Source organism: Janthinobacterium sp. HH104, from assembly GCF_001758715.1.
GTDB lineage: Bacteria > Pseudomonadota > Gammaproteobacteria > Burkholderiales > Burkholderiaceae_D > Janthinobacterium > Janthinobacterium aestuarii.
The window spans coordinates 399,702-456,721 of sequence record NZ_LRIB01000013.1; the positions used below are offsets into that span (position 1 = coordinate 399,702).

Annotated in this window: 53 protein-coding genes and 1 tRNA gene (2 of these 54 cut by a window edge); 37 read left to right on the plus strand and 17 right to left on the minus strand. The window is 62.5% G+C overall.

The window, feature by feature from the left end; all coding sequences use genetic code 11:
* Together JAB6_RS02685 and JAB6_RS02690 are read right to left on the minus strand one after the other, a co-directional pair.
* Positions 1-553, minus strand: partial view of an efflux RND transporter permease subunit gene (locus JAB6_RS02685; protein WP_070301260.1) — the start only. The gene continues 2,552 nt to the left of window position 1, outside the view; only the first 553 of its 3,105 coding nucleotides appear in the window; its start codon is at positions 551-553; the stop codon falls past the left edge of the window.
* A complete protein-coding gene (locus JAB6_RS02690) occupies positions 546-1,679 on the minus strand; it encodes an efflux RND transporter periplasmic adaptor subunit (RefSeq protein ID WP_070301261.1) in 1,134 nt (377 codons plus the stop codon). Before JAB6_RS02690 ends, JAB6_RS02685 begins: the two co-directional genes overlap by 8 nt.
* 234 nt (positions 1,680-1,913) lie before the next feature.
* On the opposite strand from JAB6_RS02690, the gene JAB6_RS02695 reads away from it, so the two are divergent.
* Together JAB6_RS02695 and JAB6_RS02700 are read left to right on the plus strand one after the other, a co-directional pair.
* Positions 1,914-2,594 carry a response regulator transcription factor gene (locus JAB6_RS02695; RefSeq protein WP_070301262.1) on the plus strand — a complete coding sequence of 227 codons (681 nt, stop codon included), beginning with the start codon at positions 1,914-1,916 and terminating at the stop codon, positions 2,592-2,594.
* Positions 2,587-3,984 carry a cell wall metabolism sensor histidine kinase WalK gene (locus tag JAB6_RS02700; protein ID WP_070301263.1) on the plus strand — a complete coding sequence of 466 codons (1,398 nt, stop codon included), beginning with the start codon at positions 2,587-2,589 and terminating at the stop codon, positions 3,982-3,984. Before JAB6_RS02695 ends, JAB6_RS02700 begins: the two co-directional genes overlap by 8 nt.
* Here the strand turns inward: JAB6_RS02700 and JAB6_RS02705 are convergent.
* The 4 genes from JAB6_RS02705 to JAB6_RS02720 form a co-directional block, all read right to left on the minus strand.
* Complete coding sequence (locus tag JAB6_RS02705) at positions 3,976-4,284, minus strand: hypothetical protein (protein WP_139143255.1); 309 nt, start codon at positions 4,282-4,284, stop codon at positions 3,976-3,978. The two genes, JAB6_RS02700 and JAB6_RS02705, sit on opposite strands and share 9 nt — an antisense overlap.
* Positions 4,285-4,286: 2 nt before the next feature.
* The gene (locus JAB6_RS02710) at positions 4,287-5,009 is read right to left on the minus strand and encodes an MgtC/SapB family protein (RefSeq protein ID WP_034779974.1); all 723 of its coding nucleotides are present in this window, start codon (positions 5,007-5,009) and stop codon (positions 4,287-4,289) included.
* A gap of 358 nt (positions 5,010-5,367) precedes the next feature.
* On the minus strand, positions 5,368-8,484 hold the full coding sequence (locus JAB6_RS02715; protein WP_070301265.1) for an efflux RND transporter permease subunit: 3,117 nt from the start codon (positions 8,482-8,484) through the stop codon (positions 5,368-5,370).
* A 3-nt stretch (positions 8,485-8,487) separates the two neighbouring features.
* Entirely contained in the window at positions 8,488-9,726 is a 1,239-nt protein-coding gene (locus JAB6_RS02720; RefSeq protein ID WP_070301266.1) for an efflux RND transporter periplasmic adaptor subunit, read from the minus strand.
* Between the two features lie 392 nt (positions 9,727-10,118).
* On the opposite strand from JAB6_RS02720, the gene JAB6_RS02725 reads away from it, so the two are divergent.
* On the plus strand, positions 10,119-12,653 hold the full coding sequence (locus JAB6_RS02725) for an EAL domain-containing protein (RefSeq protein ID WP_070301478.1): 2,535 nt from the start codon (positions 10,119-10,121) through the stop codon (positions 12,651-12,653).
* Between the two features lie 4 nt (positions 12,654-12,657).
* Here the strand turns inward: JAB6_RS02725 and JAB6_RS02730 are convergent, their stop codons facing one another.
* Complete coding sequence (locus JAB6_RS02730; RefSeq protein ID WP_070301267.1) at positions 12,658-13,629, minus strand: endonuclease/exonuclease/phosphatase family protein; 972 nt, start codon at positions 13,627-13,629, stop codon at positions 12,658-12,660.
* Between the two features lie 37 nt (positions 13,630-13,666).
* Between JAB6_RS02730 and ybaK the strand changes: the two genes are divergently transcribed.
* From ybaK to eutC, 21 genes are all read left to right on the plus strand, one after another.
* Positions 13,667-14,158 carry a Cys-tRNA(Pro) deacylase gene (ybaK, locus tag JAB6_RS02735; protein ID WP_070301268.1) on the plus strand — a complete coding sequence of 164 codons (492 nt, stop codon included), beginning with the start codon at positions 13,667-13,669 and terminating at the stop codon, positions 14,156-14,158.
* A gap of 97 nt (positions 14,159-14,255) precedes the next feature.
* Positions 14,256-14,900, plus strand: coding sequence for a glycerol-3-phosphate 1-O-acyltransferase PlsY (gene plsY / locus JAB6_RS02740; RefSeq protein ID WP_254671419.1), 645 nt, complete (start codon positions 14,256-14,258; stop codon positions 14,898-14,900).
* A gap of 89 nt (positions 14,901-14,989) precedes the next feature.
* Entirely contained in the window at positions 14,990-15,649 is a 660-nt protein-coding gene (locus tag JAB6_RS02745; RefSeq protein WP_070301270.1) for a DsbA family oxidoreductase, read from the plus strand.
* Positions 15,650-15,719: 70 nt separating this feature from the next.
* Positions 15,720-16,010 (plus strand): DUF427 domain-containing protein, encoded by a 291-nt coding sequence (locus JAB6_RS02750; RefSeq protein ID WP_070301271.1) that lies wholly within the window; start codon positions 15,720-15,722, stop codon positions 16,008-16,010.
* Positions 16,011-16,049: 39 nt separating this feature from the next.
* Positions 16,050-17,009 carry a DUF2157 domain-containing protein gene (locus tag JAB6_RS02755; RefSeq protein ID WP_070301272.1) on the plus strand — a complete coding sequence of 320 codons (960 nt, stop codon included), beginning with the start codon at positions 16,050-16,052 and terminating at the stop codon, positions 17,007-17,009.
* On the plus strand, positions 17,006-18,667 hold the full coding sequence (locus JAB6_RS02760) for a GDYXXLXY domain-containing protein (protein WP_070301479.1): 1,662 nt from the start codon (positions 17,006-17,008) through the stop codon (positions 18,665-18,667). Before JAB6_RS02755 ends, JAB6_RS02760 begins: the two co-directional genes overlap by 4 nt.
* 102 nt (positions 18,668-18,769) lie before the next feature.
* Entirely contained in the window at positions 18,770-20,002 is a 1,233-nt protein-coding gene (locus tag JAB6_RS02765; RefSeq protein WP_070301273.1) for a metal-dependent hydrolase, read from the plus strand.
* A gap of 112 nt (positions 20,003-20,114) precedes the next feature.
* Positions 20,115-21,866, plus strand: coding sequence for a cation:proton antiporter (locus JAB6_RS02770; protein WP_034746925.1), 1,752 nt, complete (start codon positions 20,115-20,117; stop codon positions 21,864-21,866).
* Positions 21,867-21,946: 80 nt separating this feature from the next.
* Positions 21,947-22,855, plus strand: coding sequence for an ion transporter (locus JAB6_RS02775; protein WP_070301274.1), 909 nt, complete (start codon positions 21,947-21,949; stop codon positions 22,853-22,855).
* A 49-nt stretch (positions 22,856-22,904) separates the two neighbouring features.
* Positions 22,905-23,885, plus strand: coding sequence for a 3-oxoacyl-[acyl-carrier-protein] synthase III C-terminal domain-containing protein (locus JAB6_RS02780; RefSeq protein ID WP_070301275.1), 981 nt, complete (start codon positions 22,905-22,907; stop codon positions 23,883-23,885).
* A gap of 10 nt (positions 23,886-23,895) precedes the next feature.
* Positions 23,896-24,933, plus strand: coding sequence for an NAD(P)-dependent oxidoreductase (locus tag JAB6_RS02785; RefSeq protein WP_070301276.1), 1,038 nt, complete (start codon positions 23,896-23,898; stop codon positions 24,931-24,933).
* Complete coding sequence (locus tag JAB6_RS02790) at positions 24,926-25,756, plus strand: MBL fold metallo-hydrolase (RefSeq protein ID WP_070301277.1); 831 nt, start codon at positions 24,926-24,928, stop codon at positions 25,754-25,756. Before JAB6_RS02785 ends, JAB6_RS02790 begins: the two co-directional genes overlap by 8 nt.
* Complete coding sequence (locus tag JAB6_RS02795) at positions 25,753-27,048, plus strand: F390 synthetase-related protein (RefSeq protein ID WP_070301278.1); 1,296 nt, start codon at positions 25,753-25,755, stop codon at positions 27,046-27,048. The genes JAB6_RS02790 and JAB6_RS02795 overlap by 4 nt, the downstream gene beginning before the upstream one ends.
* A gap of 14 nt (positions 27,049-27,062) precedes the next feature.
* Positions 27,063-27,686, plus strand: coding sequence for a phosphatase PAP2 family protein (locus JAB6_RS02800; protein ID WP_070301279.1), 624 nt, complete (start codon positions 27,063-27,065; stop codon positions 27,684-27,686).
* The gene (locus JAB6_RS02805) at positions 27,683-28,798 is read left to right on the plus strand and encodes a sterol desaturase family protein (protein ID WP_083292488.1); all 1,116 of its coding nucleotides are present in this window, start codon (positions 27,683-27,685) and stop codon (positions 28,796-28,798) included. Before JAB6_RS02800 ends, JAB6_RS02805 begins: the two co-directional genes overlap by 4 nt.
* Entirely contained in the window at positions 28,795-29,913 is a 1,119-nt protein-coding gene (locus JAB6_RS02810; protein WP_254671422.1) for an acyl-CoA desaturase, read from the plus strand. The genes JAB6_RS02805 and JAB6_RS02810 overlap by 4 nt, the downstream gene beginning before the upstream one ends.
* Positions 29,914-29,980: 67 nt before the next feature.
* Positions 29,981-30,535, plus strand: coding sequence for a GbsR/MarR family transcriptional regulator (locus JAB6_RS02815; RefSeq protein ID WP_034746943.1), 555 nt, complete (start codon positions 29,981-29,983; stop codon positions 30,533-30,535).
* Complete coding sequence (locus tag JAB6_RS02820; protein ID WP_070301280.1) at positions 30,532-31,173, plus strand: DUF4166 domain-containing protein; 642 nt, start codon at positions 30,532-30,534, stop codon at positions 31,171-31,173. Before JAB6_RS02815 ends, JAB6_RS02820 begins: the two co-directional genes overlap by 4 nt.
* Positions 31,170-32,633, plus strand: a complete 1,464-nt coding sequence (locus JAB6_RS02825) for a TIGR01777 family oxidoreductase (protein ID WP_070301281.1) — start codon at positions 31,170-31,172, stop codon at positions 32,631-32,633. Before JAB6_RS02820 ends, JAB6_RS02825 begins: the two co-directional genes overlap by 4 nt.
* Before the next feature lie 74 nt (positions 32,634-32,707).
* Positions 32,708-34,096, plus strand: coding sequence for an ethanolamine ammonia-lyase subunit EutB (locus JAB6_RS02830; RefSeq protein WP_070301282.1), 1,389 nt, complete (start codon positions 32,708-32,710; stop codon positions 34,094-34,096).
* Positions 34,097-34,104: 8 nt separating this feature from the next.
* Positions 34,105-34,878 carry an ethanolamine ammonia-lyase subunit EutC gene (gene eutC / locus JAB6_RS02835; RefSeq protein WP_070301283.1) on the plus strand — a complete coding sequence of 258 codons (774 nt, stop codon included), beginning with the start codon at positions 34,105-34,107 and terminating at the stop codon, positions 34,876-34,878.
* On the opposite strand, the gene tsaD is transcribed toward eutC, so the two are convergent.
* Both tsaD and JAB6_RS02845 read right to left on the minus strand, forming a co-directional pair.
* A complete protein-coding gene (gene tsaD / locus JAB6_RS02840) occupies positions 34,879-35,919 on the minus strand; it encodes a tRNA (adenosine(37)-N6)-threonylcarbamoyltransferase complex transferase subunit TsaD (protein WP_070301284.1) in 1,041 nt (346 codons plus the stop codon).
* 106 nt (positions 35,920-36,025) lie between these two features.
* Positions 36,026-36,892 carry a PEP-CTERM sorting domain-containing protein gene (locus JAB6_RS02845; protein ID WP_175444476.1) on the minus strand — a complete coding sequence of 289 codons (867 nt, stop codon included), beginning with the start codon at positions 36,890-36,892 and terminating at the stop codon, positions 36,026-36,028.
* Between the two features lie 140 nt (positions 36,893-37,032).
* Between JAB6_RS02845 and JAB6_RS02850 the strand changes: the two genes are divergently transcribed.
* Positions 37,033-37,440, plus strand: coding sequence for a nitrite reductase (NAD(P)H) small subunit (locus tag JAB6_RS02850; protein ID WP_070301286.1), 408 nt, complete (start codon positions 37,033-37,035; stop codon positions 37,438-37,440).
* A 117-nt stretch (positions 37,441-37,557) separates the two neighbouring features.
* Here JAB6_RS02850 and JAB6_RS02855 read toward each other — a convergent pair whose 3' ends face one another.
* On the minus strand, positions 37,558-38,619 hold the full coding sequence (locus JAB6_RS02855; RefSeq protein WP_070301287.1) for a 3-deoxy-7-phosphoheptulonate synthase: 1,062 nt from the start codon (positions 38,617-38,619) through the stop codon (positions 37,558-37,560).
* Between the two features lie 142 nt (positions 38,620-38,761).
* Positions 38,762-39,439 (minus strand): hypothetical protein, encoded by a 678-nt coding sequence (locus JAB6_RS02860; RefSeq protein ID WP_070301288.1) that lies wholly within the window; start codon positions 39,437-39,439, stop codon positions 38,762-38,764.
* Between the two features lie 158 nt (positions 39,440-39,597).
* Between JAB6_RS02860 and ybiB the strand changes: the two genes are divergently transcribed.
* The 11 genes from ybiB (at position 39,598) to JAB6_RS02910 (ending at position 52,108) form a co-directional block, all read left to right on the plus strand.
* Complete coding sequence (gene ybiB / locus JAB6_RS02865) at positions 39,598-40,590, plus strand: DNA-binding protein YbiB (RefSeq protein WP_070301289.1); 993 nt, start codon at positions 39,598-39,600, stop codon at positions 40,588-40,590.
* Between the two features lie 56 nt (positions 40,591-40,646).
* Positions 40,647-41,861, plus strand: a complete 1,215-nt coding sequence (locus JAB6_RS02870; RefSeq protein ID WP_070301290.1) for an NAD(P)/FAD-dependent oxidoreductase — start codon at positions 40,647-40,649, stop codon at positions 41,859-41,861.
* 182 nt (positions 41,862-42,043) lie between these two features.
* On the plus strand, positions 42,044-42,256 hold the full coding sequence (gene rpsU / locus JAB6_RS02875) for a 30S ribosomal protein S21 (RefSeq protein WP_008451879.1): 213 nt from the start codon (positions 42,044-42,046) through the stop codon (positions 42,254-42,256).
* Between the two features lie 195 nt (positions 42,257-42,451).
* Positions 42,452-42,904, plus strand: a complete 453-nt coding sequence (locus tag JAB6_RS02880) for a GatB/YqeY domain-containing protein (protein ID WP_070301291.1) — start codon at positions 42,452-42,454, stop codon at positions 42,902-42,904.
* Positions 42,905-43,033: 129 nt separating this feature from the next.
* Positions 43,034-44,830 (plus strand): DNA primase, encoded by a 1,797-nt coding sequence (gene dnaG / locus JAB6_RS02885; RefSeq protein WP_034746977.1) that lies wholly within the window; start codon positions 43,034-43,036, stop codon positions 44,828-44,830.
* Positions 44,831-45,294: 464 nt separating this feature from the next.
* Positions 45,295-47,535, plus strand: coding sequence for an RNA polymerase sigma factor RpoD (rpoD, locus tag JAB6_RS02890; RefSeq protein ID WP_034746980.1), 2,241 nt, complete (start codon positions 45,295-45,297; stop codon positions 47,533-47,535).
* A gap of 109 nt (positions 47,536-47,644) precedes the next feature.
* Positions 47,645-47,723 (plus strand) — tRNA-Ile (locus JAB6_RS02895).
* Positions 47,724-48,028: 305 nt separating this feature from the next.
* Complete coding sequence (locus tag JAB6_RS02900) at positions 48,029-48,871, plus strand: hypothetical protein (protein ID WP_139143257.1); 843 nt, start codon at positions 48,029-48,031, stop codon at positions 48,869-48,871.
* 393 nt (positions 48,872-49,264) lie between these two features.
* Positions 49,265-49,402 carry a hypothetical protein gene (locus tag JAB6_RS29225; protein WP_175444477.1) on the plus strand — a complete coding sequence of 46 codons (138 nt, stop codon included), beginning with the start codon at positions 49,265-49,267 and terminating at the stop codon, positions 49,400-49,402.
* Between the two features lie 392 nt (positions 49,403-49,794).
* Positions 49,795-50,814, plus strand: coding sequence for a ParA family protein (locus tag JAB6_RS28300; protein ID WP_083292491.1), 1,020 nt, complete (start codon positions 49,795-49,797; stop codon positions 50,812-50,814).
* Positions 50,815-51,772: 958 nt separating this feature from the next.
* Complete coding sequence (locus JAB6_RS02910; RefSeq protein ID WP_070301294.1) at positions 51,773-52,108, plus strand: FKBP-type peptidyl-prolyl cis-trans isomerase; 336 nt, start codon at positions 51,773-51,775, stop codon at positions 52,106-52,108.
* A gap of 16 nt (positions 52,109-52,124) precedes the next feature.
* On the opposite strand, the gene JAB6_RS02915 is transcribed toward JAB6_RS02910, so the two are convergent.
* The 6 genes from JAB6_RS02915 to JAB6_RS02935 form a co-directional block, all read right to left on the minus strand.
* Positions 52,125-52,601, minus strand: a complete 477-nt coding sequence (locus JAB6_RS02915; RefSeq protein WP_070301295.1) for a DUF2726 domain-containing protein — start codon at positions 52,599-52,601, stop codon at positions 52,125-52,127.
* Between the two features lie 97 nt (positions 52,602-52,698).
* Positions 52,699-53,412, minus strand: coding sequence for a YjjG family noncanonical pyrimidine nucleotidase (locus JAB6_RS02920; protein ID WP_070301296.1), 714 nt, complete (start codon positions 53,410-53,412; stop codon positions 52,699-52,701).
* Between the two features lie 158 nt (positions 53,413-53,570).
* Positions 53,571-53,963 (minus strand): STY0301 family protein, encoded by a 393-nt coding sequence (locus JAB6_RS28825; RefSeq protein WP_139143258.1) that lies wholly within the window; start codon positions 53,961-53,963, stop codon positions 53,571-53,573.
* Positions 53,964-54,226: 263 nt separating this feature from the next.
* A complete protein-coding gene (locus JAB6_RS02925; RefSeq protein ID WP_034746999.1) occupies positions 54,227-54,718 on the minus strand; it encodes a DUF4265 domain-containing protein in 492 nt (163 codons plus the stop codon).
* A 120-nt stretch (positions 54,719-54,838) separates the two neighbouring features.
* Positions 54,839-55,444, minus strand: coding sequence for a glutathione S-transferase (locus JAB6_RS02930; protein ID WP_070301297.1), 606 nt, complete (start codon positions 55,442-55,444; stop codon positions 54,839-54,841).
* Between the two features lie 71 nt (positions 55,445-55,515).
* On the minus strand, positions 55,516-56,235 hold the full coding sequence (locus tag JAB6_RS02935) for a Crp/Fnr family transcriptional regulator (protein ID WP_034747863.1): 720 nt from the start codon (positions 56,233-56,235) through the stop codon (positions 55,516-55,518).
* Between the two features lie 481 nt (positions 56,236-56,716).
* On the opposite strand from JAB6_RS02935, the gene JAB6_RS02940 reads away from it, so the two are divergent.
* On the plus strand, positions 56,717-57,020 hold the start of the coding sequence (locus JAB6_RS02940) for a methyl-accepting chemotaxis protein (RefSeq protein WP_070301298.1). It continues 1,388 nt past the right edge of the window; only the first 304 of its 1,692 coding nucleotides appear in the window; it begins with the start codon at positions 56,717-56,719; its stop codon lies off the right edge, out of view.

Genomic DNA, 57,020 nt, shown 5'->3' on the forward strand with positions numbered 1-57,020 from the left:
GCATGAACTGCGTTGTCAGGCCGCCGAAATTGCTGACGTCCGCCACGCCGCGCACCTGCTGCAGGCGCGGGATTACGGTCCAGAACTGCAGCTCGGACAGTTCGCGTAAAGACCGTGTTGTCGACTCCAGCGTGTAGCGGTAGATCTCGCCCGTGGGCGAGGTATAGGGATCGAGCCCCGGCTTGGCGTCGTAGGGCAGGTTCACGCTGGCCAGGCGCTCCTGCAGCCGCTCGCGCGTGAAGTAGCCGTCGCTGCCATCCTCGAACACCACGGTGATCAAGGACAGCGCGAACAGGCTGCGCGTGCGCAGCACGTGCATGCCCGGCGTGCCCAGCAGGGCGCGTTCCAGTGGAATCGTGATCTGCTGCTCGATTTCTTCGGCGCCCAGCCCCGGCACCTGCGTGACGATTTGCGAGGTGACGTCGGCGATGTCGGGATAGGCTTCTATGGGCAGCTGCTTCCAGCAATAAACGCCATAGGCGGCGACGAACAGCAGCACGAGCCAGACGATGCCGCGCCGCTGGCAGCAGGTGGCGATGAAACGGTCAATCATTGAGCAGCACTCCTTCCTTGACGACGATGCGTTCACCCGCGCGCAAGCCCGAGACGATTTCCACTTGCTCGCCATGGCTGGCGCCCACCTGCACCGTGCGCGGTTCGAAGCGCAGCGGGCTGCGTTCCACCATCACGCGCGTCGATGGTCCGCTTTGCAGCACGGCGGCGGCCGGCACGAGCAGGGCGCGGCGGCCGGCGCCGGCAAATCCCGCGTGGGCGAACATGCCCGGCTTGAAGGCGCCGGCGCGGTTGTCGATGGCCACGCGCACCTTCACCGTGCGCGTCTCGGGATCGAGCACGGCGCCGACATAGGCGACCTTGCCCTCGAAAGCCTTGCCGGGCCAGGCGTCGACGGAGATGCTGGCCGTTTGTCCCACGGCCACCTGCGCCAGGTCCCGCTCGGCCACGCTGGCCGACAGCCACACGGTGGACAGGTCTGCCACCGTCATGACGGGTGCGTTGATATCGTTCCAGTAGCCGCCCTGGGCGCCTTCCATGGCAATCACGGTGCCGGCGATGGGCGATCGCAGCACGTAATCGCGTCGGGCGCGGCGTGTGCCGCGCGCGTCGGCGCCGTACTGGGCCAGCTTGTCGGCGCTGGCCCGGGCGTCGCTGCCGGCCTGGTCGTAGGCCGCCTGGGCCGCTTCGTACTCCTTGCGCGCGGCGATTTCCGCGTCGAACAGCGTCTTCTGGCGCTCGAGTTCCTGGCGCGCCTGCAGCAGGATGGACTTGGCCTTGCTGTCGTCCGCGTAGGCGGCGCTCAGTTCCGCCGAATCGAGCGTGAACAGCGGTTCGCCCGCCTTCACGCTGTCGCCCAGTGAACGCTGCAAGCGCGTGATCCGGCCTGCCAGCGGCGGCGTGATTTTTACCAGTTTTTCCGGCATCGCCTCGATGCTGCCGGGCGCCTGCGTCTGCGTGGCGATCTCCTGTTCCTGTACGGGCGCGATCTGCAGGCGCTGGCGCAGCGGCGACATCTTGTCGACGGCGATGCTGCCATCATCCAGGTGCATCGATTGGGCGGGCGGCGTGGCTGCCGCTGTCGGCTTGGCGCAGCCGGCCAGGGCCGAACAGGCGAGAGCGAGGGCGCAGCTGGCGCCCAGGGCGTTGCGGGTGGTCGTGTTCATCCCGTGTTTCCTTGTTATTGATGGTGATGGGGCATGCGTGGATGCCGTGCCCATGCGGGCAAGAGAGGGGCGCAGGTGGCGCAGGCAGCGTCAGTACAGCGCCGGAAAAGCATAGCAATGTGCTCCTGAAGAAGCGCCCAAGAACGCCTGAATCATTCTTCAGGTTCCGTGTGCGCACGCTGCGGCGCGGTAAAATGCCAGCATGGAAAACAAGGCGCGACGCGAAAGGCAGGCATGAGAATCCTCCTGGTGGAAGACGACCGCAAGGCGGCGCGTCTGCTGGCCCGCGGCTTGCAGGAAGAAGGTTTTGTCGTCGATGTGGCGCACAGCGCGGAAGAGGGCGAGGATGAAAGCTACGCCGTCGACTACGATGCGATCGTGCTGGACTGGATGTTGCCGGGCAAGCAGGGCATCGACTTTTGCCGCGACCTGCGCACGCGCGGCATCCAGACGCCCGTGCTGATGCTCACGGCGCGCGACGCCACGGCCGACCGGGTGGCGGGCCTGAATACGGGCGCCGACGATTACCTGACCAAGCCGTTTGAATTCGAGGAACTGCTGGCGCGCATCCGCGCCTTGCTGCGTCGCTCCGACATCAGCCGCCCGCTGGTGCTGGCGCTGGCCGATCTGACGCTCGATCCCGTCAGTCATCAGGCCACGCGGGCCGGCGCGCCTCTGGTGCTGACGCCCAAGGAGTATGCGATTCTGTTGATCCTGCTGCGCCAGGCGGGCGAGGTGGTCAGCCGCGCGCGCCTGGCCGAACAGATCTGGCAGGCGGACCTGATCGGCATCGATAACCTGATCGACGTCCACGTGCGCAATTTGCGGGGAAAAGTGGATGCGCCGGGCTTGCCACCCTTGATCCACACGGTGCGTGGACGCGGTTTCCGCCTGGCGGAAAACAACGGTGGCTAGCTTTCGCAAACGCTTGCTGCTGGTGCACCTGGCCGTCATCCTCGCCATCGTCGCTTGCACGGCGCTGGCCGGCTACTGGGGCCTGTCGCGCGCCGTGCACGGCCAGCTCGATGCGGCCCTGCTGGCGCTGGGCGAGACGGAAATGGCCATGCTGCCGGCCGCGCCGCGCCAGCCCGTGCAGGTGCACGAGGTGGCGCCGGGACTGGCGCCGCCGTCATTGACGCGGCTCGACCGCTTGGTGCAGATCATCGATGGCGAAGGCCGCGTGCTGGCGCGCAGCCGCAACCTGGAGGCGGCGCAGCTGCCGGCGCCGTCCGCCCTGCTGGCGCGCCTGGCGGCCGGCGAGACCGTCTTCGAGACCCTGCCCAAGTTTGGAGAAGAGCCGCTGCGCATGGTGTCGATCCCCGTGCCCTCGTCCGGCGCGGGCCTGGCCGTGCAGGTTGCCGGTTCGCTCGACGACACCAACCACGTGCTGGCCGCGGCCACCGTGCTGTTTGGCGCCATGGCGCTGGCCTTGTTGGCGGCCGTGGGGCTGGCCGGCGAAATGCTCACGCGCCGCGTGCTGGGCGCCATCGATGACGTGGTGGACCAGGCGCATTCGATCGGCGAAGCCAGCCTGCACCAGCGCCTGCCCCATCCCGGCACGCAGGACGAGATCGGCCGCCTGGTCGACACACTGAACGCCATGCTGGACCGCCTGGAACACGGCTACGATGCGCAGCGCCGCTTCACGGCCGACGCCTCGCACGAATTGCGCTCGCCCCTGTCGCGCCTGCGCACGGAAATCGAAATCACCCTGCGCCGCCCGCGCGAAGCGCCCGAGTATGTCGATGCGCTGGCGTCCTGCCTCGATGAAGTGCAACGCCTGACGACCCTGGTGGAAGAACTGTTGATGCTCACACGCCTGGACGTGGGCCAGGAGCGCAATGCCGTGGAAACCATCGCGCTCAATCCCCTCGTGCGGGCGGCCGCGCAGCGCCTGGAAAAGGCGGCGGCGCAGCGCGGCATCCGCATCGTCTTCGATGACAGTGTGGCCGTGCAGGCGCGGGTGGCGGCCGGTCCCGTGGACCTGGTGCTGGCCAACCTGCTCGATAACGCCGTGAAGTTTTCGCCGCCCGACAGCGTCATCGCCGTGCACGTGGCACGCGATGGCGCGCATGCGCGCGTCGGCGTGGCGGACGCGGGGCCGGGCATCGGCGTGGAAGACTTGCCGCATCTGTTCGAGCGCTTTTACCGTGGCGCCCAGGCGCGCGCGGGCGAGGCGCCCGGTTTCGGCCTGGGCCTGGCCCTGTCGCAAGCCATCGTGCACGCGTACGGTGGCAGTATCGAGGCGCAGAACCGCCCGCAAGGCGGCGCGCTGTTCCTCATGCGGCTGCCGGCGTCAGATTGAGGACGCGACACCTTCCCAGCGCACTTGCCGCACTTGCGGCCAGGCGCCGGCGCGGTTGACGAAGCGCACCAGCACGGCGCGCTGCACGGCCTGGCACAGCACCGTGGCGATCAGCTGCACCACTTGCCGCGCTTCGTCCCAGCTGCGCAGCATTTGCGACGGCGCCAGGCCCGCGCCTTTCAGTTCGGCCAGCAGCAGGCGCACGACATGATCGGCTTGCGCCGCAGGGCAGGTGACGGTCAGGCGGTAGGTGGCCACGACGGGACCGCGCCGGGCAAACCAATGTAAGAATTTTTTCATCATCACACTCCTCGTTCGGCGACAAATTCCGCGTTGTTGACCAGCGCCCAGCGCACGGCCGAGACGCTGCCTTCCAGGCTCACCTGGCTGACGATCTGCTCCAGCAATCCCAGGCTGGACAGGGGCGTGAGCAAGTCGGCCCGCACTTCGATGCGTCCCGCGTGCGCGGCATCCTCGCTGTGCAAGGATTGCAGCATCAGGGCCGGCATGCCGCTGATCAAACGCAGCATCAGTTTGCGCACCTGGACTTCCTGCTCCGCCTCGCATACGGCCGTCACGCGGTAGATGCTTTCCGTCTCGATGCCCGCTTCGCTGCCGTGCGCGTTGATGCGCTGCGCCAGGTGGCGTAGCACGAGGTTGGCGATCAGCACGAAGCCCGTGCCGATGGCCGCTTCCAGGGCGAAGCCCAGGCCGCACAGGATGCCGATGGCGGCCGAGCACCACAGGGTGGCGGCCGTGTTCAAGCCGCGCACCGTCATGCCTTCGCGCATGATGACGCCGGCGCCCAGAAAGCCGATGCCCGACACCACCTGCGCGGCGATGCGCATGTGGCCCGAGGCATCGCCTTCAAGTACGGAAACCATCACGAACAGCGAGGCGCCGACGGACACCAGCGCGTTCGTGCGCAGGCCCGCCATGCGCTGGCGCAGCTGGCGTTCGGCGCCGATCATGGCGCCCAGGGTCAATGCCGCGGCAACGCGCAGCGCAAAGTCAAATACCACCATTATTTCTCCCGGCTGGGGAGGAACAGGCGAGTGCATAAGGCGAAGACTATCCGCCCGGATTGGGGCAGCAGACGACAACGGTGGAACGAAGAGGGGGAAGTGGCGGCGAGAGAATACTGCCGCTGGTAAAACCGCACCTTGCCGAGGGCAAGGCGGGCGGAATGCGCGCGTCTTGCCTAAGGCCGATCGCCGATGGTCAATCGACTACTGTCACTGGAACAAGCACCCACGAGTCACTCCATATCATTGATAACGGGGACAGTCTAGCCAGTGGGGCTGCTTTGGGCAACTGAAGCTCTCTTCAGGAAGCCGCCGCGTCGTCCCCGCCAATGCGGGGACGGTGAAGGCGACCGGTGGATCAGTGGGCGTGTGCCTTGGCGTCGTCGGCATCGGCGTGGGCATGCTCGCCGCCGCCAAAGAAGCGCGCGGCGCGCTTGCCCAGGCTATCGAGGTAGGTGTAGGCGACGGGCACCACCACCAGGGTCAGCAAGGTCGAAGTGATCACGCCGCCGATGACGGCGCGGCCCATCGGCGCCTGCGATTCGCCGCCGTCGCCCATGCCGATGGCCATCGGCAGCATGCCGAAGACCATCGCCAGGGTCGTCATCAGGATGGGGCGCAGCCGCACTTGGCCCGCTTCCATCAGCGCCTCGAACTGCCCCAGACCTTCGCGCTGGCGCTGGTTGGTGAAGTCGACCAGCAGAATCGCATTCTTGGTGACGAGGCCCATGAGCATGATGAAGCCGATCACGGAGAAGATGTTCAAGGTGCTGCCCGTAATGAGCAATGCAGCCAGCACGCCGATCAAGGAGAGCGGCAAGGACACCATGATAGCGATCGGCTGCAAAAAGCTGCCGAATTGCGAGGCCAGCACCAGGTAGATGAAGATCACGGCGATCCCCAGCGCCATCATCGCGCCGCCCATGGTTTCGGCCATCTGCTGCGCATTGCCGGCCACGTCGAAGCGCACGCCCGGCGGCAGGTCGATCGATTGCATCGCCTTTTGCACATCGGCGTCGACGTCGCCGGCGGGACGGCCCTGCACGCCCGCATAGATCGCGACGCGGCGCTGCAAGGCCTGGCGTTTGAGCACTTGCGGGCTCGATGACGGCACGAAGTCGACCACCTGGCGCAGCGGAATCATGACGGGCTTGCCGTTCGCGTCAAGCTTGCTCGACGCCAGCGACAGGTCGGCCAGGTCGGCCACCTTTTGCCGGCCCGACTTGGGCAGCTGCACGTTGACGTCGTAGTTCTGTCCGTCGGACGCCAGCCAGTGGCTGACCGTGTCGCCGGCGACAAACGGGCGCAGGGCATTGCCGATCTGCTGCACCGACAATCCCAGGTCGCTGGCCAGTTCGTTATTGATCTTCACGGTGGTCGACGGATTGGCGCCTTCCTGGCTGTATTCCATGTCGGCCAGGCCCTTGATGTTGCGCATCTTGTCCATCAGCGTGTGCGCCACCGCATCGAGCTTGCCTTCGTCCGTGCCGAGGATGGCGATGAAGATGGGACGCTGGCCGACGGACAGGGTGATGCCGGCAATCGGCGCCAGGCGCTCGCGGATCAGTTTTTCCAGTTCCTGCTGCGAGCGGCGCTTGTGCGTCTTGATGTCCGTCAGCTTCAGGTTCACCTCGGCCGCATTGCGTCCATCGGGCGTGCCGATATTGGCCACCAGGCTGTCGATCTCGGGGAATTCCTTCAGGGCCGTTTCGATCTGGCGCACTTTGCTATCCGTATATTCGAGGCTGGAGCCGACGGGCGTCTTGAAGCGCAGGTTGACCCAGCCCTGGTCCGTCTCGGGGAACATCTCGCCGCCGATCATGGGCACGAGCATCAGGCTGCCCGTGAACAGGGCCACGGCCGTGGCCAGTGTCGTCTTGCGCCAGCGCAGGGCCAGGGCCAGCACCTTGCCATACCAGACGTGCAGACGGTCGATGCCCGTCTCGATCCAGGCCATGAAGCGGCCCAGCCACGGCACGTATTTGAAGCGGTCCTTGACGGGGTCGCGCCAGACGGACGACAGCATGGGGTCGAGCGTGAAGCTGACGAACAGCGACACGAGCACGGCGACGGCCACGGTGATGCCGAACTGCAGGAAGAAGCGGCCGATGATGCCGTCCATGAAGGCGACGGGCACGAATACGGCGACGATGGCGAATGTGGTGGCCATCACGGCCAGGCCGATTTCATTGGTGCCGTCGTTGGCCGCCTTGTAGTGGTTCTTGCCCATGCCCAGGTGGCGCACGATGTTTTCGCGCACGACGATGGCGTCATCGATCAACAGGCCGATGCACAGGGACAGCGCCATCAGGGTCAAAAAGTTCAGGGTAAAACCGAAGGCCTTCATGGCGATGAAGCTGGCCAGCACGGAGATCGGCAGGGTCAATCCCGTGATGATGGTCGAGCGCCACGAGTGCAGGAACAGGAAGACGATCACCATGGTCAGCACGGCGCCTTCGATGATGGTGCGCTTGACGTTATTGAGCTGGCTTTGCACGCGTTCCGATTCGTCGTCGAGCACCCGCAGAGTGATATCGGGCGGCAGGGTCTTTTGCAGGTCGGCCGCCACTTTCAGGATGCCGGTGCCCACTTCCACCACGTTGGCATCCTGCACCTTGGTGATTTCCATCGTCACGGCCTGCTGGCCGTTCATGCGCGAGATCGACAGTTCTTCCTGTTCGCCATCGACGACGGTGGCTACCTGGTCCAGGTAGACGGGGCCGACGGCGCGGCGCGCGACGATGATCTTGCCGAATTCGCGCGCATCCTTGATCTTGCCTTCCACGCGCACCAATTGCTCGGCCGCGCCATGGCTGATGGAGCCGGCCGGCAAATTGGTATTCGTGGCCTGGATGGCGCGGATCACTTCATCGACGCCGATGCCCTGGGCATTGAGCTCGATCGGCTTCATGCTGATGAGGATCTGGCGCGCGCGCAAGCCGCGCAGCTTGACTTGCCCCACGCCGGCCACGCCCTGGAAGCGCTTGCTGATGATCTGCTCCGTCATGGTCGACAGCGCGCGCAGGTCATGTCCGGTGGAGGTCAGCACGATGGTGGCGATGGGGCGCTCGTTGTCGCCTTCGGCGCGGGCGATGAAAGGGTCCTTGGCTTCTTTCGGGAAGCGCGGGCGCACCAGGGCCACCTTGTCGCGCAAGTCCTGCATGGCCTTGTCCATGTTCGTCGACAGCTCGAATTCCAGGTAGACGCCGGCGCGTCCTTCCCACGAGTTGGCGCGGATGGTCTTGATGCCGCTGACGGTGTTGACGGCGTCCTCGATGGGGCGCGTGATATCGTTTTCCACGGCTTCGGGCGAGGCGCCCGGGTAGTTCACTTCAATGGCGGCGAACGGGAACTGCACGCTGGGCATGCTCTCCACGCCCAGGCCACGGTAGGAGAAGATGCCCAGTACTACCAGCGCCACCATGACCATGGTGGCGAAGACGGGATTTTGAATACTGACTTTGGTCATCCACATGGCTCAGTCCTTCCGTGCCAGCACGGCTGCCGGCGCGGCGGGAGCGGGAGCGGCGGCGGGCGCGGCGAAGGTCACGCCGTGGCCAGGTTTCACGCCATCGAGCTTGGCGACGATGACTTTCGCGCCCGGCACTAGGCCGGACGTCACTTCCGCATAGCCTTCATCCTCGTTGCGCAAGCCCAGGGTGACGGGCTGGGCGACGACCTTGTTGTTGACCAGCGCATACACGACGGGGCCCTGTTTTTCATTGCGCACGGCCGTCAGGGGCACCAGCGGCGCCACGGGCGAGCGCTCGGTGACGATGCTGCCCTTGGCGAACATGCCGCCGCGCAGCGCGCCATCGCCATTGTCGACGGCGATGTAGACGAGCATGGCGCGCGAGCCGCTCTCGGTGGTGGGGTTGATGCGCGTGACCTTGCCGGCGAAGTCGCGCGCGCCGAAGCCGTCGACCTTGAAGTGCACATCCTGGCCCAGCTTGATCCGAGGGATTTCCGCGCTGGGCACGGGCGCTTCCAGGGTCAGCTGGGCCAGGTTGACGATGGTGTAGACGGGCATGTCGGGCGAGACTTTTTCGCCGGCCTGCAGGTGACGCTTGCTGACGATGCCGGCCATCGGTGCGCGGATTACCGTGTCGGCCACCGCGATGCGGGCGATGTCGAGCATGGCGGCGGCGGACTTGACGTTGGCGCGCGCCAGGTCGACGGAGTTTTGCGTCGTGTCGTAAGCCGTCTGCGAAATGTATTTTTGCTTGAGCAGCGCCTGGCTGTTCGCTTCATTCTTGCTGGCCATTGACAGGCGTGCCTGCGCTTCGTCGAGCATGGCTTGCTGCTGCGTCAGACGGGCGCGCTGGTCGGCCGCGTCCAGGCGCACGAGGATTTGCCCATTGGCTACGTGCTGGCCTTCCTGCAAGGTCGTTGCCTCGATCACGCCGGAAACCTTGGCCTTGATGGTGGCCTGGGTCACGGGCGCCAGCGAGCCGGACAGGGGCAGGCTGATACTGAGGGCGCGCGCATCGATGGCGGCCACGTCGCCCTGCGCCAGTTCATGCACGGGCGTCTTTTCCTGCTCCTTCTTCTTGCTCGCCTGCTGCTCGGCCGCCTTGGCGGCTTGCTGCTTCGATTGCATCACCGTCCAGCCGCCGCCGGCCAGGCCCAGCACGACGAGGATCAAGACGGGCGTGCGCCAGCGCCGGCGGCGCGTGGCGGCAAGGGGGGAGGCGGGGGGCAGGGTCTCGTTTTTCATAGGTTTTTTAGTCAGGAGCGGCGCAGGGGTTCGGCGCCAGGTCTCGGTGCGGCCGGCCTGCGGCAGGCCGGGGGAATTCGGGTAGCGCATCACCGTGGCGGCCGCAGACAGCACGCCTGCCGCTGCGGCCGTTCACGGCGATGCGCATGTTGCCACTTTAGGAAGATTCAAGCCGGGCCGCCATCGCCATGCGACAGATTGCACAAAATCGGGGCTGGAATGCAAAAAACGGCGACCGGAGACCACGGCCAGCATGCGCGCCATGTGCGTCACGATGCTTGCGCATCCTCAAGAAGCCGATTCCCCGGCGCGCAAGAATGGTCGGGATGGTTGCGCCACCGGACAGGCCATACGCCTACCGGTTGCCGCGCGGCCGCGCCACAGGGGGCCTGATGTCTGATCGGATTGCCGGAGCCGCCCCGTCGCCGGGCCGTTTGCTGGCCGCGGCCGAACCGCAGGCGGGGCCGGCCGGCAAGGCGCTCGATTTGCTGTCGATCATTGTTACCGCGATCGAACAGGCGCCCGGCCTGGCCGTGCGCGGCATCGACCGCGACGGCATGGTGCGCTACTGGAGCGCTGGCGCGGCGCGCCTGTATGGCGTGGCGGCCGAATTGGCGCTGGGCCAGCCGTGGGCCGCAGTGGCCGCCGCGCTGCCCTGCGCCGCCAGCGTGGCCGAGGCGGCGGCGGGCGAACTGACGGCCGTGTGGGAAAGCGGCAAGGCGCGCAGTACGCGCCTGTGGAAGCTCGCTGCAGACGGAGCCGCGCCGCGCTGCATCTGCTCCACCGTGTTTCCCGTCATCCAATCCGGGCGTGTGCGGCAAGTGGTCTGCGTCGATGTCGACATCACGGCCAGCGGCCACGACGGCGCCGCGCAGGGCGCCTTGTTGCTAATGGGCGACAATTTCCGCCAGCTGTACGAGAAATCGGCCGACGCCATCCTGCTGCTGCGCGACGAGCATATCGCCGAAGCGAATCCGGCCGCCATTGCCCTGTTCCGATGCGAAGACCGGCCACGGCTGCTGGGGCGCCGCCTCAGCGACTTTTCGCCCTTGCGCCAGCCCGATGGCGCATTGTCCTCGTTGCGCGGCACGCAGCTGGCGGCGCAAGCCCACGCCGACGGCAACTGCCGCTACGACTGGCGCTATCAGACGTGCACCGGCGAGCTGTTCTGGGGCGAAGTGCTGCTCACGTCCGTCACGCTCGACCACACCTATCTGTTTTATGCCGTGATCCGCGATATTTCTTCGCGCAAACTGGCCGAGCGGGCCCTGTACCTGTCGGCACAGGTGGTCGAACATGCGCGCGAAGCCATCGTCGTGATGGATCCGCAGCAGCGCGTCGTCAGCATGAATCCTGCGTACAGCGAGATCAGCGGCTACAGCCTGGACGATATGTTGGGCAAGCCTTTTGTGTTGCACGGCGTGGAGCCGGACGCGCCCGCGTTTTTCGACCATGTGTGGGATGAGGTCGAGGCGAACGGCTATTGGCAAGGCGACATCCTGGGCCAGCGCAAGGCGGGCGGGCGCTACCCGGCCTGGCTGTCGCTGACGGCCATCCGCGACCCGCAGGGGCAATTGAGCAATTACCTGGCCATCCTCAGCGATATCAGCGAGCGCAAGAAGAACGAGGAACACACGCGCCACCTGGCCGAGCACGATTTCCTCACCGACTTGCCGAACCGGGTGCTGCTGCTGGACCGGCTGTCGCTGGCGCTGGCGGCCGCGCGGCGCAAGCTGAGCATGCTGGCCATCCTGTACCTGGACCTCGACCACTTCAAGCACATCAACGACAGCATGGGCCACCACGTGGGCGACTTGCTGCTCAAGGAAGTGGCACGGCGCCTTGTGCGCTGCGTACGCGGCGTCGATACGGTCAGCCGGCATGGCGGCGACGAGTTTGTCATTATCCTGGCCGAGGTGGGCGGCATCGACCAGGTGGCCCACGTGGCGGCCAGCCTGCTGCATGCCGTGACGCAGGTGTACCAGCTGGGCGAATATGAACTGCACGTGTCGACCTCGATCGGCGTGGCCATCTTTCCCAGCGATGGCGACGGCATCGATACCCTCGTGCACAACGCCGACATCGCCATGTACCACGCGAAGGAGAACGGGCGTAACAATTTCCAGTTTTTCAATGCCGAAATGAATGCGCAAATCGTCGAGCGGGCTAGCCTGGAGCAGGGCTTGCGCGAGGCATTGGGCCGCGATGAATTCGTGCTCGAGTTCCAGCCCGCGCTCGATGTTGCCAGCGGGCAGATCCTCGGCGCCGAAGCGCTGCTGCGCTGGCGCCACCCGCAACTGGGCGTGCTGCCGCCCGAGCGCTTCATCGCCGTGGCCGAGGAATGCGGCTTGATGGTGTCGATCGGTAACTGGGTGCTGCGCCACGCCTGCTTGCGCGCACGGGCCTGGCACGATGCGGGCCATGCCTGGCGCGTAGCCGTGAATCTGTCGCCGGCGCAATGCCTGCACAATAATTTATTGCTCAGCGTACAAGAAGCGCTGGCCGCGTCCGGTTTGCCTGCCGCCAGCCTGGAACTGGAAGTGACGGAGGCCTTGCTGATGAAGGGCGGCGCGCGCCTGGCCGGCGTGCTGGCGCAGCTGCGTGCGCTGGGCGCCAGGCTGGCCATCGACGATTTCGGCACCGGCTATTCGCGCCTGGCCAATCTGCGCCATTACCCGGTGGACAAACTCAAGATCGACCCCTCGTTCCTGCCCGCCGTCGCGGACGGCGCGGCGGGCGAGTCCGACACGGCCGTCGCCGCCACCATCATCGCCATGGCGCGCGAGCTGCAATTGACGGTGATCGCCGAAGGCGTGGAAACGGCGCAGCAACTCGCGTATCTGCGGGGGCAGGGCTGCCAGCAATACCAGGGGCGCTTTGCCAGCGCGCAAGTCGAGGGCAGCGCGCTGGCGAGGTTGCTGCATTAGTTAATTAGTGGACATTTCCCAGCAGCCTGATGCGCGCCAGCACCTGGCCATGGTCGGATGCGTGCGGCAAGCCCAGCAGCAGATGGTCGTTGAGATACGTCACTTCCTGCAGCACGCCGATGGCGCGCGGCGAGGCTGGATGAAAATGTTCGGACACAAGGATGTGGTCGATCGTCATGTAGGCGCTGTCGTGGATATTCGTGTAGCCCACGTGGCGCAAGGCATCCTGGCGCAGCTGGATGGCGTTGGCGTCGTACAGGCGCGCGCGCATTTCCGGCATGTCACCATGCGGTTCGCACGGCGCGCCCGCGCCCATGACGATGGCCGTCGTGACGGCATTGGCGATGTCGTTGAAGTCGCCCAGCACGATGCGGGGACGGCCGCTATGGCCCAGTTCGCTTGCCAGCACGCGCAGGGCCACGGCCTCCGCGCCGCGCCGCTGCAGCGAGCGCAGGTTGGCCAGCGCGTAGGCGGCCGCATCGTTGCCATCGCCATGGCGGTAGTCGGGCCGGCGCGATTTCAAGTGCACGACGACCACGTCCGTGAGCTGCCCGCCAGGCAAGAGGACCTGCACGTGCAGGGGCGCGCGGGCGAAGCGGCAGGCGTTGTCCTCGGCGGAGTCGCTCACGCCGGCGGGAAAGTCCGCCCAGGCCACACCGGCGCCCACCAGCGGCAGGCGCGACACGAGCGCCACCGTGGGCAGCATGCGTCCGGCGGGGTCCATCGCATCGTAGCCGGCCACGGTGGCTTCGCGGTAATGGCGCGTGCGCGACAGCACGTCGCGCAGGGCCGCTTGCGAGAAAATTTCCTGGAAACCGATCACGTCGGCGTCGAGCAGGTCGATCTGCCGCGCCGTCCACTCCGCCTTGGCTGCGTATTGCGCCGGGCTCAACGGTTCCAGGTTGTCATACAATTTGGCCCCGGCGGGGGCAAGGTTGCAGACATTGAATGTGGCAAAGCGGATTTCTTCCTGCATAATTAGCACTCCTCACTGAACGATCAGCGTATCACGCATGGCTAAAAAAGAGCATATTTCCGAAACCCAGGCGACGCAGTTGCTGCGCAAGCATCAAGTTTCCTTCGACGAACACCCGTATCCGTACGAAGAGCACGGCGGCACCAGCGTGTCGGCGCGCGAACTTGGCGTGCCCGAGCACGATGTGATCAAGACCCTGGTGATGCAGGACGAGGCGGCCAAGCCGCTGATCGTGCTCATGCATGGCGATTGCAAGGTGTCGACCAAGAACCTGGCGCGCTCCATCGGCTGCAAATCCGTCGAGCCGTGCAAGCCCGACGTGGCGCAGCGCCATTCCGGCTATATGATCGGCGGCACCTCGCCGTTCGGCACCAAGAAAGCCATGCCCGTGTACGTGGAGCAATCGATCCTGGACTTGCCGCGCATCTACATCAATGGCGGACGGCGCGGTTTCCTCGTCTCGCTGGCGCCGCAGGTGCTTGTTGATTTGCTGCAAGCCAAGCCGGTGCAGTGCGCCTTGCAGGACTAAGAAAACCAGTCCCCGCCCTGTCCGTAGGCGGGGCGCTGGTGTATATTCTGCTGCGCCAGCCTCGATGCTGGTGTAATAAACACAATAAAGGGAAGAAATGAATCCAGTAATCACAACCGTGGCAATGACAGTGGCCGCTTACTTGCTCGGCTCGATATCGTTTGCCGTGGTGATGAGCAAGGTCTACGGCATTGCCGATCCGCGCACCTATGGCTCGAAAAATCCGGGCGCCACCAACGTGCTGCGCAGCGGCAACAAGGGTGCGGCCATCATGACCCTGCTGGGCGATGGCGCCAAGGGCTGGCTGGCCGTGTACCTGGCTGACCATTTTGCTGGCGCGCTGGGCGTGGGCGACATGGCCGTGGCCCTGGTGGCCATCGCCGTCTTCCTCGGCCATTTGTGGCCCGTGTTCTTCCGCTTCGTCGGCGGCAAGGGCGTGGCGACGGCTCTCGGCGTGCTGCTGGGCATCAATCCATGGCTGGGCCTGGCGACTTTGGCCACCTGGCTGATCATCGCCTACGCATTCCGCTATTCTTCGCTGGCAGCGCTGGTGGCGGCCCTGTTCGCGCCGTTTTACTATGGCTTGCTGTTCGGCGTCGATCCCATCTTGCTGTCCGTCATCGTCATGAGCGTGCTGCTGGCTTACCGCCACAGCCAGAACATCGCGAATTTGCTCTCTGGCAAGGAAAGCAAGATCGGCGGCAAGAAGGATGCGGCCAAGGCGCCCGCCAAGAAAAAGTAAAATGCCGGGGTCAGACCCGCCGGGTCTGACCCCAACCTTGCGGCGCCGCGCGGTGCGGCCGCCACCGACTCGCGCAAAGGCTGCCCACCATGACTGTTTCCACTCCCACTCCCGTCCGTATCGATTTCGTTTCCGACGTTTCCTGCCCCTGGTGCGTGGTCGGCCTGAAATCGCTGGAGCAGGCACTGGACAAGCTGCAAGACACCGTCCAGGCCGACATCCACTTCCAGCCTTTCGAGCTGAACGCCAATATGCCGCCCGAAGGCGAGGATATCGGCGAACACATCGCCCGCAAATACGGTTCCACTCCGGAACAGATGGCGCAATCGCGCGAAGCGATCCGGGCGCGCGGCGAACAGCTGGGCTTTACCTTCGCCATGGACAAGCGCGGCCGCATCTACAACACGTTTGATGCCCACCGTCTGCTGCACTGGGCCGCTCTGGAATGGCGGCAGAAGGAACTCAAGATGGCGCTGTTCGATGCCTATTTCACGCAAGGGCAGGATCCATCCTCGCACGAGGTGCTGCTGGCCGTGGCCGGCAAGGTGGGGCTCGACACCGTGAAAGCGGCCGACGTCCTGGCATCCGGCGCCTATGCGGACGAGGTGCGCGCGCAGGAACAGTTCTACCAGCAGAACGGCATCAACTCGGTGCCGGCCGTCATCATCAACGAGCGCCATTTGATTTCCGGCGGCCAGCCGCCTGAGGTGTTCGAGCAAGCCTTGCGCCAGATCATCGCCGGCGCCTGAACCAGGCGCCAATGGCGCGCGCCATGACGGTTAATTTCGGCTACACTCCGCAGTGAAGGAGGATAGCCAAATGCCAACAGCCCGCTGGAATGGCGCCGTCATCGCGCAAGCGACCGATGCGCAGGTGCAAGTCGTTGAAAACAATATATATTTTCCTTTGTCTGCGGTGACGCAGGACTACCTGCGTCCCAGCAGCCACACGAGCGTCTGCCCGTGGAAGGGCACGGCCAGCTATTATGACCTCGTCGTCGACGGCCAGGTCAATGCCAACGCGGCCTGGTATTACCCCCAGCCCAAGGATGCCGCCAAGCAAATTACCGGCCACGTCGCCTTCTGGCGCGGCGTCAGCGTCGAGCGCTGACACTTTCTTTCCATACTAAAAATCAATAGAAAGCAGACGATGGATTTACGCCTCGCCGTGTACCAACTCGCCTCGGCCCATGCGCTCGATGCCCAACAAACCCGGCAGTTGCAGGAAGTGGCCGGTTTCCAGCGCGAACCGGCGCGCCTGGCCTACTGGCTGCCGCGCGGCGTGGCCGTGCTGGGCGCCGCCTTGCTGGGCATGGGCCTGATCTGCTGGGTGGCCGCCAATTGGGAAGACTTCGGCCGCATGGGCCGCTTTGCCTTGCTGCAAGGCATGTTTGCCGCCGCCTGCGTGGGCGCGTTTGCCGTGCCCAAGGCGCGCGTTTCCTTGTTGCTGCTGGCCTTGCTGGCCATCGGCGGCCTGTTCGCGTATTTCGGCCAGACCTACCAGACGGGCGCCGATCCGTGGCAGCTGTTCGCCCTGTGGGCCGTGCTGGCCTTGCCCCTGTGTTTTGTCGCGCGCAGCGATGTGCTGTGGACGCCGTGGATGCTGGTACTGTCGACGGCCATCACGCTGTGGATGCAGGCCCATGTGCGCCATAGCTGGCGCATCGATTCGTCCGATCTGAGCATTTTCCTCAGCGGCTGGCTGGCCGTGCTGCTTGCTTGTGCGTTTGTCTCGCCCCTGCTGGCGCGCTGGACGGGCGCGGGCAGCTGGGCCCTGCGCCTGGGCCTGGTGCTGGCCACCATCCTCATCACGGGCACGGCCGTGAGCGCCCTGTTCGGCAATGAGATCGAGTCGCCGTACTGGGCCGGACTGGGCTTGCTGCTCGTCGCCGGCGTCCTGCTGGCCACCGGCCGGTTCTTTGACGTGTTCGGCTTGAGCGCCGTGGCGCTCGGTATCAACACCTTGCTGGTGGGAGGGCTGACGCACGTGCTGTTCAACGGGCATGGCGATGGCGTCGGCGCGCTGACCGTGCTGGGCTTGCTGGCCGCCGTGCTGCTGGCGCTGACCGTGCAAGGCATACTGTGGCGCACGCGCCGGGAGGCGGCATGAGCAATATCAATACTCAACGAACCGATGCGCTCGCCACCCTGATCGACGACGCCACGCGCGCGGGCCTGCTGCCGCCCAACGCCACCCGTCCCGTGCAGGATGTTCGGCCGTGGCCGCTGGTGCTGATGACGGCCTTCGGCGCCTGGCTGGCCGCCATTCCCCTGATGATTGCGCTGGGCGTGGGGCTGGAAAGCGTCGTGCGCCACGGTCCCGGCGCGTATGTCGTGGCCGCCATTGTGCTGGTCGTGGCCGTGCTGCTGATCCGCACGCGCGGCGTGGCGCTGTTCGTCGAACAACTGGCCGTGCCCTGCCTGCTCGTGGGCGGCGGCTTGCTCGGCTATGCCCTGTACCGCGACTATTCCACGCAGACGGCGTCGCTGCTGCTGTGCCTGGCGTGCCTGGTGGTGGCCGCCGCCTTGCCGCGCGACTGGCTGCGCGTGCTGCTGGGACTGGTCGCCTGCGGCTTGCTGGGGCTGGGCATCGTCGATAGCACGCGCGACTGGATTTTCGAGAACGACCCCACGGAACTGTATTTTGCCTGGATGCTGGCCCTGGCACTGTGGCTGGCCGCCCACTGGCTGCAGAAGCAAGCGTTCAACGATGGCCGCGGCGCGCCCGTCGCCGCCTTCCTGGAATCGCTGTCGACGGGGTGGGTCCTGGCGATCCTGCTGGGGCTGGTCTTCTGGTCCGGCATGACCTTCATGCTGGGCGGCGCGTTGGGCGGTGGCTTTGCCGGCGAAGTGGCGCGCGAAGTGACCCGGCACCAGGGTATTGCCTGGTATGCGCAGGCCTTGAATGGCGTGTCGCTCGTGCTGGCCGCGGCCGCTGCTGCCTGGACGGGGTGGCGCTGGCCCGCGCTGCGCCAGTTGCCCGCCATCGGCGTGGCGCTGGTGCTGATCGTGCTGGCGTGGTTCATGCCGGGGCTGGGTCCGGTGCTGCTGATCCTTGCGTATTGCGTGACGAGCGGGCGCTCGCGCGTGGCCGTGGCGGCCGTGCTGGCGGCGGCGTGGATCATCGGCAGCTTTTATTACCAGCTGGCCTGGCCGCTGGCCAGCAAGGCGGCGCTGCTGGCGATCGCGGGCGCCGTGCTGTGCGCGCTGTCGTGGCTGGCCACGCGCGGCGCCGTGCTGCACCTGGTGGAAAGCAAACCGGCGGGCGTGGCCCTCGAGCGCCGCGCCGTGCGCCTGGGCGTACTGGGCGGATTGCTGCTGGTGCTGCTGGTCGCCAATGGCGGCATCTGGCAAAAAGAGCAGCTGATTGCCAAGGGGGAAGCTGTCTTCGTGGCGCTGGAACCGGTCGATCCCCGCTCGCTGATGCAGGGCGACTACATGCGCCTCAATTTCGTCAACCTGGGTGTGCTGAGCACCCTGGCCAGCGTGGAGCGGGCGCCCGGCCGGCCGTTTGTCGTGGCCAGGCGCGATGCGCGCGGCGTGGCGGAACTGCTGCGCCCGTACACCAAAGAAGCGCTGGCACCCGGCGAATTCCTGCTCGAGCTGACGCCGAAGGATGGGAACTGGGTGCTGGTCAGCGATGCCTGGTTCTTCAAGGAAGGCGAAGCGGCGCGCTGGGAAAAGGCGCGCTATGGCGAGTTCCGCGTGCTGCCCGATGGCCGCGCCTTGCTGGTGGGCATGCGCGGGGAAGATTTACAGGCGCTGTAGCCGCTTGATTGAACAAACCCAATGGCAGAATCCGGGGTCGTAACCTGAGGGTACGACCCCAGCCTTTGCTCTTGGGGTGGCCGCATCCTGTAAAATTGCCCGATGGATAATATTACGCATTCGGTCATCGGCCTCGGGGTCGGCGAACTGGTACACCGCAGCCTGCCGCCCGAGCCGCAAGCCCCCGCACAGCGCACCCGGCGTGCGCTGTTTCTCTTTACAGCATGGTTTGCCAGCAACGCGCCCGATCTCGACCTGGTGCTGACCAAGTTGTTGCCACGCCCCTTCGGCTACATGCTGCACCACCGTGGCCACACGCACACCTTGCTGCTGGCCTTGCCCCAGGCGCTGCTCTTGCTGGCCTTGCTGTGGCTGCTATGGCCGGGTGCGCGCCGTCTGCTGAAGGAAAGCGTGCCCGCCCGCATCGGCCTGGCCGCTTGCCTGCTGCTGGGATTCTGCTTGCACATGAGCATGGATTTCCTCAATTCCTATGGCTTGCACCCGTTCTATCCGTTTGACAGCCGCTGGCTGTATGGCGACATGGTCTTCATTGTCGAACCGATGTTCTGGGTGCTGCTGGGCGTGCCAGTGATCATGTCTTTGCGTTACGGCATCGTCAAAAGCGTGCTGCTGGCGGGGCTGGCGGCGGCCCTGTGTTTCTTCACCTATAAAACCTATCTGGCGCCCGCCTCGCTGGCCGTGCTGCTGGGGCTGGGCGTGATCCTGGCCGTGCTGCAGGGACGGGCCGGCGAACGGGGACGCGGTCCATTGCTGCTGGCTTTCGCGCTGGCCGCCACCTTCATCGGTACGCAGGGCGTGGCGTCGGCCCTCGGCCGTACGCGCATCGAGGCGGCCGTGCAGCGGCTCGATCCCGGCACGCGCGTGTGGGACGTGTCGATGACGGCCTTCCCCAGCAATCCGCTGTGCTGGATCTATGTCTCGCTCGACAGCAAGACGGACGTGTACACCCTGCGGCGCGGCACCCTGAGCCTGCTGCCCGCATCGCTGGCGCCCGCCGCCTGCCCGGCCGGGCTGGCCGAGACGGGCAAGAAGGAGCAGCAACTGGCGCCCGGCATCGCCGTGTCCGCCCGGGCGGCGGGCAGCCTGGCCGCCTTGCGTGCCTTGCAGGAAGACAATTGCTATGTCGACGCCTGGTTCCGCTTTGCGCGCATGCCCAGGTTGAATGCGGACAAGCTGACGGACGTGCGTTTCAATCCTGGCATGCAGCCCAATTTCACGACCGTCGAATTGCAACAGTTCCGCAGCCGGCCATGCCCCGCCTATGTGCCGGGCTGGGACCGTCCCCGCGCGGACATGCTGGCGCCGCCGAAATAGAGAACGGCTGTGTTGCTTTTAGGCAAAAAATATCGCGGGTGCGCCTGTTTTGCCACGACCCAGCATGCAATAATTGCCAATTCGGCATGGATATCATTAAGTTAGGATTATTTTGGAAGAGCAGCACGCCTTACCGTATTTGCGAGAAACCCTGCTGTTTCTCGCCCTGGCCGGGATTTTTATCCCGCTATTGCAACGCCTGAAGGTCAACCAGGTGCTGGGCTTCCTGGCCGTGGGCGCCCTGTTCGGCCCGTTCGGCTTCGGCCTGTGGGCCGGCGATTTTACGTGGCTGACGTATTTCTCGTTCGTGCGGGCCGAGCAGGTGAGCGGCCTGGCCGAGCTGGGCGTGATGTTCTTGATGTTCATGATCGGCCTGGAGCTGTCGACGGAACGGCTGTGGGCGCTGCGGCGCTGGGTATTCGGCGCGGGCGTGGGGCAGGTGGCCGTCAGCGCTTGCCTGATCGGCGGCGTGGCCTACTACTTTGGCCTGTCGCTGGAAGCGTCCATCGTGCTGGGCCTGGTGCTGTCGCTGTCGTCGACGGCCGTCGTGATGCAGTTGCTGACCGATCAGCGCTCGCTGCAAACGCCGGCCGGACAGGCGGGTTTTTCCATCTTGATGTTCCAGGATTTGATGGTGGTGCCGCTGTTCATCCTGATCGACGTCTTCGCCAGCGGGCGCAGCGACGACCTGGCGTATCTGCTCAGCTTTGCGGCCGTGAAATCGGCGGGTGCCATACTGCTGATCTATCTGCTGGGACGCCGCGTGATCCGCCCGCTGTTCCAGTTCTTTGTCAAGAAGCACCAGCCCGACGTGTTCATGGCCCTGACCTTGCTCAGTACCCTGGGCATCGCCGGCCTGACGTATCTGGCGGGCCTGTCGATGGCGCTGGGCGCCTTGCTGGCCGGCCTGCTGCTGGCGGAAACGGAATTTCGCCACGAAGTGGAAGTGACGATCGAGCCCTTCAAGGGCTTGCTGATGGGACTGTTCTTCATGTCTGTGGGCATGCAGATCGACGTGCGCGAAATCCTCAAGTCGCCCGTGCTGATTCCCTTGGCCGTGCTGAGCCTGTTTGCGCTGAAGACCTTGGTCATCAGCGTGATTTTCCGCATCGGCGGCTTTCACTGGGGGCGCGCCGTGGAAACGGGCGTGCTGCTGGGGCAGGGCGGCGAATTCGCCTTCATCGTCGTCGCGTATGCGCTCGGTACCAAACTGATCGGCCCGCAGGTGGCGCAGTTCGTCATGCTGGTGGTGGGCCTGAGCCTGTTTGCCACGCCGGCGCTGGCCAAGGCGGCGCGCGCGTTCGGCAACTGGTGGGAACAGCGCCACCACCATCAGCTGGCCGACCTGGCGCATGGCGCGCTGCCGCCGCAGGGCAGCACCGTCATCATTGCCGGTTTCGGCCGGGTGGGGCAGTTGCTGGCCAAGGTGCTGACGGAGCAGGATATTGCCTATGTGGCGATTGAAAACGATGCGCGCCTGGTGACGACCCTGCATCCGCGCGGTTTCCCCGTGTATTTCGGCGATGCGTCGCGCGCGGAACTGTTGCAAAAAGTAAATGCGGACCGGGCCGCCGCCGTCGTGCTGACGATGGACCATGCGGCCTCCGTGCTGCATGCCGTGAAATCGATCCGCCGCGAATATCCGCAGCTGCCCGTGTATGCGCGGGCCCGTGACGAGGCGCATGCCGTGGCCCTGATACTGGCGGGCGCCACCCTGGTCGTGCCCGAGGCGCTGGAGTCGGCGCTGCAGCTGACGGCCACGGTATTGCACGAGGTAGGCCTGTCGGAAGCGCGCACGACGGACATCGTGCAAGCCGAGCGCGACCGGCGCAATGCCGTGCTGCTGGCGAAAAAGCTGTCATAGTGCTGCCGTAGCGCAACAGTGCGTGTCGCCGTGCTTTGTCAATTATCTATACAATAATAGTATATGAGCACATCAACCACATGAAAGCCGCGACGAAAAGCGGAGCGGCGCCCCTGACGCCGCAGCAGCTGGCGGCGCAGGAAACGCAGCAAAAATTTGGCAAGCCCGAGCGGGGCTGGCGCGAGAAGGTGTACACCGTCATCTTCGAGGCGGAAACGCGCACGGGCCGCGCCTTCGATTTGCTGCTGATCGCCGCCATCCTGATCAGCGTGACGGTGGTCGTGCTCAGCAGTGTCGCCTCTGTGGCCGAGCGCTATGGCACCTGGCTGACGGCGCTCGAATGGTTTTTCACGATTTTATTCACCATCGAATACTTCGCCCGCCTGGCGTGCCTGCAGCATCCGGTGCGCTACGCCAAGAGTTTCTTCGGCGTTATCGACTTGCTGGCCATCGTGCCAACCTACATCGGCTTGCTGTTGCCGGGCGCGCACGTACTGATCGACGTGCGCATTTTGCGCCTGCTGCGCATGTTCCGTATCCTCAAGCTCACGTCGTATGTGCATGAATACACGGTGCTGGGGCGGGCCTTGCTGGCCAGCCGGCGCAAGATCCTCATCTTCCTGTCGTTCGTCATGATGGTAGTCTTTCTGCTGGGCACAGTGATGTATGTGGTGGAAGGGCCGGAAAACGGTTTCAGCAGTATCCCCACGTCGATATACTGGGCCATCAGCACCATGACCACGGTGGGTTTCGGCGATATCACGCCGAAGACCGACATCGGCCGCACCATCGCCTCGCTGATGATGTTGCTGGGCTGGGGCATCCTGGCAGTGCCCACCGGCATTATCAGCGCCGAGATGACGGTACAGCGCAGCTCCAAGCTGGTCACCACGCGTACCTGCCCCACGTGCCTGAAAGAAGGGCTCGACGACGATGCCAATTTCTGCAAGAACTGCGGTGTCGCATTGCCACCGCTGGCCCGCGATTAGCGCCTGAACCCTTCATCCACCGTTTTTACTTTACTTTTTTAAGGCCAACATGATTCCAGTTCGCCTGATCGCGACGGGCAAGGCCGTGCCGTCGCACAGCGTTACCTCCGCCAGCCTGGACCTGAAACTGGGTCATCCGACCGGCTACACCTTGCGCAAGAGCGGCGTGCTGTCGCGCTTTGTCGCCGCGCCCGACGAATCGCAAAGCCAGCTGGGCGCCGCCGCCCTGCTCGACGCGCTGAAAAATGCCAGCCTGCGTCCAGCCGACATCGATCTTCTGATCTGCGCCTGCGGCGTGCCCGAGCAGGCGTTGCCGAACACGGCCTGCTTCGTGGCCGAACATGCGGGCTTGCCGCCTGGCACGCAAAGCTTCGATGTCAACGCCAGCTGCCTCAGTTTCATGGCTGCCTTCCGCGTGGCCGCGTCCATGCTGGCCGGCGGCGCCTATCGGCGCATCGCCATCGTCTCGTCCGACCTCGCGTCGCGCGGGGTCGACTGGAGCGAGCCGGAAGCGTCGATGATCTTTGGCGACGGCGCCGCCGCCGTCATCGTCGAGCGGGGCGACGGCAGCGCGGGTATCCGCGCCTACAAGATGGGCACGTATCCGGAAGGGCGGCGCTACTGCGAAATCCGCGGCGGCGGTACCGAGCGCAACCCGCGCAACGGCTGCGAACCGGGCGACTATCTGTTCCGCATGGATGGCAAGGCCGTGTTCCGCCTGGCCGTCAAAGTGATGCCGGATTTCCTGGCGGAATTGATGCAGGAATCGGGCGCGGGACTGGACAAGGTCGACGTCGTCGTGCCGCACCAGGCCAGCCCGCTGGGCCTCGCGCATGCGGCGCGCATCCTCGACGTTCCCGATGCTAAAATCATCAAGATCTTTGAAACGCATGGCAACCAGGTGGCCGCGTCCTTGCCCACCGCCCTGCACGAGGCGGTGATGACGGGGCGCGCCGTGGCAGGCCAGCGTTTGCTGATGATGGGCACGGCCGCTGGCCTGACCATCGGCGGCATGATACTTGACCTGTGAAGGTGGTGTGATGAGGCGGATACTGGTCACGGGAGCGACGGGCGGGCTGGGGCGCAATGCCGTGCGCACCCTGCTGGCGCAGGGCGTGGAAGTGCGCGCCACGGGCCGCAACGCCGCCGTGGGCCGCGAACTCGAACGCATGGGCGCGCAATTCGTCGCGCTCGACCTGGCGCAGGCCACGCCGCGCCAGGTCGACGAACTCGTGCGCGGCATGGACACCGTCTGGCACTGCGCTGCGCTGTCGTCGCCCTGGGGCGCGGAACGCGACTTCATCGCCGCCAATGTCACGGCCACGGCCCAGCTGCTGCGCGCGGCCGCCAGCCTGCACGTGGCGCGCTTCGTGCACATCTCCACCCCGGCCATCTATTTCGACTACCGCAACCGCTACGAGGTGCCGGAAACCTTCCGCCCCGACGCCTTCGTCAACGCCTACGCGCGCAGCAAGGCGATGGCGGAAAAACTGGTGCAGGAATGCGTCGACCGCCAGCGCGGCATGACGTGCGTGATCCTGCGACCGCGCGCCATCTTCGGCCCGCACGACCAGGTCCTGATCCCGCGCCTGGCGAGGGTGCTGCAGGAGCGCGGCGGCAAGCTGCCGCTGCCCAATGGCGGCGCGGCCACCATCGACGTCACCTATGTCGACAACGTCGTGCATGCGATGTGGCTGGCCACCGTGCACAAGACCATCGCTTCGGGCGCCGCCTTCAACATCACGAATGGCGAGCCGGCGCGTCTGTGCGACATCTTGCGCACCTTGTTTTGCGGCCATCTGCAGCAGCCGTTCGAGATCGTCAGCGTGCCTTACCGCGTGCTGGCGGTAGTCGCGCGCCTGATGCAGTTCGCCTCGCGCTTCACGCGCCGCGAACCGTCGCTGACGCCCTACAGCATCGGCGCGCTCAGTTTCGACATGACGCTCGATAACGCCAAGGCGCGCAAGGTGCTCGGCTACCGCCCCATCGTCAGCCTGCAGGACGGCATCGCCCGCACGGCGCAGTGGATGCGCCAGGAAGCGGCGGCGCACAAGGTGGGCAAGGAGCGCAATGGCTAGCATCACCGCGTTTCGCGTCGGTCATTGCACGCATCCTTCGTGCATGGTCCTGAAAGGCAGCGGGCTGGCCAGCCGCTGCTTCCCTTCGCGCGCCTACCTGATCGAAACGCGCGCGGGCCTGTACTTGTGGGACACGGGTTACGCCGAGCACTTCCGCGCCGCCACGTCGAAAGGCGTGTACCGCATGTATGCATGGGTGACGCCGATTTTCTTCGACGAGAACGAGTCGCTGCAGGGCCAGCTGCGCGCGCATGGCGTCTCGCCCGGCGACATCCACACCCTGCTGCTGTCGCACTTCCACGCCGACCATATCGCCGGCATGCGCGACTTTCCCGGCGCGCGCCTGATGGCGTCCAAGACGGGCTGGGACGCCGTGCGCGGACTGTCCGGCGTAGCCGCCGTGCGCCAGGCCTTCGTGCCCGAGCTGCTGCCTGCCGACATTGCCGACCGCCTCGCCTTTGTGGAAAGCGTGCCCGAAACGGCCCTGCCGGCGGCCCTGCTGCCGTTTACACACGGGCGCGACGTCAGCGGCACGGGCGAGATTTACATCGTCGACTTGCCCGGCCACGCCATCGGCCATCTGGGCGCCTTCGTGCTGCAGGACGGCGGCTGGACCCTGCTGGCGTCGGACGCGGCCTGGGTGCCGGAAAGTTTCCAGCAGCTGCGCGGACCGTCGGAACTGTCCTTCATCATCCAGCACAAGCGCGCGCCGTACTATGCCACCCTGAACCGCCTGCACCAGCTGCATCGCTCGGGCAATGCGCAGATCCGCATCACGCATGAAGACACGGTTGACTATATTGCCGTGGCGGGCCGCCCGTGAAGCGTATTTTTTGGTTGTTGCTGTCGTACTGGCGCACGCGCCGCCTGCGTTTCACGAGCCGCGCGCAGCTGGCCGCCTACCAGCAGCGGCAGCTGGCCCGTTTCATCGATGTGCTGTGCGCGCGCAGCCGCTACTTTGCCCCATACCGCAACTTGCCGCTCGATGCCTGGCCGACCATGAACAAGGCGCTGATGCTCGAGCATTTCGATGCGATGAACACGCAAGGGGTGACGCTGGCGCAGGCGATGGATGCGGCCATGGCGGCCGAGCATAGCCGCGACTTCACGCCGGCCGTGGGCGACATCACGGTGGGCCTGTCGTCGGGTACCTCGTCGCGGCGCGCCGTGTTTACCGTCAGCCCCCGCGAAAAGGCGCAATGGGCGGGCGTGATGCTGGCCAAGGCGCTGCCCGACGGCCTGTTTTCCGGCGAAAGAGTCGCGCTGTTCCTGCGCGCGAACAGCAATCTGTACACGGCCGTGCGTTCGCCGTGGCTGACCTTTGCGTTTTACGATCTGTTCGAACCGTTCGATGCGCTGTGCGCGCGGCTGGCGCAATACCGGCCATCCGTCATCGTCGCGCCGGCCCAGGTGCTGCGCCAGCTGGCCCTGCGCGTCATCGACGGCAGCCTGGCGCTGGCGCCGAAAAAAGTCATCTCCGTGGCCGAAGTGCTGGAAGCGCAGGACCGCACGCTGATCGTGCAGGCGTTTGGCGCCGTGCATGAAATCTACCAGGCCACCGAGGGTTTCCTTGCCAGCAGCTGCGAGCACGGCGTGCTGCACCTGAACGAAGAATACGTGCACATCGAGCCGCAGTGGCTCGATGCGGAACAACGGCGCTTCGTACCCGTGATTACGGACTTTACGCGCATCACGCAGCCCATCGTGCGCTACCGCCTGGACGATATCCTGATCGCGCGCGCCGCGCCATGCCCGTGCGGCCGCGCCACGCGCGCCATCGATGGCATCGAAGGGCGCTGCGACGACATGTTGCTGCTGCCATCTGTGCAAGGCGGCTCACCGGTCGCCGTGTTTGCCGACGTGCTGACGCGCGCGTTTGCGCAAGCCTTGCCGGCCGATGCCGATTACCGCCTGGTGCAAACGGGCGAAGCTGCCCTGCAGCTGCATGCGGCGCTGGACGATGCCGGCCTGGCCGCCCTGCGCACGCACCTGGCAACGGTGCTGCAGGGCCTGGGCGTGGCTGTCGATAGCCTCGCCTGGACGGCGAGCAGCGAACTGCCTCCCTTTGACCCCACCATGAAACGGCGCCGCATCCGGCGCCTTGCCACCGCATGAAATCTGTAGACACCATGACGCTGTATTCCCGCCTGCTGCACTTGCTGGCTGGCTGGGGCAGCGTCGGCCTCGTGTATTTTTCCAGCGATTTGCTGCAAGGGCAGGGGGTACTGCTGCCCGAAACGGCCATCGACCGCGCCATCCCCTACAGCGACTCTGCCATCTGGCTGTACCTGTCCTTCTTCATCCTGATCCCGTACGCCTACCTGGCTGCCGATGCGGCCCGCGTGCGCTGGCTGGCGCGCGCCATGGCGCTTTCTGCCGTCCTGTGCGGGGTGGTCTTCCTGCTGTACCCGACCACGCTCGCCTACCCGCCCGTGGGCGAGGGCAATGCGTGGAGCACGCAGGCGCTGCGCATGCTGCAGGCGGCGGACTCCACGCAAAACTGCCTGCCGTCGCTGCACGGCGCCCTGACCCTGCTGTGCGTATGGGCCGTGTGCGCCAAACGCCACCTGGTTCGTTCCGCGCTGGCCGTGGTGCTGGGCGTGGCTATCTGCTACGCCATCATCGCGCTGCGCCGGCACGTCAGCATCGACCTGGCCGCCGGCCTGTTTGTTGGCATCGCTGGCGGCATGCTGGCGAAAATGCAGGTATCCTTGGCTGCCCGCCGCGCCGTTTCCATCAAAACCGCACCATGATGAATCCATTTGCCCTGTCGTTCCTGATCATGCTGGCCTTCGTGCTGGCCGAACTGCTGATACTCAAATGGGTACGCAAGACGCCCGTGCCGTGGAAGGACGTGATCTTCAATCTCAATTCCGGCCACATCCTGATGTGGGTGTTCCGCGGCGTGGAAGTGGCGGCCTTCGCCCTGCTGCTGCGCCATGTGAACCTGCACGTCGTCGACCAGTGGCCCGTGGCGGCGCAATGGGTGTTCGCCTTTTTTGCCTGGGACCTGTGCTTTTACTGGATGCACCGGCTGCACCATAAAATCCCGCTGCTGTGGGCCGTGCACGTGGTGCACCACCAGGGCGAGCATTTCAACCTGTCGCTGGGCGTGCGCAATTCCTGGTATTCGTCACTGACGAATTTCCCCTTCATCGCCATCCTGGCTGTGCTGGGCGTGCCGCTGGAAATCTTCCTTGTCGTCTCGTCGCTGCATTACACGGTGCAGTTCTACAACCACAATGCGCTGGTGAACAAGTCCGGCATCCTCGATCGTTTCATGGTCACGCCCTCGCACCACCGCGTGCATCACGGCACGGATAAACGCTATATCAACCGCAATTTCGGCGGCACCCTGCTGCTGTGGGACAGGCTGTTCGGCAGCTTCCAGCCCGAACTCGAGGGCGTGGAAATGCGCTATGGCGTGAAGGGCATGACACCCACGCACAACCCGCTGCTGGCCAGCAACGGGAAATTGTTCAAATGGCTGCGCGCGCGTTTCCCCCACTGGCAGTCGCGCGGCACTTTCCACGTGCCCGAGCTGTTCATCGGCACGGGCGGCGTGATCCTGTTCGGCCTCGTGATCTATTACGTCAACCATGAAGCGGTGCTGGCTGGCGCGCAGCAGGCGATCCTGTTCGCGCTGATCTTCGGCGGCACCCTGGCGCTGGGCGGCCTGTCCGACGCGCGCCGCTGGGGCGCCATCGCCTGGGTGGCCATCGCGCTGGCCATGCCAGCCCTGTATATGGGCTGGTATGGCGTGCGCGACGTGTGGGGCATGGTCTTCCTGGCCGCGCTGCTGGCGCATGGCCTCGATGGCGCGCGCCGCCTGTGGTGGCCGGCGGCAGCGGGGACGCGCGCGTGACGCAGCCTGTGCCTTCGCTGCCGCCGCTGCGCTTTCAGCCAGCCCGCGATTCGGCCTTCCGCCGCGAATTGCGCGCCCGCGCCGACGCTTACCTGGCGGATGAAGGAACGCACCGCTTCGGCGACGCGCGCCTGCATGCGAAAACCGTGTTCCTGGCCGCGCTGACGGTGGGCCTGTATGCGCTGGCGTTGAATGCTGGCAGCACCTGGCCGTTTGTCGCCAGCTATGTCGCTTGCCTGGTCGCGGCCATGGCGCTGGCCATGAATACCTTGCACGATGCCGCCCACAGCGCCGTCTTCCGCCGGGGCTTCCTGAACCGCGTGCTGATACGCCTTGTAGGCTTGCCCGTGGGCGTGGACACGGATTTCTGGACCATCCGCCACGTGCACTTTCATCACACGTATGCGAACGTGGAAGGCTATGACCTCGATACGGAGCCGAACCCCTTCCTGCGCCAGACGCCGTACCAAAGCTGGTCGCCGCAATACCGCTATCAATACCTGTACTGGCCCGTGGTGGCGGCCCTGTCGCTGCCGTACCTGAACTGGTATGGCGACTGGCTGGACCGCTTCGGCAAGACGCCCGTGGCCGCGCACAGCCGGCTGCAGGGCTGGCGCGGCTGGCTGTCGTTCCTAGGCTGGAAGCTGGGCCACGTGGCGCTGGTGCTGGCGCTGCCCATGTGGGTGCTGCAGCAACACGGCATCGGCTGGGGCGTGGTGCTGGGCGCGTATTTCCTGGGCCAAATGATCGCCTCGTGCGCGCTGGTGGCGCTGATCCTCGGTACGCACTGGGCCGAAGTGGAATTCTTTCAGCCGGGCGCGGACGGCACCTTGCCGCACGACTGGTACCAGCACACGTTTTATACGGCCTGCGACTGGACGCCGAAACCGCGCGCGCTGCGCTGGCTAGGCTATTGGCTGGGCGGCTTGAACCTGCACCTCACGCATCACCTGTTCCCCACCTGGAATCACCGCCACTACCCGGCGCTGGCGCGCATCCTGGCCGAACTGGCGCCGCGCCACGGCCTCGTCTACCGCGAACTCGGCTACGGCCAGCTGCAAGAGTCGCAGCAGCAGTTCCTGCGCGCCATGGGCCAGCCGCCCGCCCGCACCTGACGAATCGTGCTTGACTCGGTTTCCGTTCCGTCTTACATTTCTGTAACGACAGAAATTAGAGAAAATCATGGAACTGAGTCCGACCACGCAGAAGTACATTTTGCACTGGGGCGAAATGGGCACGCGCTGGGGCGTCAACCGCACGGTGGCGCAAATCCACGCGCTGCTGTTCCTGGCCAATGAACCGCTGACGGCGGAAGACATCGCGGCCAGCCTGAACGTGGCCAGGTCCAACGTCAGCAACAGCCTGAAGGAATTGCAAAGCTGGGGCCTGGCGCGCAGTACGCACGTGATGGGGGACCGGCGCGACCACTTCGTCGCCCTGCAGGATGTGTGGGAAATCTTCCGCGTCATCATGGAGGAGCGCAAGCGGCGCGAGATCGATCCCACCCTGACGGTGCTGCGCGAATGCGCGATCGAGGGCGAGCACGATGCGGCGATACCGCCGGCCACCCTGGAGCGCATGGGCGAAGTGCTGGCGTTTCTGGAAATGCTCAGCAGCACCTACAGCGATTACAAGAATTTGCCGCCGGCGACCTTGCAGCGTATGCTGTCGATGGGCGGCAAGGTGGCCAAGTTCCTCAGTCCGGAAGACAAACCTGGCAAGCGCGCAAAATCATGAACGGCCCTTCGGAAGGAGAACTGTTCAAGAAGGTGATGGGCGCGCAATGGCTCACGCTGCACCCCGATATCCGCCGCCGCTTCGAGAAAAATCCCGCGCCGGGCCAGCCCCTGTATTACCGGGGTGAACTCAAGGAACTCACCAGCTCGCGCCTGGGAAAATTCCTCGGCTGGCTGACGCGCCCCTTCATTGACGGCGCCCTGATTCCGCATGACGATCACGATTTTCCCGTCGATATCGAAGTCTATTCGCGCCCCGGCTGCCCGTTCATTTTCAAGCAGCGCACCTACCGCTTGCATGGCCGCGCGCCGATCCGCTTCACCTCCTATATGGCCGAAAGCGCGAAGGGCGAAGTGCTCGAATACGTGGGCATGGGCCTGGGCATGAAGCTGGTGCTGCACGTCGAAGACGGCAATCTGCATTTCACCAGCGACGGCTATTTTTGGGATCTTTTCGGCTGGCGCCTGCCGCTGCCCGGCGTGCTCACGCCCGGAAAAACCTTTCTGTGCCACCGCAATGAAACGCCGCAGCAGTTCAACATCCGCATCGAGATTCGCCACGCCCTGTTCGGCACCACGTTCACGCAGGCGGGCGTGTTCCGCGAATCGGCCGCACCGGAAATGAAGGAGACACCATGAATACGCATCTGCTGGCCCTGCAACTGATGGCGGCGCAAGGCTGCCTGGGCGCCTTCGACACCATCTACCACCATGAAATTACGGAGGCGCTGCCGCAAAAGGCATCGGCGCGCCTGGAGCTGACGATCCACGCGACGCGCGCCCTGATCTACAGCCTGCTGTTCGTGGGCCTGGCGGCCTGGGAGTGGCATGGCGCCTGGGCCTGGGTGCTGGTGATCGTCTTTGGCGTGGAAATCGTGCTGACCTTGTGGGATTTCGTCGTCGAGGACCGGACGCGCCTCTTGCCCGCCACGGAGCGGGTTACGCACACGGTGCTGGCGATTAACGCGGGCGCTTTCATCGCCCTGCTGGCCCTGAACAGCAGCGAATGGGCGACCTTGCCGACGGCCCTCGTGTGGCAGCCGTATGGCTGGCTCAGCGTCTTCCTCGCCCTGTGCGGTGTGGGCGTGGGCTTGTCCGGCCTGCGCGACGCGTATGCCGTGTGGCAGCTGGGACGGCGCCAAGTGCAAGAGACAGCAGAGCAAGAGGAGCACCTGCGCTTTGCCAGCACGCCGCAATCCGTGCTGGTGACGGGCGCCACGGGTTTCATCGGCCAGCAGCTGGTTGCCGCCTTGCTGGCCGACGGCCATGCGGTGACGGTGCTGACGCGCCAGCCGAAGCAGGCCGCGTGGACCTTTGATGGCCAGGTGCGCTGTATCCAGTCGTTCGACGAATTGGCGGACGCGCAGCGCATCGACATGGTCGTCAATCTGGCCGGCGCGCGCATCGTCGGGCGGCGCTGGACGGAGGCGCGCAAGACCGCCTTGCGCCGCAGCCGCGTCGCGCTGACGCAGGCACTGGTGGCGTGGATCGCCCGCGCGCAGCACAAGCCGCGGGTGCTGCTGTCGGCGTCGGCCATCGGCTACTACGGCGTGCAGCTGCAGGGCGACGACACGGAATTGACGGAGGAGAGCACACCGCAAGCCATCTTCATGTCGCAGCTGTGCCAGGAGTGGGAAGCGGCCGCGCGCCAGGCGGAGAAATTTGGCGTGCAGGTGGGCTGCATGCGCTTTGGCCTCGTCTTCGGTCACCAGGGTTCGCTGCCGCAGATGCTCTTGCCGGTCCGCTTTGGCGTGGGCGGCCCGCTGGGCAGCGGCAGGCAATGGGTCACGTGGGTGCATGTGCGCGACGTGATCCGCGGCATCGCCCATCTGGCGCGCCGCAGCGAAGAGCAGGCGGTGAGCGGTGCGTATAACTTCTGCGCGCCGGAAGCCATAGCGCAGCGCCGTTTCGCCCAGGTGGCGGGCGCCGTGCTGCACCGCCCCAGCTTCATGCCCACGCCGGCCTTCGTCATGCAAGCCTTGCTGGGCGAGCAGGCCGATTTGCTGGTCGAAGGCCAAAGGGTCGCGCCGCGCCGCTTGCTGGCCGACGGCTTTGTCTTCCGTCATCCGCAGCTGGAAGGGGCGCTGCGCAGCCTGTAGCCGCCGTTCTGAGCGTAGAATGAGGCATGCTCCGGGGTCAGACCCGCCGGGTCTGACCCCATCAGGAGACGCCCATGCCCTCATTCAGCCATACGATAGACAGCCATACCTATACGTTCGCCAGCCTGAAGGAGCTGCTGGCCAAGGCCACGCCGCTGCGTTCGGGCGACGTGCTGGCCGGCGTGGCGGCTGCCAGCGCGCGGGAGCGGGTGGCGGCGCAGCTGGCGCTGGCCGACGTGCCGCTATCGCTGTTCCTCAGCGAGGCGCTGGTGCCGTACGACGAGGACGAGGTCACGCGCCTGATCATCGACAGCCACGAGCGCACCGCCCTTGCGCCGATTGCGCACCTGTGCGTGGGCGATTTTCGCGACTGGCTGCTCGATGACGCGACGGATACGCAAACGCTGGCGCGCGTCGCCGCCGGCATCACGCCGGAAATGGCGGCCGCCGTCTCAAAAATCATGCGCTTGCAGGACCTAGTGCTGGTGGCCCGCAAGTGCCGGATCGTCACGGCCTTTCGCAATACCCTGGGACTGGAAAACCGTTTGTCCACGCGGCTGCAGCCGAACCACCCGACGGATGACGCGACGGGGATTGCCGCCTCCATACTCGATGGCCTGCTGCTGGGTAGCGGCGACGCCGTGATCGGCATCAATCCCGCCACCGACAATGTGGCGCAGGTGGTCTCGCTGCTGCACCTGCTCGACGCCGTCATCGACCAGTACCGGATTCCCACGCAGTCATGCGTGCTCACGCACATCACCAATACCATCGAGGCGATACGCCGCGGCGCGCCCGTCGACCTCGTGTTCCAGTCGGTGGCGGGTACGCAGGCGGCCAACCGCAGCTTCGGCATCGACCTGGCGCTGCTGGCCGAAGGGCAGGCGGCGGCCCTGTCGCTGGGGCGCGGCACGGTGGGCAACAACGTCATGTACTTCGAGACGGGGCAGGGCAGCGCGCTGTCGGCCGGTGCGCACCACGGCATGGACCAGCAGACGTGCGAGGCACGCGCGTATGCGGTGGCGCGCGCGTATCAGCCGCTGCTGGTCAATTCCGTCGTCGGCTTCATCGGCCCCGAATATCTGTACGACGGCAAGCAGATCATGCGCGCGGGGCTGGAAGACCATTTCTGCGCCAAGCTGCTTGGTCTGCCCATGGGCTGCGACGTGTGCTACACCAACCATGCGGAAGCGGACCAGGACGACATGGATGCCTTGCTGACCATGCTGGGCGTGGCCGGCTGCAACTTCATCATGGGCGTGCCGGGCGCGGACGACATCATGCTCGGCTACCAGAGCACCTCGTTCCACGACGCCCTGTATGCGCGCCGAGTGCTGGGCTTGCGCCCTGCGCCGGAATTCGAAGCCTGGCTGGCGCGCATGCGGATCACGGATGTGCAGGGCCGCTTGAGCGAAGCGCTGGCGCCGGCTTTCCAGGCGGCCCTGCTGCGCCTGGACGACTAGGAGGGCGCATGGACGAAACCAACCCTTGGCAGGCCCTGCGCGCGCATACGGCGGCGCGCATCGCGCTCGGGCGCCGTGGCGTCAGCGTGCCGACCAAGGCGCAGTTGGCGTTCCAGCTGGCCCACGCGCAGGCGCGCGACGCCGTGCATCTGGCGCTCGATGGCGAGGGCCTGGCGCGCGTCCTGGCCGCGCAGGGGCAAGACTGCGTGCAGCTGCACAGCGCGGCCGCCACGCGCGCCGACTATCTGCAACGGCCCGACCTGGGGCGCCGGCTCGACGAAGGCTCACGGGCGCGGCTGGCCACCGCTGCCACGGGAGTTGACCTGGCGCTGGTGGCGGCCGATGGCCTGTCGGCGCTGGCCGTGCAGCGCCACGCGGCACCGTTCCTGGCCGCCCTGCGCGAACGGCTGGCGCTGGAGACGTGGACGCTGTCGTCGCTGCACATTGTGGCGCAGGGAAGGGTAGCTGTCGGCGACGAGGTGGGGGAATTATTGCAGGCGCGCGCCGTGCTGGTGCTGATCGGCGAGCGGCCCGGCTTGACTTCTCCGGACAGCCTGGGCCTGTACCTGACGTGGGCACCTGCAGTGGGCTTGCTGGACGAGCGCCGCAACTGCATTTCGAACGTGCGTCCCGAGGGGCTGGCGTATGCGCAGGCGGCATACCGGCTGCACTATTTGCTGTCGCAGGCGTTCAGCCGGCAGTTGTCGGGCGTGGCATTGAAGGATGAAACGGTGGAAGAGGGCGCGGCCCTGGCGGGGGCGCGCAACTTCCTGCTGGAATGATCAGACTTCGCGGATTTCGTCCAGCGGCCAGCGCGGGCGCACGTTGAACGAGTAATCGTGCTTGGCGGCGTCGGGGTTGATCTGCAGGCGCATGGCGCCGGCAAAGGCGATCATGGCGCCGTTGTCGGTACAGAATTCCAGCTCCGGGTAATACACTTTGAAGCGCTTCTTGGCGGCCGCTGCGTTGAGCGAGGCGCGCAACTGCGCGTTGGCGCCCACGCCGCCGGCGATCACCAGGCGTTTCAAACCCGTGTGCTTGAGGGCCGACACGCATTTGGCCGTCAGCACGTCGACGATGGCGTCGACGAAGCCGCGCGCGATGTTCGCCTTGTCCTGTTCGCAGATATTCGCGATGACTTTTTCTTCATGGTTTTTCACCACCGTCAGCACGGCCGTCTTCAGGCCGGAAAAGCTGAAATTGAAATCCTTCGAATGCAGCATGGGGCGTGGCAGTTTATACGCGAGCGGGTCGCCAAATTCCGCCAGGCGCGAAATGGCGGGGCCACCCGGATAACCGAGTCCCAGCAGCTTGGCCGACTTGTCGAACGCTTCGCCGGCAGCATCGTCCAGCGTTTCGCCCAGCATCGTGTACTGGCCCACGCCATCGACGCGCATCAGCTGCGTGTGGCCGCCCGACACCAGCAGGGCGATGAACGGGAATTCCGGCGGCTCGGATGCCAGCAAGGGCGACAGCAGATGGCCTTCCAGATGGTGAATGCCCAGCACCGGCTTGTTGATGGCCAGGCCCAGGCTGCAGGCGACGGAGGACCCGACCAGCAGCGCGCCGGCCAGGCCAGGACCTTGCGTGTAGGCGATGGCGTCGATTTCGGGCAGGGCGATGCCGGCCCTGGTCAGGGTTTCTTCGAGCAGCGGGATGGCGCGGCGGATATGATCGCGCGACGCCAGTTCCGGCACCACGCCGCCATATTGCTCGTGCATGGTGACTTGCGAATAGAGGGCATGCGACAGCAGGCCGCGTTGCGTGTCGTACAAGGCCAGGCCGGTTTCGTCACAGGAGGATTCGACGCCAAGAACAATCATGAAGGTGCTAAATAGGGAGGAGTAATCCGCCATTGTAATGGAAAGCCCACCAGCAGGCTCCAGGGTGCAAGCGCCGCGTGGCATTTGCACCCATGCTCAAGCGTGATCAGGCAGCGCGCGCGCGTTGACGGCGGCTGACGACCCATGGCAGCAGCAGGCCGCCCAACAGCATCATCCAGGTCGACGGTTCTGGTACCGGCAGAGCGGTGGTATGGATAGTCAGGAAGGAATTTTCGGCGCCCAGCCAGCCACTCGATGATATTTTCCGTTCGTCGCCAAACTCATTGTAGTAGTAGCCATAGCCCAATTGGAGGAACAGGTTGCCTTCGAGGCTAAGGCTGACAGTATCAGGCAGATCCAGCAGGCCGGTATTAAAGCTGAGCAGGCCGCTTCCATTGATATTTTCCTCCTTCGCTCCCACGAGACTGAGCTGCTTGCCATCTGTGCCGCGCACAGACAGATAGGCCGTGGCGACGCTGGTGGCATGGCCAGGTTGTCCGCTGTAACCTGGCGGCGCCTCGCTGTCCTGCAATAGACCGGACAGTTGCGATGAATAGGAGAAGCCGGTGATCTTGTAGCCAGGCTTTGCCGTCAGTTGGAATGATTGCGTGCCTAGGAGGGGAACCGAGTTGTACTTGTTCAAGCCCGCGCCGAAATCCAGGGTAGCCGCTCCTGGTGTGCTGGAAACGAGCGTGGGACTTGCAGGTTTGTCGAACCAGTATTGAACTTCCGCCGGATAGTTGATGGTGATGGAGCCGAGATCGGCGGGAGGAGCGGCATGCGCGCCAGGCATCATCAGGAAGGCGGCGAAACCGATTGCGGCAAGTCGTGTGGAAGGATGCATATGAACCTCTTTGTTGGACAGTGGGAAATCTTCATCGAAATGATGCTTAAAATACATGCCAATAATACATGTATTTAGTAAAAAAGCATCGGTGATTGTTTTCGTTTGCCGCATTGCCTTTGTTTTCATGCACTGTTTTCCGGCTATTTTTGCGCCGTGCTGGTGCGTCATTGCCTGACATGGTGAGGTACCACCTCGGCGCCTCTGCGACACCGTTCATGGCACCACTCTTGCTTATGCATGCGTGTGCCTTTTCAAGGGAGTTCACGATGCCAGAACAATGGAAAATGATTTGCCGCCTGAAGGACATGCCGCTGGCGGGCGCGCGCATGGTGCAGCGGGGCCTGGCGTGGCAGGATTTACCGGGCGTGGCGCTGTTTCGCGCAGCTGACGATATGGTGTACGCGCTGCTCGACACGGTGCCTTGCCTGGGCGGCCCGCTCGCGCAGGGAGTGCTGATGGAGAAAAACCTGATGGGGCCGAAGAACAGCTGGATCATCGAGCTCGATTCGGGCCGCCTGGTGGCGCCCGTGCAGGGCATGGCGCGCATGTACGCCGTGCGCATCCTGGACGGACGCATCTACCTGGACTTGAAGGAGCTCAATGTCCCGGCCAGCAAGGCCGAGCAGGCGCTGGCCGGCTCGTTTGCGCTGCTGCCGCATGTGCAGATGGCATGATATGCCTCGTGGTGGTGTCGGCTTGCGCGCTGTGCGCTAAGCCGACCTACGGCCGGTCGAGTAGGTCGGATTAGGCCCACAGGGCCGTAATCCGACAACATTGTTGGCCGTAATATTTTACGCCGGGCGATTGACGAGATGCGCATGCGCATCGCGCAGCATGGTCGCCGTCGTGTCCCAGTCGATGCAGCCGTCGGTGACGGAGCAGCCGTAGGTCAGTTGCGACAGGTCTTGCGGGATCTTCTGGTTGCCGCCAACGATGTTCGATTCGATCATCACGCCCACCAGCGAGCGGTTGCCCTGGCGGATCTGGTTGACCACGTCGCCCATCACCAGCGGTTGCAGTTCCGGCTTCTTGTAGCTGTTCGCATGCGAGCAGTCGACCACCAGATTGGCCGGCAGCTTGGCCTTGGCCAGCGCCTGTTCGGCGATGGCGATCGACACCGAATCGTAGTTCGGACGGCCGTCGCCGCCGCGCAGCACGACGTGGCCGTACGCGTTGCCGCGCGTGCGCACGATGGCGACATTGCCTTCGCCATTGATGCCCAGGAAGGAGTGCGGGTGCGCCGACGACAAAATCGCGTTGACGGCGATGCTGATGTCGCCATCGGTGCCGTTCTTGAAGCCGACTGGCGTCGACAGGCCCGACGACATTTCGCGGTGCGTCTGCGATTCCGTCGTGCGCGCGCCGATGGCGGTCCAGGCGATCAGGTCGCCCAGGTATTGCGGCGAGATCGGGTCCAGCGCTTCGGTGGCGGTAGGCAGGCCCAGCTCGCACACGTCGAGCAGGAACTGGCGCGCCTTTTCCATGCCTTCGTTGACCTTGAACGAATCGTCCATATACGGGTCGTTGATATAGCCTTTCCAGCCCGTGGTGGTACGCGGTTTTTCGAAATACACGCGCATCACCAGCAGCATCGTGTCCTTGACTTCCTCTTGCAGCGCTTTCAGGCGGCGCGCGTAATCGAGGCCGGCGACGGGGTCGTGGATCGAGCATGGGCCGACGACGACGAACAGGCGCTGGTCCTTGCGGTCGATGATGTTGCGCAGCGCTTCGCGGCCGCGGCTGACGGTGTCGAAGGCGCTCTCCGACAGGGGCAGCTTGGCGTGCAGTTCGGCTGGTGTCGGCATGGGCGCGAAAGAGGTGACGTTGATATTTTCGATGTCTGGCGTATTCATGATTCTGGCTCGGCTTTCGCGATTGCGTTCTTTAAGAGGCAATAGTGTAGCGGAAATGCGGCCTGGCGGCGGGGATGGGGCCAAAACGGCAATGGTTCAGTTGTTTTTATGGCAGGGCCGGCACGCTGCCGGCCCTGTGCGTTCAATGGCCGCCGGCCAGGCTGGCGCCAACGCTGTAGCGGGCGATGCGCTGGTAGTTGCCGGCCAGCTCGGGCGGCCGGGGCAGGCCGGGATGGCGCTTCACATGCTCGAGGATGGCGCTTTCGTGCTGGCGTATCTGCGCGTCGAGGCAGGCGATCTGCTGGCGCAGCAGGGCGTGCAGCGCATGCTGGCCAGCCTGCAGATGCACATTCAGGCGCGCCGATTCCTGCTGGCGCACGCCTTCGATGGCGTGCAGGCGGCGCAGCCACAGGCGCAGTTCCACGTAGGCGGGCGAGGGCGGCGTCCAGCGCGCGGGGCGCCTGTGCGCACAGTAGTTGGCCAGCACCACGGCGCTGTGCGCCGCGTCATCGGGCAAGCCCTGGCCACGCAGATAGTCGTCCAGTTGCGCGGGCTGGGCATCGCAAACCACCATGCCCATGTCGGCCAGCATGCGGGCTGGCCCCTCGCTGTACGGCATATCGAGGCGCATGCAGACGCGCAAGCCGATGACGGGCACGTCGTTCCTTTGCAGCCAGCTGCGCAGCCAGCGGTAGCCGGCCACGTCGTTTTCCAGCACTTTGCACAGCACTTCGTTGCCCGTGAGCAGCACGGCTTTCAGCAGCAGCTTGCTCGTTTCGATGCCGACGAAGGCCGTTTCCCGTTTGATCGCGTGTTCCATTATGAGTCCCCCTGTGCAGTCTTATACGCAGCGATGGCGCGTTTGGATGCAGCCGCGATGCGGATTCATTCAAAAAAGAGCTTGAAAGACTGTTGCATAGTCGCCTACGGCGTCTTCCAGTGCCTCTGCAAGGGGAAAAATCCGTGTAAGCTGGCGCCATGACGACTGTTTCCATACCCCATACCGATGTGGCCGGTGAGCCATTCCCCGCAGCACGTTTCATCAAGGAAATAGGACGTGGCAAGAACGGCGCGCGCAGCATGACGCGTGACGACGCCCGCGCCCTGTACCGCGCCATGCTCGAGGGCCGCGTGTCGGAGCTGGAGCTGGGCGGCATTTTATTGTCGATGCGCATCAAGGGCGAGTCCGTGGACGAGATCGCCGGCTTCCTCGACGCTGCCGAAGCCTCATTTGCCCCGCTGGCCGCGCCGGCCGGTGAATTTGCGCCGATCATCATTCCCAGCTACAACGGCGCGCGCAAGATGGCCAACCTGACGGCCTTGCTGGCGCTGCTGCTGGCGCGCGCGGGCGCACCCGTGCTCGTGCATGGCGTGACCAGCGACCCGGGCCGCATCACGACGGCCGAAGTGCTGGCCGCGCTGGGCGTGCCCGCTTCCACGGACCATGCGCAAGCCGAGGCCGCCATGGCGCGCGGCGAAGCCGCCTTCCTGCCCATTGAGGCCCTGGCGCCGCGCCTGGCCTGGATGCTGTCGTTGCGGCGCGTGCTGGGCGTGCGCAATTCCACGCACACCCTGGTGAAAATCATGCAGCCGTTCGCCGGCCCGGCCCTGCGCCTGGTGTCGTACACGCATCCGGAATACCTGGAAATGCTCGGCGAATATTTCCTCACCGCCTCTGATCCCGCGCGCGGCGACGCTTTCCTGATGCGCGGCACGGAGGGCGAAACGGTGGCCAACGCCAACAAGGCGCAGCAGATCGACTGGTTCCATGGCGTGGAGCGTACGGTACTGGTGGAAAAGCAGTTGCTGGTGGAAGAGTTGCCACATTTGCCGGCCGAGCGCGACGCAACCACGACGGCGGCCTGGATCGCGGCCGTGCTGCGCGGCGACGTGCCCGTGCCGCCGTCGATCGCCGAGCAGGTGGAGCAATGCTTGACGACATCGCGGCAGATTGCAGCACGGCCGCGCTAGCCGCGTCGCCGCAGTTTACAATGGCGTCTTTGTAATCAGCGGTGACCGGAATTCTTATGGCAAAACAATTTGATGTGGCAGTGATCGGCGCGGGCGCGGCCGGCATGATGTGTGCGGCTGTTGCCGCCCAGCAAGGCAAGCGCGTGGTGTTGATCGATCACGCGGCCAAGCTGGCCGAAAAGATCCGCATCTCGGGTGGTGGACGGTGTAATTTCACCAATATCAATGCCACCCCGCAAAATTTCCTCTCGGAAAACCCGCATTTCTGCAAGAGCGCACTGTCGCGCTACACGCCGCAGGATTTCCTCGCGCTCGTGAAAAAATACCGGATCGGCTACCACGAGAAGCACAAGGGCCAGCTGTTTTGCAATGAATCGGCCGAGCAGATCATCGACATGCTCAAGGACGAGTGCGCCGCTGGCGGCGTGCATTGGCGCATTCCGTGCAAGATCGACAATGTTGTCCAGCAAGCGGATGGCGGCTTCGTGCTGCAGACCGATAGCGGCGACATCGAGACGGCCAGCGTCGTCATCGCCACGGGCGGCCTGTCGATCCCGAAGATCGGCGCCACGGATTTTGCCTACCGCATCGCCAAGCAATTCGACTTGACGATGGTCGAGCCGCGTCCGGCCCTGGTGCCGCTGACGTTCGATGCGGCCAGCTGGGCGCCGTTCGCGGAATTGTCCGGTATCGCCCTGGAAGTGGATGTGGAAACAGGCAGCCTGAAAGGACGCAAGGCGACGGGCGCGCGTTTCCGCGAAGATTTGCTGTTCACGCACCGCGGCCTGTCGGGTCCGGCGATTTTGCAGATTTCCAGCTACTGGCTGCCGGGCGAACCCATCGTCATCAATCTGCTGCCGGAAGTGGACGTGGCGCAGACCTTGATCGAAGGCAAGGGCACCCTGAAGAAACAACTGGGCAATATCGTCGCGCAATGGCTGCCGCAACGCCTGGCCGACTGCCTGCTGGCCGTCAACGGCCTGGCGCCGGACGCGCGCATCGCCGACATGCCCGATGCACAGCTGCGCAAGCTGGGCCAGGCCATCAATGCCTGGTCCATCGTGCCGAACGGTTCCGAAGGCTACCGCAAGGCGGAAGTGACGCGCGGCGGCATCGACACGCGCGAGCTGTCGCAGCAGACCATGATGGCCAATAAAGTGCCGGGCCTGTATTTCATCGGCGAATCCGTCGATGTGACGGGCTGGCTGGGTGGCTACAACTTCCAGTGGGCCTGGGCTTCCGGCGTGGCGGCAGGTATTGCCTTGCAGTAAGCTACTCTGTAAGATGGGGTTCTGGCGCCCGGTGCGCCACCCCGGTGCGTGGTTTACGCCACATTCCGGCAGCGACCGCAGGCTGCATGCCGCACGCAAGTGGGGGAGGGGCTTCCCTTTCCGAATAAAAGCTGCTACTATCTATCTCTTCCTATACACCACCTCAACGGTTTGAATTTTACATGACCACTATTCGCCTTAAAGAAAACGAGCCGTTCGAAGTCGCAATGCGTCGCTTCAAACGCACCATCGAAAAAACGGGTCTGCTGACCGAATTGCGCGCTCGCGAATTCTACGAAAAGCCAACAGCTGAGCGCAAGCGCAAGCTGGCAGCTGCTGTCAAGCGTCATTACAAACGCATCCGCAGCCAACAACTGCCGAAAAAATTATTCTAAGACTGTTCAGTCAGAACCAACCCGGGTAGTTCGGCGCATTGTTCGCCACGGGTTTTGTTTTGATTCGCCTGGAGTGATACTTCAGATGAGTCGCATACCCGCTCCGGTTCGCCGCAGCGGGTTTTCGCTTTTGTGGCCGCCTGCTTGGAGTGCCTGCACGAGCATCGAACCCTACTTACCAACACGAGGATTGCCATGAGCTTGAAAGAACAAATTACCGAAGACATGAAAAACGCCATGCGCGCCAAGGAAGCGGGCAAGCTGGGCACGATTCGCCTGTTGCTGGCGGAAATCAAGCGCAAGGAAGTCGACGAACGCATCGAACTGACGGATGCCCACGTGACGGCCATCGTGGAAAAGATGATCAAGCAGCGCAAGGATTCGATCACCCAGTTCGAAGCCGGTGGCCGCGCCGACCTGGCCGACATCGAAAAAGCCGAACTGGTGCACCTGACGGGCTATATGCCTGCCGGCCTGTCGGACGAAGAAGTGTCGGCCGAAGTCGCTGCCGCCGTGGCCGCCTCGGGCGCCGCAGGTCCGCAAGACATGGGCAAAGTCATGGCCATCGTCAAGCCGAAGCTGGCTGGCCGCGCCGACATGACGGTGGTGTCCGCCCTGGTCAAGAAAGCCTTGACGCCGGCAGCGTAAGCAACAATAGTAGCAAGGGCTGCCAGCCGTCGCGCTGGCAGCCTGTTAACAGCCCACACGTTGACCTGGCTCAACCTCAGGCCACGTGCGGTAGTATAGTCTGACCTATAACAAGACCCGCCCTAGCCAGTGATACCTCAATCCTTCATTTCCGATTTGCTCAACCGCGTCGATATCGTCGATGTCGTGGGGCGCTATGTGCAACTGAAAAAAGGTGGCGCCAATTTCATGGGCTTGTGCCCGTTCCACAGTGAAAAGTCGCCCAGCTTTACCGTCAGCCCCACCAAGCAGTTCTATCACTGCTTCGGCTGTGGCGCGCATGGCACCTCGATCGGCTTCCTGATCGAGTACTCGGGCATGGGCTTTGTCGACGCCGTCAAGGACCTGGCGCAGAACGTGGGCATGGTCGTGCCGGAAGCGGACGACAAGATTCCGCCAGCCCAGCGCGCGCAGATCCAGGCGCAGAGCCTGGCCTTGTCCGACGCCATGACGCAGGCGTGCGATTATTACCGCGGGCAATTGCGCCATGCGCCCGAAGCCATCGCCTACCTGAAGAACCGGGGCTTGACGGGCGAAGTGGCCGCTCGCTTCGGCATGGGTTTTGCGCCCGGAGGCTGGGACAACCTGCGCTCCGTCTTCCCCGAATACGACGTGGTGGCACTGGCCGAGGCAGGCCTCGTGATCGACAAGGTCGATGAAGAGGGCAACAACCGCAAGCGCTACGACCGTTTCCGCGAACGCATCATGTTCCCGATCCGCAATACGAAGGGGCAAGTGATCGCCTTTGGCGGTCGCGTGCTCGACCATGGCGAACCGAAATACCTGAACTCGCCGGAAACCCCCTTGTTTTCCAAGGGATTCGAACTATATGGGTTGTTCGAAGCGCGCCAGGCCATCCGCGACGCCGGCTACGTGCTGGTGACGGAGGGCTATATGGATGTGGTGGCGCTGGCGCAGATGGGTTTCCCGCAGGCAGTGGCGACCCTGGGCACGGCGTGCACGCCGACCCACGTGCAAAAACTGCTGCGCCAGACCGATAACGTGATTTTCAGCTTCGATGGCGACAAGGCCGGCCGCCGTGCCGCCCGCCGCGCGCTGGAAGCGAGCCTGGCCCACGTGTCGGACAATAAAACGATCAAATTCCTGTTCTTGCCCTCGGAACACGATCCGGACAGCTATATCCGCGAATTCGGCGCCGAGGGGTTTGAGCAGCAAGTGCATGAAGCCATGCCACTGTCGCAATTCTTGCTGAAAGAAGTGTCGGGCGAGCATGATCTGTCGGAACCGGAAGGGCGCGCCCGCGTGCAGTTCGACGCCAAGCCGCTGCTGCAGCTGATGGCGCCGTCGTCCCTGCGCCTGCAGATCGTGCGCGGCCTGGCGCAGTTGACGCAGTCCACGCCGGCCGAGATTGAAGCCCTGTTCGAGCTGGCCAAGCCCGTTGCCGTGGCGCACCGGGCGCCGCCGAAATCGGGCCGCCCCGTACCTGTCGGGCTGGAATTGAAGATCATGCGCATGCTGGTGGCGCATCCGCCGCTGACGATGCGTATCGACGAGGCCGCCCTGGCCGCCTTCCAGCACTTGGGGCCGGATGCGGCGCACAGCCTGGGGCAGCTGGTGGCCGTGGGCCAGGCCTTGGGCGAGCACGGCAGTTTTGCCGCGCTGGCGCAGCAGTTGAAGGAGCTGGGCAGCGAATACGACGAGATCATCGGCGAGATCGCGGCCGGCACGGAATCCGATTACGACAGCGAATTGTCGTGGCTGGTGAGCACCATCCGCGAGATCAAATTGAATGCCTTGAAGGCGGAATTGCAGCAATTGTTTGCGTCGGGTTTGCCATCGGAGAAAATTGGTGTACGCTACCGCGAAATCATGCAGGAGCAGGGGGCGCTGGAACGCGAGCGCGACGCCGAGTTGGTGAATCGCTAACCTTGCTCTGAGGGTATGGCGCGCACTGGAAAAACATTTTTCGCGTGCTATAATTAAATGCTAAGTATTGTGTGCTTTGGCAAGCTAGTTCTGTTTCGTAAATAGTATTTGTTTTCAGTAAGTTAGGCTCTTGATCGGCGCGGTGGATCGTGTCGGCAGCCAGGGCCAACAGGCGCTTTCGGCGTTGCGGGCAAGGCTCGCAGACGCTGGCAAGCCGCGCCAGGCTCTCGCTCCCAACGCGGTCGATGCAGGAATTTTTGCCGAGGCGGCTGGCAACAGCCGGTGGACAGGAATTGCTGCGCTTCCCGCGGATCGTGGCCGATGAGGTGTAAGTAACGTAACAGTGTCGAATTTGCGTAGTCGGCAGGTTCGAAGATGGTGGTTCCCGCAGGTAGACAGGGAACTGGCAGCAAACTTTATCCTAATCCACCGTAAAGCAAGTCGTTGTGTAATCGAAAGCGCCTGTGCCAATCAAGAAACCCGAATCCAAAGCGGCTGCAAAGCCCACTAAAGTTACCACGAAAGCCGAAAAGGCGCTCGACCGGCCAGAAGCGCGCGTCACCAGTGCGCCTGTGGTCAGCCAGACCACCGACGCCGCCACCCTGGCCGCGATCGATACGTCCGGTTATGTCTTGCCGTCGGTAAAAGTGCCAGGCCGCCGCGGCCGCAAGCCTAAAGAATTCCAGCCAGAAAATGATGAAGTCGCCGCCCTGAATGCCGTTGAGCGGGCCGAACTGAAGGCCGTCGACAAGGCCAAGGCCAAGGACCGCAAGGCGAAAGAGCGCGCGCTGCTGAAAGATGCGTTCTCGTCCGATACGGAAGCGAGCGAGGAAGAACTTGAGCGCCGGCGCCAGAAACTCAAGACCCTGATCAAGTTCGGCAAGGAACGCGGTTTCCTGACCTACGCGGAAATCAACGATCACTTGCCCGAAAACATCGTCGACCCGGAAGCCATCGAAGGCATCATCGGTACCTTCAATGACATGGGCATCGCCGTCTACGAGCACGCGCCCGATGCGGAAACGTTGTTGCTGTCCGATAACGTTGCCGTCGTCACCAGCGACGACGAGGCGGAAGCAGCGGCCGAGGCCGCATTGTCGACCGTCGATTCCGACTTCGGCCGCACCACCGACCCCGTGCGCATGTACATGCGAGAGATGGGCTCGGTCGAGCTGCTGACGCGCGAAGGCGAGATCGAGATTGCCAAGCGCATCGAAGATGGCTTGAAAGACATGATCCAGGCTATTTCCGCCTGCCCCGTGACGATCGCCGAGATCATCGCCGCTGCCGACCGCATCGCCAACGAAGAGATCAAGATCGACGAAATCGTCGACGGCCTCGTCGATGAAAACGAACCGGTCGCCGCCGCCCCTGTCGTGGCCGCTCCCGTCGAAGAAGACGAGGAAGAAGGCGAAGCGGAAGAAGAGGAAGAAGAAGAGGAAGAAGAAGCGAGCGCTTCGGGCGCGGCCGGTTTCTCGGCCGAACAGCTGGAAACCCTGAAACGCACGGCGCTGGAAAAATTCGCCATCATTTCGCAGCAGTTCGACAAGATGCGCCGCGCCTTCGAAAAAGAAGGCTACAACTCGAAACCGTACGCCAAGGCACAGGAAGCTATTTCGCAAGAGTTGCTGGGCATCCGCTTCACGGCCAAGGTCGTGGAAAAGCTGTGCGACACCCTGCGCGGCCAGGTCGACGAAGTGCGCCATATCGAGAAGCAAATCCTCGACGTGGCCGTGAACCGCTGCGGCATGCCGCGCGCCCACTTCATCAAGGTCTTCCCGGGCAATGAAACCAACCTCGACTGGGTCGATGGCGAAGTCAACGCAGGACACGCGTACAGCGCCATCCTGGGCCGCAACATTCCGACCGTCAAGGAACTGCAGCAGCGCCTGATCGACCTGCAAGCGCGCGTTGTATTGCCGCTGCCGGATTTGCGCAACATCAACCGTCAGATGGCGGCCGGTGAAATGAAGGCGCGCAAGGCCAAGCGCGAAATGACGGAGGCCAACTTGCGCCTGGTCATTTCGATCGCCAAGAAATACACGAACCGCGGCCTGCAATTCCTCGACCTGATCCAGGAAGGCAATATCGGCCTGATGAAGGCCGTCGACAAGTTCGAGTACCGTCGCGGCTACAAGTTCTCGACGTATGCGACCTGGTGGATCCGCCAGGCCATCACGCGCTCGATCGCCGACCAGGCGCGCACGATCCGTATTCCCGTGCACATGATCGAGACGATCAACAAGATGAACCGCATCTCCCGCCAGATCCTGCAAGAAACGGGCGCGGAACCCGATCCGGCCACCTTGGCGATCAAGATGGAAATGCCCGAGGACAAGATCCGCAAGATCATGAAAATCGCCAAGGAACCGATCTCGATGGAAACGCCGATCGGCGACGACGACGATTCCCACCTGGGCGACTTCATCGAGGACAACAACACCCTGGCGCCGGCCGACGCAGCCCTGCACGCCTCCATGCGCGGCGTGGTCAAGGACGTGCTCGATTCCCTGACGCCACGCGAAGCGAAAGTGCTGCGCATGCGTTTCGGCATCGAGATGTCCACCGACCACACGCTGGAAGAAGTGGGCAAGCAATTTGACGTGACGCGCGAGCGCATCCGCCAGATCGAAGCCAAGGCGTTGCGCAAGCTGCGCCACCCATCGCGCTCCGACAAGCTGAAAAGCTTCTTGGAAGGCAACTAGAAGCCAATAGGGCTTGACGTACGCCCCTGATACCCCTATCCTCGCGTGTCCGTTTCCAAAACGGCCGCGCGAGGCGGGCATCAACAGCGCCGCCACGCCGCAGTCCCCTGGGCCTCTAGCTCATGCTTGGTTAGAGCAGCGGACTCATAATCCGTTGGTGCCGTGTTCGACTCACGGGAGGCCCACCAGAATTTAGCAGTAATAGAACAAGCCCCAGCGGGTAACTGCTGGGGCTTTTTTTATGCGCGTGACAGTCACTGCAAGGTTGTGTCGTTTGGATGGGCTAGCTGGATTCTTCACTAATATCATCTTTATATCGGTATGGAGTGCATTGGAAGTGCTGCGCACTTTGCTTGCCGTTCGATCTTGTATTTGCAATTACGTACGCTACAGGTCATTATCGGTGTTCAATGCGGCTATGGTTGGGCTTGTGTTTGAATGGCGGACCTGACCCTGCCACTCGTTAATTGATTTTTATTGGTATGGAGGTTTAATGAAAAAGAATTTTGGTTTTGTATTGATTGTATGTTTATTGGAATTAATTTTGCTCCATATAGTTTATTCCTCAGTGTATAACTACTCTGATATTAAAAATGTGGTTGATGCATTTGCGTTTGGTGGCACATTGGTTGGGATTCTGGTCGGTGTTATAGCGATAATATACGCTTTCTATCAAGGTGCAGCACAACAAGAAACAAACAATGCTATGGTTTCTGAATTGACGAAATTGGCTACAATTAAGGAGGAAATTGGTAATTCAGCAAGATTGTTGGGGAAGGAGTTGGGAGAGCTGGATAGAATTTCTGAGAAGTTGAATTTGATTGAAAATAGTGTAAGTACTACGCATGAGGGGATCAAGGAAATTTCTGTAAAAATTGGGAATGATAGTAGTTTGAGTTCAAAATTTGGTTCGGAATCGCTCGTTGTTATAGATAATAAATACGTAATAAAATTTCTCGATATTTATATTAATAAGCAGGCAAAATTTTATCTTTTCTTTTTTGCGTATCTTCTTAAAAACAGAGGAGTTAAAACTGTAGAAGAACATATTGATGAGTTTTTCAAAATTGCTGAAAAGTACGAGGTTGAGTATAGAAAAAAATATTACACATTTCATGTTAAGTACGTAGTATTTCAGTGTTTGTTGGCAGTATTTTCTTCTCTTGGGATAATTTCAATTTCCGAAGAGGATATTGACAGGGATGAGGAATATATTTCTTGGGATATTAAGGATGAATTTATTGGTGAGGTTGATAGAATTTATGGCATGCTTTTAAAGGCGACGGATGATATTGATCATACTAAAATTTTAGAAGAAGTATATGCGCTGAGGTAATTTCCCATAGCTATTTTCTTTTCATGGAATTTTGATTTAGTCTTGGTGAGTATGAAATTTCTCAATGCCTGTTTTTTTTATTATAGTGAATTATGTGTCTCATAATCCGTTGGTGCCGTGTTCGAATCACGGGAGGCCCACCAGAATTTAGCAATATTAGAACAAGCCCCGGCGGGTAACTGCCGGGGATTTTTTTATGCGCGTGACAGTCACTGCAAGGTTTTGACGTTTGGATGGGCTAGCTGGATTCTTCACTAATATCATATTTATATCGGTATGGAGTGCATAAGAGGCGTCATGAACTCTGCCAACCGTCCGATCTTGTATTTGCAATTACGTACGCTACAAGTCATTATCGTTGTTTAATGCGGCTATAGTTGGGCTTGTGTCTGAATGGCGGACCTGACCCTGCCACCCTTGGCTATTGTTCTCGCAAAAAAAGGTGTGTTTGCGGTGATGCGCATTATCGAACCCTATGATGACGACAATAAATATCACAATGGCGCAAAGGGAGACTACCGCTGGGACTGATTAATGCTTGAAACATAGTGCTGATTTAGCGCGGTCCCAATTGGGAATATTAATGGCACGTCTGCCGCGTTAGGTTAGTTTGCTACTCACTAGTTGAGATCGTCTCAGCCTAGGACTTAGCCGCTTAATTCGTGTATTGCGAAAGATTCAGGTCGTTCCTTGAAGGCTATGCAAAGCCTTAGTAGCAGCTCCGCGCCACTACACATTGTTGCCTTCTGGCAGGGTTAGGCACTTTGCCTACGTAAAACTCGCCAAAAATCTACCAGAAGTGACAGTTGCTCGTACGAAAAAGCCATTTTCGTGTACTCAAAAGCCACATGTGCGTACAAAAAAGCCTTTCAAATGGCTAAACTCTCCTTTACAATGGTGTTTTCAGACGTGTGGAGGTGGGTATGCTTACTTATGGTGTATGGAACAATAAAGGTGGTACTGGGAAAACTAGCTTAACGTTTCAAGCTGTTTGTCGTTATGCGGAATTAAACCCCGAAAAGAGAATTCTGATCATCGATATATGCCCTCAGGCCAACCTGTCAGAATTGATGCTTGGAGGACAAGCGAACAATGGTAGCGTTAATCTGCTCCAGCGACACGGTATGACACCGCGTTGCAGTATTGGCGGGTATTTTGATGCTCGCCTTCCGGCACCGTTTTCTCCGCCGAAATTCGATGCTTATAGTTACATAACTCACGTGCAACCTTATAATCCAGCTATTCCGGTCAACATTGATTTAGTTTGTGGAGACCCTCTGTTAGAGTTGCAGGCAATCGCAATGAATACGTTAGCTAACGTTGACTTACCGGGTGTTAACACTTGGTTGGGGGTTATTGATTGGCTTCGCGACTTCATGGAGCAAGTTAAAGAGGATTATGATGTTACCTTCATAGATACAAATCCTAGCTTCGCTATGTACACGCAAATAGCTCTTTCGACAGCAGATCGTTTGATTTTGCCAGTAATGGCCGATGACTCTTCGCGACGGGCTATTCAAAACGCATTTTCGTTAATTTATGGTGTAAAGCTTCCATCCGACGTATATGAAAAATATACCTTTGCTAAAAAATTGAGCGACGCAAAAAGAACGATGCCTAAGGTTCATTTGATTTTGAAGAATCGGCTTACTCAATTTATGGGAAAAGCTTCAGCCTTTGCGGCTGTATTATCTGGAATCGATAGTGATCTGAGATCACTAATTAAATCCAATAAGGAGTTATTCACTTTCGGTGATCCAGTTGACGGAATTGTCGATGTACGTGACTTCAGTACAACAGGGGTGGTAGCATTTGCTCGCGGTTGCCCTTTCGCTGTAATGCAAACGGGAAGATTGACAATAAGTGGACATAGGGTTCAGGTCAAGCCTGAATATCGAGATCAAGCACTAGAAGCAATCGATGCAGTAGTCGCAAAGTTCTAATTCTTGAGATACGCATGATTCTCTCAAAATTGGCGTTGTATTCCGGATAATTTTTTGGCTGGGTCTTTGCTGCTAGAAGGGGTGCATTGGCGTTACATCTACGCATAGGATTGCGTAGATGCAGTGCTTTTAGCGCTATTTCTGCCCGTTGGTGAGAGCAGCTACTATTTTTATCAGGGTTGAGCAATCTGATAGATTTCTTCTCGGAAATTTGATTCTTGCGTACAGGTGACTAAAAATGGATGTTGGCAGAGACGTAGGTGAAGAAATTGCAAGGTACGACGTAGCGATGGACATTCTTGGACAAAGTCGATGGCCAATTCTCCATCGAATCGAGAGGGAGCTGCGGCAATCAATTCCGTCTGCAATCTTCATAGAGTACTGCCGCGCACGGATCGCAGCTATTGAGTATCTTCAGGATAATTTACTTATTTCCGACACAACTGCGATTGCGAAAATTTTGGACCCGAACAGTCGCGCCGACTGGCTTTGACCAGTGATGTCTTCGCTCGCCATAGCTAATTCACGGCGCATGCCCCTTTCTCTGCAAGCTATTTTGAGGTTTGACCGAGGAAAAAGGGCGATTTGAGGCCCGGGAGGGCTGGAGCGAAGCGGAACCCTTTTCTGTCATGGCGACATGTAGGAGCGTTTTGGCCGGTCGTCCCGGCCAGCGACGATGTCGTCCAGCCCGTACACGTGCTAGTTCAACGAAGGTTCAACCGTATAGGTATGCAATGCCCCCCTGTAGTTGCCCAATGCGGTGTAAGTCTTTGTATTGTAAGGAAGATAGATAAAGTGACGCGTTGCTAAGGACTCATAATCCATTTGTGCCGTGTTCGACTCACTGGAGGCCACCAGAATTTAGCAATATTAGAACAAGCCCCGGCGGGTGACTGCCGGGGCTTTTTGGTGTTGTCGTACAATCGCGGCTTGGTGCTTTGATGAAGGATGAAACAAGATGACGACTGAAGTGATAATTGAGGATATCGTCGTGGGTGACGGCAAGGCAGCTGCGCGCGGCGCGCTGATCACCGCCCATTACCGGGGCTGGCTGGAGGATGGCACGGAGTTTGACTCGTCGCACAAGCGTGGTGAGCCTTTTCGCTGTGTGTTGAGCAATAACAAGGTCATCCAAGGCTGGATTCTGGGACTGAACGGCATGCAGGTCGGCGGCAAGCGCAAGCTGTGGGTGCCGGCGGCGCTGGCGTATGGCGAGCGGCAGGTGGGGTTGATTCCGCCGCATTCCAATTTGATCTTCGAGATTGAATTGCTGGAAGTGCTGACGCGCGATTGATGTCTGGATGGTGTAATCAGACCGATACGACGCCGGCTTTTTTCAGCAGCAGTTGCTCGACATCGGCGCGCAGCGCCTGCTGGGTGGGAAAGTTTGCATAGCGCAAGGTCACATAGCCTGCCAGCCTGAGCATGGCGTCGCGTTCCCTGTCCTGGCGTTCGCGGCCGGCATGGCTGCGGTCATCGAGCTCGATCACGGCGATGACGTGCAGTTGCTGGCTGCACAGGACAAAATCGGCTACCTTGCGGTCGAAACGGTTTCTGTTTGCCCATCCTTTTGCCGTCACCAGCGCGGAAAACGCCACTTGTGCCAACACCGTGCATTCCGGCAGGGCTGTCTGCAGCAGATGGTACATCTGTTGTTCTCGCGCCGTCATCACGGGCTTTCTTTGCAGCTTCAATGGCCTGCGGGACTTGGCCGCCTGACGCGTGACCAGCATGGCAAAGAACAGGATCAAGGCCGCGATGGCGAGCAGGACGGTGTAGGAAGGCATAAGCTGGCACCAATATGGACGAGTCCTGATGGTACGCGAGTAGCGGCGCGTTTTCGTGCCGCTGCCAGCGTATTTCAGGTGGTGCGCTTGTTGGCGATCAAGCCTGTTTCAAGTTCACCGGTATCACGTCCAGCGCCGGCACGATGTCATGCAGGCTGGCCACTTCATAGGTGGGAATGGCGGTCGAGGTATTGGCCATGCTGTCCGGGTTGAACCAGCAGCTGGCTATGCCGTAGCGGTTGGCGCCCAGGATGTCGGCGTCCAGGCGGTCGCCGATGATGATGGTCGTATCCTTGCTGAATGCGCGCGCCATGTTGGCGGCGTATTCGAAGAAGCGCACGTCCGGCTTGGCATGGCCGCACGCTTCGGAGGTGGCGACGAAGGAGATGTAGTCGCTCAGGCCGGAGGCGGCGATGCGGCGGTTCTGGATGGAGTCGACGCCGTTGGTGATGATGCCCACTTCGCCGATACGCGACAGCATTTCACACACTTCTTTGGCGCCATCGATGAGCACGACCGTGTCCGGCAGGGAGTCCAGATATAAACGGCTGGCCAGTTCCGGATCGATGGCGATGCCGTTCAGCGCAAACGTCTTGCGGAAGCGCTCCACTTTCAGGAAATCTTTGGTCACGTCACCCGTTTCGAAACGTCTCCACAGGTCGACGTTGATCGCCTGGTATTGGGAAAACAGCGCGTCGATGTTGTCGCGCAAGCCCAGTTCGTGCATGGTGTGCAGGAACGAGCGTTTTTCGGAGGCCCGGAAGTCGAGCAGGGTATCGTCGAGGTCAAACAGGAATAGCTTGTATTTCATGGCGTGTCATTGAAAGGAACTTGTCTTGCATCGTAGCACGTAGCGATGAGTTCGGTTTGCCGTGCCCTGCGCTGGCGATCCACCACGACCGCTGCCAGACTTGTCACACGCACTCCGTTTTTTCCCATGAGCATGCATGAGAAATTCGGCCCAGCGTACTATTTGCACTGAAAACTTATTATTTTCGTTCGCTGTTGGATAGCTGAGGTGCACTGTTTGACTCCCGGCAAATCCAAGCGCAGGTAGCGTTCGGTACCGGCATACAGGCAGTCCACTTGAAACAGATAGTGGGGGGCATCGAAATTGATATTCCAGCGTTGATACAAGGTGCCGGCTCGTGTCCACTCCCTGTCTGGTGCCAGGATAGGCAAGGCGGCGCCGTTCGCTGGCGGCTGATTCGCCGGATAGGACAGCACGCGCACGCTGTCGAGCCTGGCGGCTGGCAGGTCCCAGGTCAATGGAGCTGCTTGCGGGCAAGAAAAAGGGGCTGCTGCAGTTGGCTGCATCGTCGTGACCGCGATAGCCAATGCCAGCAGTGCGAGCGGCTTCATTCGACCACCGAATAGATTTCGGGGCGATCAAAGCGACGAGGCACGGGCGCCAGTGAGGTGCCTGGCGAGGGTGACGCATTCGCCATTTCCTACGATCTCTTTTTGCTTTGCATAGTCGGCACGCGCAATGTAGGGCATAGCGTTTCTCTCTGTGGTTGACGGTAGAGAGAGCGTACGCAAGATGCGGGCCGGTATCTTGATGTGCGCCAGGGCAATACGACGCATTGACGTGTGTTATGGCCCCGCCTGGCGCACGGGCAACCTTACATATCCACCCACCAGTTGAGCAAGGTTTCATCATCGTCGTCATCGAGGTTGACGTAGATGTTGGCGAAGTACCACTCCACGCCCGTCGCTTCGCGGAAGGCGTCGAAGGGACCGTTGATGCTGTAGATGCCGTGGTGTCCCGGCACGCTGAAGGTGAGGTTGCCCTTGTACTGGCCGTCCATGGTGCCGCCGAGCTGGCTTTGCACGTCGCGTTCGAGCTGGTCCACTGCCTCTTGCGACACGTCGTCGGCATAGATCTGGATGCAGAAGTTGCCGCCGCGCTTGAGCACTTCGGCGGGGGCGAGCGGGTCGGCGATGCTGACGATGTCGCCGCGTGCCAGGTTCAGGGTCAGGCCGGGCGAGGCCAGCAGTTCGTAGACGTGCTCGTCGATCTGGCGTGCCGGCAGGGTCTCATACACGGGGCCGTCGGTGTTTTCGCCTGCCAGTACGCGGATGTGCGGCAAGCCTTCGCAATTGATGTCTTCCATTCATTCTTTCATGGTGCCGGCGCGCCGCGCTGTTGGGCGCGCCAGATAGGGGAATACCAATATTGTACCGGGTGCGTGCCTGCTGGGGCCGCACCTGCCGCAGGCAGTTCGCCCGGTGGTTCAGACTGGCGGCGTGGCCAGGAAGGCAGGCAGGGTTTCCGCCGAGCGCGTGTAGGCGTGGATGGCCGGGTAGTCGGCCGGTTTGACGATATCGGGCGTTTCCAGCTGGGCGAAGCTCCAGCCGACGGCGATGGTCACGCCCGCCTGGTCGATGGTGCCCGTCTCGCTAGGCAGGGGCAGGTGTGCGCATTCCTGTTCCAGCAGGTTCCACGCGGCGTGCAATTGCATGCTGACCCGTTCCAGCCACGGCGCGTGCTGCTTGTCGAGCGGACGCAGCTTGCGCTCATAGACGATTTGTACGGCTTTTTCATAGGCGGCCAGCGCCAAGCCTGTCAAGCGCAGCGCGCGCACGCTGTTGGCGAGGTCAGGGACGGAAGTGGCGGGGCGCAGCAGCGACAGATAGTGCAGGATCAAGGTGGAATCCATCAGCACTTGCCCGTCGTCCAGGACCAGGGTCGGTACCTTGATGACGGGGTTGATCTCGCGCAAAGCATCCATGTTGCGGAACACGGACAGCGGCAAGTGCTCGTAGTTAATGCCCTGCAGTTGCAAACAGATGGCGACCCTGCGCACATAGGGCGAGTCGAGCATGCCGATCAGTTTCATGGCCAGTCTCCGGGGAAGTCAGCGGGAATGTCTACGATACCCGCTTGCCTGCCCGTTTGCCAACATGGTGCTTAATTGTGTGCGCTGATGCCGCTGCGGAATTGTTCGAAACCGGCGCGGGCGGCCTTGTAGCAATTGCCGGCGGCCGCTTCCAGGCCTTCGCGGTCGAGTACTTCGACCGTGCCGCGGCGGTATTGGATCAAGCCTTCGTCCTGCAGCTTGCGGGCCGTGACGGTGATGCTTTCGCGGCGCACGCCCAGCATGTTGGCCATGGTGTCTTGCGTTACCTTCAGTTCGTTCGACAGGGAACGGTCGAGGCGGTCCAGCAGCCAGCGGCACAGTTTTTGTTCGATGCTGCAATGGCGGCCGCCCACCACGTTCTGCGCCATTTGCGCAAACATGGCGCTGGTGTAGCGCATCAGCAATTGCGCCAGGGCGCCGCCTTCATTGAACACTTCGCGCAGGAAGGCCGTTTTCAGGCGGTAGCCGTAGCCGGCCGTTTGCACGATGGCGGTGCAGGTGGCGCGCTCGGCTTCGTACAGCACCACGCCGGCCACGCCTTCGCGGCCAACGACGGCGATCTCGGTGGTGGCGCCATCTTCCATCACATACAGCAGGGAAACGATGGCGTTGGTGGGGAAGTACGTGTATTCAATCTTGCCGCCGCAATCGAACAGGTGCTTGCCGGCAGGCAAAGCGACCAATTCCAGTTGGCAAAACAGGCGCTCCAGATCGGCGCGCGACAAGGCACGCAGCAATTCGTTCTGTTGCGCGCCCGTGATGCTGATCATGGGCGTGGCGGGTGCGGCTTGCCAGTTGTGCTGGGCGGCTGCGTGGGCATTCGTTGCTGGTGTCAGGTTGCTATAAGCTTTGTACATGGTAGGGCCTCGTCTTCTGATTTTGTTGGATGGCGCTGCTTTTATGGCTTGCTAGCGTTGTGCTGAATCTTGTATCCACTATAGAACCAGGGGGCGCCGGCGGGCATCGGATGAGCCGACGTGCTTATGTAGGCTAGGAACATTGCCTCGTGTCATCCGACTCCTACGCCTGCTGCTGCATTTTTCCTTGTGGAAACAAGCGTGCTGGGGAAAAAAATGCCGTGCTGCCCGCTATGCGCGAACTTTGGCCGCACGCCGCGATCAAACCACTCTGCGCTGCAGTACGACGGTGATAAAATGTTGCATTGCGGAAATTCGATTTGTGTGCCGGTATGAGCTTGCTCTCCATCTCTGCTCACTTTTGTCCCGTTCGTTTAATGAAGGAAAGCAACGCATGAAATGGTTTTTTGATTTGAAAATTGCCACCAAGCTGATCTTGTCGTTTGGCGCCGTGCTGCTGTTGACGGCGGCCTTGGGCGTGTCGGCGATCTTGTCCATGGCGCGCATCAATACCGCGTCGACCGACCTGTCCGACAACTGGATGCCCAGCGTGCTGACGGCCATGAATATGCGCAGCGATGTCAGCGATTTCCGCCGCTGGGAGCTGGCGCACATGCTGGCCGCGCAGGATGCCGACATGGTGCAGAACGAAACGCGCATGACGGAAACCCAGGCCAAGCTGAAGGCCGATGCCGACA

Excerpts from the sequence above, each read along its gene's own strand:
- JAB6_RS02745 (WP_070301270.1), top strand. The coding sequence starts at position 14,990 with ATGACTGTTTCCACTCCCACTCCCGTCCGTATCGATTTCGTTTCCGAC.
- JAB6_RS02750 (WP_070301271.1), top strand. The coding sequence starts at position 15,720 with ATGCCAACAGCCCGCTGGAATGGCGCCGTCATCGCGCAAGCGACCGAT.
- ybiB (WP_070301289.1), top strand. The coding sequence starts at position 39,598 with ATGACGACTGTTTCCATACCCCATACCGATGTGGCCGGTGAGCCATTC.
- JAB6_RS02920 (WP_070301296.1), bottom strand. The coding sequence starts at position 53,412 with ATGAAATACAAGCTATTCCTGTTTGACCTCGACGATACCCTGCTCGAC.
- JAB6_RS02725 (WP_070301478.1), top strand. The coding sequence starts at position 10,119 with ATGTCTGATCGGATTGCCGGAGCCGCCCCGTCGCCGGGCCGTTTGCTG.
- JAB6_RS02790 (WP_070301277.1), top strand. The coding sequence starts at position 24,926 with ATGGCTAGCATCACCGCGTTTCGCGTCGGTCATTGCACGCATCCTTCG.
- JAB6_RS02880 (WP_070301291.1), top strand. The coding sequence starts at position 42,452 with ATGAGCTTGAAAGAACAAATTACCGAAGACATGAAAAACGCCATGCGC.
- plsY (WP_254671419.1), top strand. The coding sequence starts at position 14,256 with ATGAATCCAGTAATCACAACCGTGGCAATGACAGTGGCCGCTTACTTG.
- JAB6_RS28300 (WP_083292491.1), top strand. The coding sequence starts at position 49,795 with ATGCTTACTTATGGTGTATGGAACAATAAAGGTGGTACTGGGAAAACT.
- JAB6_RS02870 (WP_070301290.1), top strand. The coding sequence starts at position 40,647 with ATGGCAAAACAATTTGATGTGGCAGTGATCGGCGCGGGCGCGGCCGGC.
- JAB6_RS02805 (WP_083292488.1), top strand. The coding sequence starts at position 27,683 with ATGATGAATCCATTTGCCCTGTCGTTCCTGATCATGCTGGCCTTCGTG.
- JAB6_RS02710 (WP_034779974.1), bottom strand. The coding sequence starts at position 5,009 with ATGGTGGTATTTGACTTTGCGCTGCGCGTTGCCGCGGCATTGACCCTG.
- JAB6_RS02900 (WP_139143257.1), top strand. The coding sequence starts at position 48,029 with ATGAAAAAGAATTTTGGTTTTGTATTGATTGTATGTTTATTGGAATTA.
- JAB6_RS02830 (WP_070301282.1), top strand. The coding sequence starts at position 32,708 with ATGCCCTCATTCAGCCATACGATAGACAGCCATACCTATACGTTCGCC.
- eutC (WP_070301283.1), top strand. The coding sequence starts at position 34,105 with ATGGACGAAACCAACCCTTGGCAGGCCCTGCGCGCGCATACGGCGGCG.
- JAB6_RS02765 (WP_070301273.1), top strand. The coding sequence starts at position 18,770 with ATGGATAATATTACGCATTCGGTCATCGGCCTCGGGGTCGGCGAACTG.
- JAB6_RS28825 (WP_139143258.1), bottom strand. The coding sequence starts at position 53,963 with ATGAAGCCGCTCGCACTGCTGGCATTGGCTATCGCGGTCACGACGATG.
- JAB6_RS02760 (WP_070301479.1), top strand. The coding sequence starts at position 17,006 with ATGAGCAATATCAATACTCAACGAACCGATGCGCTCGCCACCCTGATC.
- JAB6_RS02910 (WP_070301294.1), top strand. The coding sequence starts at position 51,773 with ATGACGACTGAAGTGATAATTGAGGATATCGTCGTGGGTGACGGCAAG.
- JAB6_RS02690 (WP_070301261.1), bottom strand. The coding sequence starts at position 1,679 with ATGAACACGACCACCCGCAACGCCCTGGGCGCCAGCTGCGCCCTCGCT.
- rpsU (WP_008451879.1), top strand. The coding sequence starts at position 42,044 with ATGACCACTATTCGCCTTAAAGAAAACGAGCCGTTCGAAGTCGCAATG.
- JAB6_RS02775 (WP_070301274.1), top strand. The coding sequence starts at position 21,947 with ATGAAAGCCGCGACGAAAAGCGGAGCGGCGCCCCTGACGCCGCAGCAG.
- JAB6_RS02705 (WP_139143255.1), bottom strand. The coding sequence starts at position 4,284 with ATGAAAAAATTCTTACATTGGTTTGCCCGGCGCGGTCCCGTCGTGGCC.
- JAB6_RS02860 (WP_070301288.1), bottom strand. The coding sequence starts at position 39,439 with ATGGAACACGCGATCAAACGGGAAACGGCCTTCGTCGGCATCGAAACG.
- JAB6_RS02825 (WP_070301281.1), top strand. The coding sequence starts at position 31,170 with ATGAATACGCATCTGCTGGCCCTGCAACTGATGGCGGCGCAAGGCTGC.
- JAB6_RS02915 (WP_070301295.1), bottom strand. The coding sequence starts at position 52,601 with ATGCCTTCCTACACCGTCCTGCTCGCCATCGCGGCCTTGATCCTGTTC.
- ybaK (WP_070301268.1), top strand. The coding sequence starts at position 13,667 with ATGGCTAAAAAAGAGCATATTTCCGAAACCCAGGCGACGCAGTTGCTG.
- JAB6_RS02845 (WP_175444476.1), bottom strand. The coding sequence starts at position 36,892 with ATGAAAACAAAGGCAATGCGGCAAACGAAAACAATCACCGATGCTTTT.
- JAB6_RS02695 (WP_070301262.1), top strand. The coding sequence starts at position 1,914 with ATGAGAATCCTCCTGGTGGAAGACGACCGCAAGGCGGCGCGTCTGCTG.
- JAB6_RS02715 (WP_070301265.1), bottom strand. The coding sequence starts at position 8,484 with ATGTGGATGACCAAAGTCAGTATTCAAAATCCCGTCTTCGCCACCATG.
- JAB6_RS02780 (WP_070301275.1), top strand. The coding sequence starts at position 22,905 with ATGATTCCAGTTCGCCTGATCGCGACGGGCAAGGCCGTGCCGTCGCAC.
- tsaD (WP_070301284.1), bottom strand. The coding sequence starts at position 35,919 with ATGATTGTTCTTGGCGTCGAATCCTCCTGTGACGAAACCGGCCTGGCC.
- JAB6_RS02785 (WP_070301276.1), top strand. The coding sequence starts at position 23,896 with ATGAGGCGGATACTGGTCACGGGAGCGACGGGCGGGCTGGGGCGCAAT.
- JAB6_RS02925 (WP_034746999.1), bottom strand. The coding sequence starts at position 54,718 with ATGGAAGACATCAATTGCGAAGGCTTGCCGCACATCCGCGTACTGGCA.
- JAB6_RS02820 (WP_070301280.1), top strand. The coding sequence starts at position 30,532 with ATGAACGGCCCTTCGGAAGGAGAACTGTTCAAGAAGGTGATGGGCGCG.
- JAB6_RS02800 (WP_070301279.1), top strand. The coding sequence starts at position 27,063 with ATGACGCTGTATTCCCGCCTGCTGCACTTGCTGGCTGGCTGGGGCAGC.
- JAB6_RS02720 (WP_070301266.1), bottom strand. The coding sequence starts at position 9,726 with ATGAAAAACGAGACCCTGCCCCCCGCCTCCCCCCTTGCCGCCACGCGC.
- JAB6_RS02730 (WP_070301267.1), bottom strand. The coding sequence starts at position 13,629 with ATGCAGGAAGAAATCCGCTTTGCCACATTCAATGTCTGCAACCTTGCC.
- JAB6_RS29225 (WP_175444477.1), top strand. The coding sequence starts at position 49,265 with ATGGCGGACCTGACCCTGCCACCCTTGGCTATTGTTCTCGCAAAAAAA.
- JAB6_RS02855 (WP_070301287.1), bottom strand. The coding sequence starts at position 38,619 with ATGAATACGCCAGACATCGAAAATATCAACGTCACCTCTTTCGCGCCC.
- JAB6_RS02850 (WP_070301286.1), top strand. The coding sequence starts at position 37,033 with ATGCCAGAACAATGGAAAATGATTTGCCGCCTGAAGGACATGCCGCTG.
- JAB6_RS02930 (WP_070301297.1), bottom strand. The coding sequence starts at position 55,444 with ATGAAACTGATCGGCATGCTCGACTCGCCCTATGTGCGCAGGGTCGCC.
- JAB6_RS02755 (WP_070301272.1), top strand. The coding sequence starts at position 16,050 with ATGGATTTACGCCTCGCCGTGTACCAACTCGCCTCGGCCCATGCGCTC.
- JAB6_RS02935 (WP_034747863.1), bottom strand. The coding sequence starts at position 56,235 with ATGATCAGCATCACGGGCGCGCAACAGAACGAATTGCTGCGTGCCTTG.
- JAB6_RS02815 (WP_034746943.1), top strand. The coding sequence starts at position 29,981 with ATGGAACTGAGTCCGACCACGCAGAAGTACATTTTGCACTGGGGCGAA.